The sequence below is a fragment of the Campylobacter concisus genome (genome assembly GCF_902460875.1).
GTDB lineage: Bacteria > Campylobacterota > Campylobacteria > Campylobacterales > Campylobacteraceae > Campylobacter_A > Campylobacter_A concisus_AA.
On the sequence record NZ_CABPVR010000007.1, the window covers coordinates 65,295 to 113,196 of the forward strand.

At 37.9% G+C, this 47,902-nt stretch carries 46 protein-coding genes and 3 pseudogenes; 31 read left to right on the forward strand and 18 right to left on the reverse strand.

Going from position 1 to position 47,902, the window contains the following annotated elements; genetic code table 11:
• Window positions 1-80 precede the first annotated feature (80 nt).
• Together rsmH and F3H01_RS04200 are read left to right on the forward strand one after the other, a co-directional pair.
• The gene (rsmH, locus tag F3H01_RS04195) at window positions 81-1,004 is read left to right on the forward strand and encodes a 16S rRNA (cytosine(1402)-N(4))-methyltransferase RsmH (RefSeq protein ID WP_149724953.1); all 924 of its coding nucleotides are present in this window, start codon (window positions 81-83) and stop codon (window positions 1,002-1,004) included.
• 2 nt (window positions 1,005-1,006) lie between these two features.
• Window positions 1,007-1,300 carry a hypothetical protein gene (locus F3H01_RS04200; protein WP_021090986.1) on the forward strand — a complete coding sequence of 98 codons (294 nt, stop codon included), beginning with the start codon at window positions 1,007-1,009 and terminating at the stop codon, window positions 1,298-1,300.
• A gap of 133 nt (window positions 1,301-1,433) precedes the next feature.
• On the opposite strand, the gene F3H01_RS04205 is transcribed toward F3H01_RS04200, so the two are convergent.
• A complete protein-coding gene (locus F3H01_RS04205) occupies window positions 1,434-1,937 on the reverse strand; it encodes a hypothetical protein (RefSeq protein ID WP_021090515.1) in 504 nt (167 codons plus the stop codon).
• A gap of 104 nt (window positions 1,938-2,041) precedes the next feature.
• Between F3H01_RS04205 and F3H01_RS04210 the strand changes: the two genes are divergently transcribed.
• From F3H01_RS04210 to F3H01_RS04235, 6 genes are read left to right on the forward strand one after another with little or no spacing between them, the layout of a single operon-like run.
• Window positions 2,042-2,908, forward strand: a complete 867-nt coding sequence (locus tag F3H01_RS04210) for a D-amino acid aminotransferase (protein ID WP_149724954.1) — start codon at window positions 2,042-2,044, stop codon at window positions 2,906-2,908.
• The gene (locus F3H01_RS04215) at window positions 2,905-3,351 is read left to right on the forward strand and encodes a 2-thiouracil desulfurase family protein (RefSeq protein WP_149724955.1); all 447 of its coding nucleotides are present in this window, start codon (window positions 2,905-2,907) and stop codon (window positions 3,349-3,351) included. The genes F3H01_RS04210 and F3H01_RS04215 overlap by 4 nt, the downstream gene beginning before the upstream one ends.
• Window positions 3,344-3,838 (forward strand): chemotaxis protein, encoded by a 495-nt coding sequence (locus F3H01_RS04220; RefSeq protein ID WP_149724956.1) that lies wholly within the window; start codon window positions 3,344-3,346, stop codon window positions 3,836-3,838. The genes F3H01_RS04215 and F3H01_RS04220 overlap by 8 nt, the downstream gene beginning before the upstream one ends.
• Complete coding sequence (locus F3H01_RS04225; protein WP_149724957.1) at window positions 3,835-5,844, forward strand: bifunctional C40 family peptidase/M15 family metallopeptidase; 2,010 nt, start codon at window positions 3,835-3,837, stop codon at window positions 5,842-5,844. The genes F3H01_RS04220 and F3H01_RS04225 overlap by 4 nt, the downstream gene beginning before the upstream one ends.
• Complete coding sequence (locus F3H01_RS04230) at window positions 5,845-7,164, forward strand: ATP-dependent DNA helicase (protein WP_149724958.1); 1,320 nt, start codon at window positions 5,845-5,847, stop codon at window positions 7,162-7,164.
• Window positions 7,161-7,700, forward strand: a complete 540-nt coding sequence (locus tag F3H01_RS04235) for a hypothetical protein (protein WP_087584339.1) — start codon at window positions 7,161-7,163, stop codon at window positions 7,698-7,700. The genes F3H01_RS04230 and F3H01_RS04235 overlap by 4 nt, the downstream gene beginning before the upstream one ends.
• Before the next feature lie 26 nt (window positions 7,701-7,726).
• On the opposite strand, the gene lolA is transcribed toward F3H01_RS04235, so the two are convergent.
• Window positions 7,727-8,239 (reverse strand): LolA-like outer membrane lipoprotein chaperone, encoded by a 513-nt coding sequence (gene lolA / locus F3H01_RS04240; protein WP_054196481.1) that lies wholly within the window; start codon window positions 8,237-8,239, stop codon window positions 7,727-7,729.
• Between the two features lie 97 nt (window positions 8,240-8,336).
• Between lolA and secA the strand changes: the two are divergent.
• From secA to F3H01_RS04250, 3 genes and pseudogenes are all read left to right on the forward strand, one after another.
• Window positions 8,337-10,733, forward strand: a pseudogene (secA, locus tag F3H01_RS04245) (preprotein translocase subunit SecA); the annotation flags it as partial.
• Between the two features lie 108 nt (window positions 10,734-10,841).
• Window positions 10,842-10,943 (forward strand): annotated as a pseudogene (locus tag F3H01_RS09685) (SEC-C metal-binding domain-containing protein); the annotation flags it as partial.
• A gap of 51 nt (window positions 10,944-10,994) precedes the next feature.
• Window positions 10,995-12,194 carry an ABC transporter permease gene (locus tag F3H01_RS04250; protein WP_149724960.1) on the forward strand — a complete coding sequence of 400 codons (1,200 nt, stop codon included), beginning with the start codon at window positions 10,995-10,997 and terminating at the stop codon, window positions 12,192-12,194.
• 102 nt (window positions 12,195-12,296) lie between these two features.
• On the opposite strand, the gene F3H01_RS04255 is transcribed toward F3H01_RS04250, so the two are convergent.
• The 3 genes from F3H01_RS04255 to F3H01_RS04265 are packed head-to-tail and all read right to left on the reverse strand — an operon-like array spanning window position 12,297 to window position 15,201.
• Window positions 12,297-13,922: a cation:proton antiporter gene (locus F3H01_RS04255; protein WP_149724961.1), complete on the reverse strand. Its 1,626-nt coding sequence runs from the start codon at window positions 13,920-13,922 to the stop codon at window positions 12,297-12,299.
• 3 nt (window positions 13,923-13,925) lie between these two features.
• The gene (locus F3H01_RS04260; RefSeq protein WP_072594938.1) at window positions 13,926-14,300 is read right to left on the reverse strand and encodes a heat shock protein transcriptional repressor HspR; all 375 of its coding nucleotides are present in this window, start codon (window positions 14,298-14,300) and stop codon (window positions 13,926-13,928) included.
• A gap of 4 nt (window positions 14,301-14,304) precedes the next feature.
• Window positions 14,305-15,201 (reverse strand): DnaJ C-terminal domain-containing protein, encoded by an 897-nt coding sequence (locus tag F3H01_RS04265; protein WP_149724962.1) that lies wholly within the window; start codon window positions 15,199-15,201, stop codon window positions 14,305-14,307.
• 155 nt (window positions 15,202-15,356) lie between these two features.
• Here F3H01_RS04265 and F3H01_RS04270 point away from each other — a divergent pair, with 155 nt between their 5' ends.
• From F3H01_RS04270 to F3H01_RS04295, 6 genes are all read left to right on the forward strand, one after another.
• Window positions 15,357-16,760: a Do family serine endopeptidase gene (locus F3H01_RS04270; RefSeq protein WP_149724963.1), complete on the forward strand. Its 1,404-nt coding sequence runs from the start codon at window positions 15,357-15,359 to the stop codon at window positions 16,758-16,760.
• Window positions 16,761-16,857: 97 nt separating this feature from the next.
• The gene (locus tag F3H01_RS04275; protein WP_021090796.1) at window positions 16,858-17,535 is read left to right on the forward strand and encodes a response regulator transcription factor; all 678 of its coding nucleotides are present in this window, start codon (window positions 16,858-16,860) and stop codon (window positions 17,533-17,535) included.
• The gene (locus F3H01_RS04280) at window positions 17,535-18,776 is read left to right on the forward strand and encodes an ArsS family sensor histidine kinase (RefSeq protein ID WP_149724964.1); all 1,242 of its coding nucleotides are present in this window, start codon (window positions 17,535-17,537) and stop codon (window positions 18,774-18,776) included. Before F3H01_RS04275 ends, F3H01_RS04280 begins: the two co-directional genes overlap by 1 nt.
• A gap of 31 nt (window positions 18,777-18,807) precedes the next feature.
• Window positions 18,808-19,245: a hypothetical protein gene (locus tag F3H01_RS04285; protein ID WP_021090991.1), complete on the forward strand. Its 438-nt coding sequence runs from the start codon at window positions 18,808-18,810 to the stop codon at window positions 19,243-19,245.
• A 20-nt stretch (window positions 19,246-19,265) separates the two neighbouring features.
• Window positions 19,266-20,708 carry a potassium/proton antiporter gene (locus F3H01_RS04290; RefSeq protein WP_149724965.1) on the forward strand — a complete coding sequence of 481 codons (1,443 nt, stop codon included), beginning with the start codon at window positions 19,266-19,268 and terminating at the stop codon, window positions 20,706-20,708.
• A 502-nt stretch (window positions 20,709-21,210) separates the two neighbouring features.
• Window positions 21,211-21,390 (forward strand): transformation system protein, encoded by a 180-nt coding sequence (locus tag F3H01_RS04295; RefSeq protein ID WP_103579606.1) that lies wholly within the window; start codon window positions 21,211-21,213, stop codon window positions 21,388-21,390.
• 51 nt (window positions 21,391-21,441) lie between these two features.
• Here the strand turns inward: F3H01_RS04295 and F3H01_RS04300 are convergent, their stop codons facing one another.
• A complete protein-coding gene (locus F3H01_RS04300; RefSeq protein ID WP_149724966.1) occupies window positions 21,442-22,713 on the reverse strand; it encodes an O-acetylhomoserine aminocarboxypropyltransferase/cysteine synthase family protein in 1,272 nt (423 codons plus the stop codon).
• 108 nt (window positions 22,714-22,821) lie between these two features.
• Between F3H01_RS04300 and F3H01_RS04305 the strand changes: the two genes are divergently transcribed.
• The 12 genes from F3H01_RS04305 to F3H01_RS04355 all read left to right on the forward strand — a co-directional run bounded on the left by F3H01_RS04305 (window position 22,822) and on the right by F3H01_RS04355 (window position 32,248).
• On the forward strand, window positions 22,822-23,154 hold the full coding sequence (locus F3H01_RS04305; RefSeq protein WP_087581825.1) for a hypothetical protein: 333 nt from the start codon (window positions 22,822-22,824) through the stop codon (window positions 23,152-23,154).
• Window positions 23,151-23,774: an HAD family hydrolase gene (locus F3H01_RS04310; RefSeq protein WP_149724967.1), complete on the forward strand. Its 624-nt coding sequence runs from the start codon at window positions 23,151-23,153 to the stop codon at window positions 23,772-23,774. The genes F3H01_RS04305 and F3H01_RS04310 overlap by 4 nt, the downstream gene beginning before the upstream one ends.
• A gap of 48 nt (window positions 23,775-23,822) precedes the next feature.
• Window positions 23,823-24,077 (forward strand): DUF2018 family protein, encoded by a 255-nt coding sequence (locus F3H01_RS04315; RefSeq protein WP_021085554.1) that lies wholly within the window; start codon window positions 23,823-23,825, stop codon window positions 24,075-24,077.
• Window positions 24,070-24,501: a hypothetical protein gene (locus tag F3H01_RS04320; protein ID WP_072594949.1), complete on the forward strand. Its 432-nt coding sequence runs from the start codon at window positions 24,070-24,072 to the stop codon at window positions 24,499-24,501. Before F3H01_RS04315 ends, F3H01_RS04320 begins: the two co-directional genes overlap by 8 nt.
• 10 nt (window positions 24,502-24,511) lie before the next feature.
• Window positions 24,512-25,405: a polyprenyl synthetase family protein gene (locus tag F3H01_RS04325; protein WP_149724968.1), complete on the forward strand. Its 894-nt coding sequence runs from the start codon at window positions 24,512-24,514 to the stop codon at window positions 25,403-25,405.
• Window positions 25,405-26,688, forward strand: coding sequence for a glutamyl-tRNA reductase (hemA, locus tag F3H01_RS04330; protein ID WP_149724969.1), 1,284 nt, complete (start codon window positions 25,405-25,407; stop codon window positions 26,686-26,688). Before F3H01_RS04325 ends, hemA begins: the two co-directional genes overlap by 1 nt.
• A complete protein-coding gene (locus F3H01_RS04335; protein ID WP_149724970.1) occupies window positions 26,678-28,378 on the forward strand; it encodes a proline--tRNA ligase in 1,701 nt (566 codons plus the stop codon). Before hemA ends, F3H01_RS04335 begins: the two co-directional genes overlap by 11 nt.
• Window positions 28,375-28,806 (forward strand): FxsA family protein, encoded by a 432-nt coding sequence (locus F3H01_RS04340; RefSeq protein ID WP_107714673.1) that lies wholly within the window; start codon window positions 28,375-28,377, stop codon window positions 28,804-28,806. The genes F3H01_RS04335 and F3H01_RS04340 overlap by 4 nt, the downstream gene beginning before the upstream one ends.
• A gap of 8 nt (window positions 28,807-28,814) precedes the next feature.
• On the forward strand, window positions 28,815-29,744 hold the full coding sequence (gene hemC / locus F3H01_RS04345) for a hydroxymethylbilane synthase (protein ID WP_148798435.1): 930 nt from the start codon (window positions 28,815-28,817) through the stop codon (window positions 29,742-29,744).
• Between the two features lie 2 nt (window positions 29,745-29,746).
• Window positions 29,747-29,953, forward strand: a complete 207-nt coding sequence (locus F3H01_RS09410; RefSeq protein ID WP_223155356.1) for an Imm10 family immunity protein — start codon at window positions 29,747-29,749, stop codon at window positions 29,951-29,953.
• A 13-nt stretch (window positions 29,954-29,966) separates the two neighbouring features.
• Window positions 29,967-30,113 (forward strand): hypothetical protein, encoded by a 147-nt coding sequence (locus tag F3H01_RS09415; RefSeq protein ID WP_223155358.1) that lies wholly within the window; start codon window positions 29,967-29,969, stop codon window positions 30,111-30,113.
• A gap of 326 nt (window positions 30,114-30,439) precedes the next feature.
• Complete coding sequence (locus F3H01_RS04355; protein ID WP_149724971.1) at window positions 30,440-32,248, forward strand: menaquinone biosynthesis decarboxylase; 1,809 nt, start codon at window positions 30,440-30,442, stop codon at window positions 32,246-32,248.
• 127 nt (window positions 32,249-32,375) lie between these two features.
• On the opposite strand, the pseudogene F3H01_RS04360 reads toward F3H01_RS04355, so the two are convergent.
• From F3H01_RS04360 to F3H01_RS04375, 4 genes and pseudogenes are all read right to left on the reverse strand, one after another.
• Window positions 32,376-34,478: pseudogene (locus tag F3H01_RS04360) on the reverse strand (RNA degradosome polyphosphate kinase); the annotation flags it as partial.
• A gap of 181 nt (window positions 34,479-34,659) precedes the next feature.
• Window positions 34,660-35,244, reverse strand: coding sequence for an NUDIX domain-containing protein (locus F3H01_RS04365; RefSeq protein ID WP_103603859.1), 585 nt, complete (start codon window positions 35,242-35,244; stop codon window positions 34,660-34,662).
• Window positions 35,229-36,596 carry a magnesium transporter gene (mgtE, locus tag F3H01_RS04370; RefSeq protein ID WP_149724973.1) on the reverse strand — a complete coding sequence of 456 codons (1,368 nt, stop codon included), beginning with the start codon at window positions 36,594-36,596 and terminating at the stop codon, window positions 35,229-35,231. The genes F3H01_RS04365 and mgtE overlap by 16 nt, the downstream gene beginning before the upstream one ends.
• Window positions 36,597-36,605: 9 nt before the next feature.
• Complete coding sequence (locus tag F3H01_RS04375; RefSeq protein WP_072594959.1) at window positions 36,606-37,775, reverse strand: peptidoglycan DD-metalloendopeptidase family protein; 1,170 nt, start codon at window positions 37,773-37,775, stop codon at window positions 36,606-36,608.
• A 113-nt stretch (window positions 37,776-37,888) separates the two neighbouring features.
• On the opposite strand from F3H01_RS04375, the gene F3H01_RS04380 reads away from it, so the two are divergent.
• Together F3H01_RS04380 and F3H01_RS04385 are read left to right on the forward strand one after the other, a co-directional pair.
• Entirely contained in the window at window positions 37,889-38,611 is a 723-nt protein-coding gene (locus F3H01_RS04380) for a plasminogen-binding N-terminal domain-containing protein (protein ID WP_149724974.1), read from the forward strand.
• A gap of 3 nt (window positions 38,612-38,614) precedes the next feature.
• Window positions 38,615-39,436 carry a YihY family inner membrane protein gene (locus F3H01_RS04385; protein WP_149724975.1) on the forward strand — a complete coding sequence of 274 codons (822 nt, stop codon included), beginning with the start codon at window positions 38,615-38,617 and terminating at the stop codon, window positions 39,434-39,436.
• A 90-nt stretch (window positions 39,437-39,526) separates the two neighbouring features.
• Here F3H01_RS04385 and F3H01_RS04390 read toward each other — a convergent pair whose 3' ends face one another.
• From F3H01_RS04390 to F3H01_RS04425, 8 genes are all read right to left on the reverse strand, one after another.
• On the reverse strand, window positions 39,527-40,552 hold the full coding sequence (locus tag F3H01_RS04390; protein ID WP_149724976.1) for a hypothetical protein: 1,026 nt from the start codon (window positions 40,550-40,552) through the stop codon (window positions 39,527-39,529).
• 2 nt (window positions 40,553-40,554) lie between these two features.
• Entirely contained in the window at window positions 40,555-41,256 is a 702-nt protein-coding gene (locus F3H01_RS04395) for a metallophosphoesterase (protein ID WP_103593205.1), read from the reverse strand.
• A 178-nt stretch (window positions 41,257-41,434) separates the two neighbouring features.
• Window positions 41,435-42,910, reverse strand: a complete 1,476-nt coding sequence (locus F3H01_RS04400) for an aldehyde dehydrogenase family protein (protein ID WP_149724977.1) — start codon at window positions 42,908-42,910, stop codon at window positions 41,435-41,437.
• Window positions 42,911-43,038: 128 nt separating this feature from the next.
• Window positions 43,039-44,208 carry a sensor histidine kinase gene (locus tag F3H01_RS04405; protein ID WP_149724978.1) on the reverse strand — a complete coding sequence of 390 codons (1,170 nt, stop codon included), beginning with the start codon at window positions 44,206-44,208 and terminating at the stop codon, window positions 43,039-43,041.
• Window positions 44,201-44,863: a response regulator transcription factor gene (locus F3H01_RS04410; protein ID WP_149724979.1), complete on the reverse strand. Its 663-nt coding sequence runs from the start codon at window positions 44,861-44,863 to the stop codon at window positions 44,201-44,203. Before F3H01_RS04410 ends, F3H01_RS04405 begins: the two co-directional genes overlap by 8 nt.
• A gap of 9 nt (window positions 44,864-44,872) precedes the next feature.
• Complete coding sequence (locus tag F3H01_RS04415; RefSeq protein ID WP_103560287.1) at window positions 44,873-45,127, reverse strand: pyruvate kinase; 255 nt, start codon at window positions 45,125-45,127, stop codon at window positions 44,873-44,875.
• Window positions 45,128-45,189: 62 nt separating this feature from the next.
• Complete coding sequence (locus tag F3H01_RS04420; protein ID WP_085657464.1) at window positions 45,190-46,095, reverse strand: AEC family transporter; 906 nt, start codon at window positions 46,093-46,095, stop codon at window positions 45,190-45,192.
• A gap of 97 nt (window positions 46,096-46,192) precedes the next feature.
• Entirely contained in the window at window positions 46,193-47,899 is a 1,707-nt protein-coding gene (locus F3H01_RS04425) for a response regulator (RefSeq protein ID WP_410470352.1), read from the reverse strand.
• Window positions 47,900-47,902 lie beyond the last annotated feature (3 nt).

Here is a 47,902-nt window from a genome sequence, read left to right on the forward strand (position 1 = left end):
ATGTAAAATTTTACGTAATGATAGCTTTTTAAGTAAAATTTCGATAAATTTTTCACACTATTTACTATAAAGAGGCAGTGTTGCAAAGTCCACATATCAGTGTTTTACTTGATGAAGTTCTATCTTTTTTTAAAAATTTAAATGGAAATTTTATAGATTGTACGCTTGGATATGCTGGGCATTCTAGCGCCATTTTATCTCAAAATGAAAATTTAAATTTAATTGCCTATGATAGAGATAATGAAGCTATAAATTTTTCACTAAAAAAACTTGAGCCATTTGGTAGTAGGGTTAAAATTTATAAAAGTAACTTTTCTGAATTGACTAGCAGGCTAAGTCAAGAAGAAATTTTAAATGTTAGAGGAATTTTGGCTGACATCGGCGTTAGCTCGCTTCAGATAGATAAAGATGATAGAGGCTTTAGTCTTGGCTCAAGTACGCTTGACATGCGGATGGACAAAGAGCGAAATTTTAGCGCATATGATGTTGTAAATGATTACTCTTTTGATGAGTTGGTTAGAATTTTTAGAGATTATGGCGAGCTAAAAAATGCTGCCGGGATCGCAAACAAGATTATAAACGCTAGAAATTTAGGCAAGATAACGAGTGCAAAAGAGCTTGCAAATTTAATAGGTACAGCCCATATAAAAGGGCGTGGAGTTAGCCCTGCAATACTTGCCTTTCAAGCCATCAGGATAGAGGTAAATGGAGAGCTAGATGAGCTAACAAATTTACTTGATAGTATAGAAAAATGTGGGTTTAAAGATTGTCTTGTGGCGATTATTACATTTCACTCGCTTGAAGATAGGATCGTAAAAGAGCGCTTTAAAAAATGGGCTAATAGCTGTATCTGCCTACCTGGTGTTTATAGATGTGAGTGCGGAAATAACCACGAATTAGGCGAAATTTTGACAAAAAAGCCACTAACAGCAAGCCAAAATGAGCTAAAGATAAACTCACGAAGCAAGAGCGCAAAACTGCGGGTTTTTAAGATAAAGGGATAAAAATGCAAGAAAAAGAAGAGCTACTAACGCTTCACGACGAGGAGCAAAAACGTGAGGTAAATTTAAGCTTTAAGACATTAGTGATGGTCTATTTAGCTGTTTTTATAGCTCTAGCTATATTTTTGCCAAAAATTTACATAGCGAATCAAATTTATTATATAAGTAGAGATATAGCGGACATTAGCGGTAAGCGAGATATGCTTTTAGAGGAAAATAGAGCTCTTAATATAAAGCTCGAAAATTTACGTTATAAAAATCAAATTTTAAACAATATGCAAGAGCGCCAATGGAAATAACGAAACATTTAAAGCTTTATTTATTCTCATCTAAATTTTTGCGATTCAATTATATTGGCAAATAATATAGCTATTTTGTATATAACTGCACAAAAATAAAATTAGCTCAATAAACAAAGCCAAGCTTAACTTGCTAATTACTTTCTTTTTGAGAGATTAGCTTTTCATATATATATTGTTCTAAATCTTTTTTTGATATGTCATTTTTTATAGCAGTATTATAAATTTCTTCGACCTTGCTTGAGTATTTTTCATAGCTAAAATAAGGAAAATGCACACTCCAGGCTTTCTTGATAAGATCGTGACTTATCTCTCTTCTTGCCCAAACTTTAAACATATCAAAGCCAATGAAAACGGCCGAAGTAACGACAGCAGTCGCTATTATCGATATATGCGCGTCAGTTTTTGCTAAAAAATGATGCGTGATGATTAACAATGGAAATAAAATGACAAAACAGATAAGTGCATAAATCTGGTAGAGCTTGATGTGGTTAAATCTAAAATTTAGCTTTGCTCCATCTATTAGCATACCTTCGTTAAAAAGGGCATTCGCTTCAAGTAGATCCCTAAATAAAACTGGCTGTTTTGAAACAAAAAAAACGTTTTTTATGATTCTATCTTTTAAAGTTTCTTGCATTTTTTATAGACTTTTTACCTTTGAAATTTTGGCTTATTATATCTAAGAATCTATAAATTCAAACAAAATTAGATACAATTTGCCCAAAATTTAAGGAGCTAAAAATGGCAGATCAAGCTTTACAAACCGTCTTTTTAAATGGAGAATTTTTACAAAAAGACGAGGCAAAAGTTAATGCTTTTGATAGAGGATTTATATTTGGTGATGGAATTTATGAGGTTGTGCCTGTGATAAATTCAAAAATGGTTGATAAAGATGGATTTTGGGCGAGGTTTGAAAGAAGTTTAAATGAAATAGATATAAGCTTGCCCTATGAAAAGGAAAAATTTGAAGCGATCTTAAACGAGATAATCTCCAAAAATGCCTTAAAAGAGGGCGGAATTTACATGCAAGTAACAAGAGGCGTGGCGTTTAGAAATTTCTATTTCATAGAAAATTTAACACCAAGCGTCTTTATCTTTTGCTACGAGAGTGAAATTTTAAACAATCCTGCTGCAAAAACTGGCATAAAAGTCGTGAGCGTCGAGGATATCAGGTGGAAAAGGCGTGACATCAAGTCTATCTCACTTCTGGCTCAGTGCTACGCTAAAAATGAAGCTCACAAAAAAGGCGCAGACGAGGGCTTTATGGTGGAAAATGGCTTTGTCACAGAGGGCTGTAGCTCGAGCGCTTTTATCATCAAAGATAAAACTTTAATCACAAAACCGCTTTCAAATGAAATTTTGCCAGGAATTCGCCGTATGAGACTTTTAAAGATCGCTAAAGATATTGGCCTTAAGATAGAGGAGCGAAAATTTAGTATGGATGAAGTTTATAATGCTGATGAAGTCTTTATCTCGGCTGCTACGCTTATACTCTTACCAGTCGTTTATGCTGATGGCAAGGCGATAAATGGTGCAAAAGTAGGAGAAATTTCAAGCAAACTTCGTGAAATTTATGCTGGTGAACTTTTAAAAGAAGCCGGGCTTTGAGAGAAAAAATCCTAATAAGTGCTTGCCTGGTCGGTATAAATTGTAAATTTAACGGCGAAAATAATCTTTTAAATAAAGATGTTTTAGATGAAATTTCAAAGAGATATCATCTGCTTTTTGTTTGTCCGGAGGTTTTTGGTGGGCTTAGTACGCCAAGGGAGCCAGCTGAGATAAAAAATGGTGCGGTTGTTTGTAAATTTTCAGGTAAAGATGTGAGCGAAAATTTTAAAAAAGGAGCAGAAATTTGCCTAAGGATAGCCAAACTAAATGGTTGTAAAAAGGCTATTTTAAAATCAAAAAGTCCAAGTTGTGGAAGTGGGCAAATTTATGATGGAAGCTTTAGCAAGAGGCTTATTTTAGGCGATGGCATCACAGCAAAACTGCTAAAAGAAAATAAAATTTTAGTTTACGGCGAAGATGAGATAGCAGGGTTTGATGTTTGATAGGCTAAAAGACAACATTATGCTTGAGGTGATTTTTAAGTACATCATCTTGTTGCTGCTTTTTGTCTGTGTGGCTGGGCTTTTTGCAAGCGGCGTTCTTTTCTTGAATGGAGAGATGAGTGAAAATTCGCTGAATTTACACATTTTCTTTGGCTTTAGTTTGGTTGTTTTGATGATTGTTCATAGTTATGTTAAGAAGAAAAAGCTAAAGAAGCTAAGCCTTGAGTTTAAAAATATCTTAAATCACAAGCCGGTGCAGATGGATTGTAACACTACTAGATTTTTGAACGCTTTAAATGATGTAAAGGTTGGCGAGTTATCAAAGAAATTTGGCTCTGATATTGTAGAAATTTTAAAATCAAATGACATAAAAGTAAAAAGCGAGAATGAGACTATGAAGCAAATTTGTAAAAACAACGATGAAAAGATGTTTTATATTTTTGTTCTGATTGTAGAAGCTATTTTTAAGGATAAGGAAAAAAGTTGAAAAAGGGTATATTTTTAGCATTTAGCGTTGCTTTGTTTTTGGGATGTTCGCAGACCCAGCCAAAGCCAAGTGTGCAAAATTCTTTACCAGATGAAAATGTATATAAGCCAAATGAACGCATTAGTTTGCTTGATTTTGAAATGAAGCAAGATGCCTCGTCGCTACCGCAAAATATGCAAAGTGCAAGCTTTGACCAAGAAGAAATCTTAAAAAGAAGGTTTAATGTTTTTACATTAAGGGGCGTAAAATTTAATCCAAATGATGTCTTTTGGGCATTTAATATATATAAACCAAGCGAAAAGAGAAAGTATTTTGGATCAAATTTTAGACAGATACCTCAAAGCTGGTTTGACGCACAAAAGGACAATGCAAATTTTTCAGCTCTTTCAAGCATCTCTGCTTATGCTTTAACTTCGGCAAACACAGCTTTGAGAAATTTTCCAACTGATGAGCCGATATTTTTAAATCCACAAACTCCAGGTGAGGGCTATCCGTTTGATTATCTGCAAGAATCAACCCTAAGCATCGCTCATCCACTTTTTGTCTCACATCTTTCTAAAGACAGGGCATGGGCGTTTGTGAGTGATGATGCGGTTTGGGGCTGGATAAAGGTCGAGGATATAAAATTTATAAGCGATGATGAGGTAAATGCCTATCAAAAATCAAGTTTTGTAACTATAAAAACGGATAAAATGCCAGTTTATGACAAGGCTGGAAATTTTTTATTTTACTCAAGAGTCGGAGCGATACTTCCTGTTTTGGCACAGGATGATAAAAACTACTACGGCAAAATTTATGTGAGAAATCTCTTGAGAGAATTTGTGTTGCCAAAGTCTGTTGGCGCCCTTTTTCCTCTTAAATTTAATGACTCAAATCTAAAAACACTTATTAGCTCTCTTCTTACTCAGCCTTATGGCTGGGGCGGGGTCGATAAGCTAAGGGATTGCTCACTTTTTACCAAAGATCTGCTAGCTAGCTTTGGTGTGTGGCTACCTAGAAACTCAAAAGCCCAAGCAAATATGGGACAAAAATTTGATCTAAAAGGACTTAGTAACGCCGCTAAGACAAAAGAGATAAAAGAAAAAGGTGTGCCATATCTTACGCTTGTGCATCTACCAGGGCATATCATGCTTTATGCTGGATACAAGGGCGATGATATATATGTGGTGCATGATGCTTGGGGGTTAAAAACCGAAAATAACGGCAGGGCATTAATCGGTGCTACGGCAGTAACTACGTTAAACATCGGACAAAACAGAAGCGATATACAAAACTCAAATTTGCTCATTTCAAAGGTCGATTCTATAAATGTGATAAAGCCAGAAAATGTAATAAGCGATAAATCTAGAAAAATTTCAGCTTTACAAAGAGCTTATGATGTTAAGGTTGAGGATAATTTGGTCAAATTCGGTGATGGAACAATATTTGTCTATGATGACTTTAAGCAAAAAGATGATGAGTGTAGCGTTGGGGCTGATATAGAGGATATGAATGCACTTGATTACGCTGCATTTTCGCCGCTTAGCACCGCACTAAGCGATGCTGGCAGATGTAGAAATTATGAATTTTTAGGCAAAATTTATGGCTCAAGCGAGAGCGAGGTAAAAGCAAATTTGGTAGATGTTGTTTGGCTAAAAGATAGCCTTGCGCTAAAACTACCATTTAACTCTAAAAATGGAGCCGCAGCTGCTTTGCAAGACGTAAGCAATGAGCTAAATGAGATGGTAAAAAGTGATGCGAGCTTGCTTGAATATTTAAAAAATCCAGGTGGAACATTTAAGTGGCGAGTGATCGCTGGCACAAACCGCTTGAGTCCGCACAGCTACGGCATTGCGATTGATATAAATGTGAAAAAGAGCCACTATTGGCAGTGGAGCAATGGCTACCAAAACCTCGTCCCTGAACAGATCGTGCGTGTTTTTGAAAAGCATAAATTTATCTGGGGTGGACGCTGGAAGCACTTTGATACGATGCACTTTGAGTATCGCCCAGAGATGTTTGAGTAGATGAAAGAGCAAATTTTAGAAATTTTATCTCGCTCAAACGTCTTTTTAACTGGTGGTGGAGGCGTTGGCAAGAGCTATCTAACTGCCTCTGTCGTCAGACACTACAAAGAAAATTTTAAAAACGTCATAATCCTTGGCTCAACTGGCATAAGTGCCGTTAGTCTGGGAGGAGTTAGTTTACATAGCTTTTTTAAATTTGGCTACTGCAAGAACTATGAGGAGCTAAGGCGCTTTGACTATCATCAAAAAGACAAACTAAGCAAGCTAAGAAATATGCTTGATGCATGTGATCTGCTTGTAATTGATGAAATTTCAATGGTGAGCTCAGATTTAATGGAGATGATAAGATACCGTCTACTTACTTCCAAATTTAAAGGCAGGGTGCTTATAGTGGGTGATTTTTATCAGCTTCCGCCAGTGCAAAAGGAGCAAAACGAAAATAGGCTTTTTAATTTTTTATACGCTTTTAACTCCAGTGCGTGGGAGGATATGAAATTTACAAATGTTGAGCTACTAGTCTCAAAACGCACAAATGATCTTAAATTTTATGAAATTCTCTCTAGACTGCGAGTAGGCGAGCTAGATGATGAGATAATGAGCTATATAGAGAGTTTAAGAGTGGCCAAGATAGAGCCAGATGATGATACGAGTGTGCTTTTTGGTAGAAATGCCGAGGCTGAAATGCTAAATCAAAAAAGGCTTTCAGAACTTGGCACGCCACTTGAAATTTCAAACTCAGATGTGAGCATTTTGGATGAAAATTTAGATAAAAAAGAGTTTGAAAAGTGGGCAAATACACTAAATATCTCAAGGGATTTGGAGATGAAGATAGGCGCTAAGATTATCTTTACGTCAAATAAATGGGGTGAGTACTATAACGGTGAGCAAGGCAAGATCATGCAAATTTTAAAAGAAAATGGCATCATCTCAAGCGTGATCGTGAAAAAAGATAGCGGCGAAATTTGTGAGATAGAAAAAGCCGCTTATATATTTAGTTCGTTAAATTTAAACGAAGATGAGATCGAAGAAAATGTACAGGCATCGCTCTATCAGTTTCCATTTAAGCTTGCTTACGCTCTAACCATCCACAAATCTCAAGGAATGAGCATAAACTCGCTCATTTGTAATATCAACCATATTTTTGCCAAAGGACAACTCTACGTCGCACTTTCTCGTGCAGTAAGTCCTAAAAATTTAAAACTTTTTTATGATAAAAAAAGTGATTTTAGGCAGCATTTAAGAAAAGTGGTTAAAATTGACGACGAAGTTAAGAAATTTTACCAAGAAAACGTATTTTTGCATATTAAGGAGAATTTATGAAAAAGCTATTTTTAAGCCTTGCTTTTTGTATTTTTGCATTTGCAGACGTGCTAAAAGTAAGAGATTTTCAAACAGATATTTATTCAAAAGCTGGACAAAATTTAACAAAAAAGATAAATATGAACCTTGAAGTCGTCGGACGTGATGTTGAAGAAAATGAAGCGTATGTGCTTGATGCTTTAAACATAATAGTTGGTAGCTTTTACGTGGAAGATATTTTAACCTCAATGGGAAAAGAGAAATTTAAAGAGCTTTTCATAAAATACGCAGCCAAAAAGCACTCTCTTGATATAGATGATGTGCTTATCTTAAATATAAAAGTGATAAATAATCTTGAGCTAAGCGAGATTATAAAAGCAATAAAAAGCCAAAATTTATGCTCCGATCCAAGTGTTAATGAAGAGATTGTAACAAAACCAGAAAAGAAGAAAAAAGGCAATGAGATCATCATCTCGCCAGATCCAAATGATGTAGTTCAAAAGCCTATTGATCTAAATAATGTGCAGGAATTTGGAAAAGATTTTGGAGAGAAGTGAATAAATTTGGCTAAAGTTAGCCAAATTTATTGATTTACGATGTCGTAACCTTGAGGAATGACAGGAGTTAGCGTCTCTTGCGGAATTAGCGCGTCTTTTACAGGGTTGCTTAGAGTGATTTTTATTTTATTTGAGAGCTTGTCTTTATAGTCAATCGTCGTTGGAAGCGTGTTTTTAATAGTTATAAAGTACTCAACTCCGTCATATATCGCCTTATAAAGTGTCGGCTGAATTTGCTCCGCATGAGCCAAGATTTGCGTCAAATTTGGTGTATCATCAAGCTTTGAAATGATGGCTTGCTCAAGCTCGTCCTCAATCACGATCACACGCTCTTTGTTAAAATAAATTCTCTTTGGCGTTGGACTTTCATATATCCAAAGTGCAGTATTGTCGTTTTTCGCGTAAAATCTACCCTTATAATTTATACTTTTGCCTTCGCTAAATACAGTTTGAGTAAAGTCACTTTGAAGGCTTTTAAAATTTAAGCCAGCACCAAATGAGCAAACTGCGACGAGAGATGCAACTAGAAATTTTCTCATTTTTTATCCTTTTTTGGCGTATTCTAGCCCAGTTTAATTAAATAAATAGTTAAACTATGCTAAGATCCAAAGTTTAAAAATTTAGGAAGGTAAAATAATGATTTCATCGGTATTTAGAAAGATTTTTGGCACGAAAAACGATAGAGAAGTCAAAAAATATATAAAACGTGTGGCGCAGATAAACGCGCTAGAGCCTACATATGAGAAGATGAGCGACGATGAGCTTAAGATTAAATTTAATGAGCTAAAAGCCCAAGTCGTCGAAGAGAAAGTCACTTTAGATCAAATTTTAAATGATGTCTTTGCGTTAGTTAGAGAGGCCAGCAAAAGGGTGCTTAAGATGCGCCATTTTGACGTGCAGCTAATCGGTGGCATGGTGCTAAACGAGGGCAGGATCGCCGAGATGAAAACAGGTGAGGGCAAGACCTTGGTGGCGACTTTGCCAGTTATCTTAAACGCGATGAGCGGCAAGGGCGTGCATGTAGTGACCGTAAACGACTACCTTGCAAAGCGTGACGCTACGCAAATGGGCGAGCTTTATAACTTTTTAGGCTTAAGCGTCGATGTGATACTAAGTGGTGGATACGACGATGAAGTAAGACAAGCTGCTTATAATGCCGACATAACATACGGCACAAACTCAGAATTTGGCTTTGACTATCTGCGCGATAATATGAAATTTGAAGCTAGCCAAAAGGTGCAAAGAGGCCACAACTTCGTTATCGTAGACGAGGTCGATAGTATCTTGATAGATGAGGCTAGAACGCCACTTATAATATCAGGTCCAACAAATCGCACGCTTGATGGCTATATAAGAGCCGATCAGGTCGCAAAACAGCTTACTAGAGGCACTCCAGCTGATCCAAATGTACCAGGCTCAAAGCCAACGGGAGACTTTATAGTAGATGAAAAAAATAGAACGATAATGATCACAGAAGCTGGTATAAGCAAGGCTGAAAAATTATTTGGTGTTGAAAATTTATATAATCTTGAAAATGCCATACTAAGCCACCACTTAGATCAAGCTCTAAAAGCTCACAATCTCTTTGAAAAAGACGTTCATTATGTCGTAAAAGATGGTGAGGTGGTCATTGTTGATGAATTTACAGGACGTCTAAGCGAGGGCAGACGCTTTAGTGAGGGGCTTCACCAAGCACTTGAGGCAAAAGAGGGCGTAAAAATTCAAGAAGAGAGCCAAACGCTTGCTGATACGACCTATCAAAACTACTTTAGGATGTATAAAAAGCTTGCAGGTATGACTGGTACAGCTCAGACAGAAGCAACTGAGTTTTCTCAAATTTATAACCTTGAAGTTATTTCGATCCCTACAAATTTACCAGTTAAAAGGATAGATCAAAACGATCTTATCTATAAAACTCAAAACGAGAAATTTAAGGCAGTTATAGACGAGATCAAAAAAGCTCATGAAAAAGGTCAGCCAGTACTTGTGGGAACTGCAAGTATTGAGCGCAGTGAGGTACTTCATGAGATGCTTAAAAAAGTTGGCATCCCACACTCTGTGCTAAATGCTAAAAACCACGAAAAAGAGGCCGAGATCATCGCTCAAGCTGGTGTAAAAGGTGCTGTGACTATCGCTACAAATATGGCAGGACGCGGTGTTGATATCAGGATCGATGATGAGGTTAGAAATTTAGGCGGTCTATATATCATAGGCACCGAAAGGCATGAGAGTAGAAGGATAGATAATCAGCTTCGTGGTCGTGCTGGACGTCAGGGTGATCCTGGCATGAGTAGATTTTACCTAAGTCTTGAAGATAATCTTTTAAGAATTTTTGGTAGTGACCGCATAAAAGCGATCATGGATAGGCTTGGTATCGACGAGGGCGAAAGTATCGAGAGTCGCATGGTAACAAGAGCTGTTGAAAACGCTCAAAAGAAAGTTGAGAGCTTACACTTTGAGGCTAGAAAACACTTGCTTGAGTATGATGATGTGGCAAATGAGCAAAGAAAAACTATCTACAAATACCGTGACGAACTACTTGATAAAAACTATGATATGAGCGAAAAGATAGCTCAAAATAGAAAAGAGTACGCTGCAAATTTACTTGATACAGCTGAAATTTTCCATGGCGGCTTAAAAGATGACTTTGATATTAAAAATTTATGTTCTATCATTCTTGCAGATTGTGGCGAAGAGATAGATGAGAGTGAGCTAAAAGGCCTAGAGTATGATGAGCTAATAGAAAAACTTGCGCAAATTTTTGGAGTAAGATATAACGAAAAAATGAGCGTGCTAAATGAAGATCAAAGAAAAGAGATAGAGAAAATTTTATACCTTCAAGTGCTTGATAATGCGTGGAGAGAGCACCTCTATCAAATGGATATTCTAAAAACTGGTATCGGCCTTAGAGGGTATAATCAAAAAGATCCGCTTGTCGAATACAAAAAAGAGAGCTATAACCTCTTTATGGAGCTAGTTAGCAGGCTAAAAAGTGAGAGTGTTAAGACGCTTCAGGTTGTAAGATTTAAGAGCCGTGAAGAGCAAGAAGAGCAAGCCAGAATGATGCTTGAAGCTAGTCAAAATGCTGAAAATGAAAATTTAAGCTATAACAACCAAGGCGAGGATGATAAATTTACGCCTGAAAAAAAGATACCAAGAAACGCTCCATGCCCTTGTGGAAGCGGTAAAAAATATAAAGATTGCCACGGAAAAAGTGGCCCTAAAAAAGGCATATTTGCTTAAAATTTCTACTTTTAAGGCGCAAAAGCGCCTTAATCTTTTAAAGGCTATTTGATGACAAGCTTACCAAAGTACCTACTTTTTAAATATTTAAGATTTGATAAAACTCAGCCATTTATCACTCTAAGTGCCTTGCTTGCCTTTCTTGGTGTTAGCATCGGACTTATGGTCTTAATCGTTGCGATGGCGATTATGAATGGATTTGATAAAGAATTTGAGCGTAAACTTTTTACGATGAACTATCCAATAACCGTTCAAAGTGCCTTTAAAGGCTCTATTGATGATGATTTTGTTGATGAGCTAAAGGCTAGATTTAGCGATCTAAAATTTAGTCCATTTATAAGCACACAGGTCATTTACCGCTCGGCAAATGCGCTTGAGGGCGGACTGGTTTATGGCGTGAATTTTAAAGATGAAAAGCAGATAAACTCAGTCGTAAATGAAGCTTTAAAAGATAAAGAGCTAGATGGTTTTGAGATACTTGTAGGAAGTGGCATAACGAGTGAGTTTAGACTAAGAAACGATGAGAAATTAACACTTATTTTTACAAAGGCCGATCCAGCTGGCTTTTCACTAACGCCAAAGATGAAGCGATTTGACATCGGCGGCTCATTTACATCTGGGCTCATCGCCTATGATAAGGCATTTTCATATACTTCGGTCGAGGCTTTGAGGAAAATTTTGGACTATCCAAAAGGCGTTTATGATGGAATTCACATCTTTTCAAGTAAACCATTTGATGATATAAAAAGAGTGCGTGAGGGACTTCCGGCTGGCACGGTTGCCATTGGTTGGTGGGAGCAAAATGGCAACTTTTTCTCAGCGCTCGCACTTGAAAAACGAGCACTTTTTATCGTTTTGATGCTTATTATCCTTGTGGCGTCGCTAAATATCATAAGCTCGCTACTAATGACAGTGATGAACCGCAGGCAAGAGATTGCCTTGCTTCTTGCACTTGGAGCTAGTAAAAGTGAGATAAAAAGAAGCTTTTTCTATCAAGGACTAGTAATCGGGGGCGGTGGCATTATATTTGGCTTGATACTTGGCTTTTTAGGGCTATTTTTACTTGGAAATTTTAATATCATAGACCTGCCAGCTGACGTTTATGGCTCAAGCAAACTTCCATTAGAGCTTTCTTTGCTTGACTTTATGCTTATAATAGTTGGGGCTATTTTTATCGTTGCTATCTCGTCTTATTACCCAGCTAAAAAAGCCACAGAAGTAAACGTACTTCAAACTTTAAGAAATGAGTAGAGCCTAGAGGCTTAGGCTTGCTCATTGCTTGTAAAAGTTATTTTTAAAAGATTATTTTAAAACTGGCATAAACTCATAAAATTCTAGGATAAATTTATACTTTTACGCCCTTATATCATGATCGATTTTGCATTGAAGAGCCTCGTGCACTAGTGTTTTTGCCATGACACGCTCTTCATTTATTAGGTGAAAATTTTTACCTAGCTCACCAAAAATATCTTTATTGCCCTCACCATTTATTTTTATTATAGTTTGGGTATTTACGCCGTAGTCTTTTATCTTTTGCGCGATGAGCTCAACTCTTTGCTCATTATTAACAGTTATAATAACAGCGGCTGCATCGTTTAGGCAGGCATTTTCAAGTGTGTGGCTTTGAAGAACGTTACCTAAAAATACATTTTCCCCGCGGCTTCTACCAAGCTCAACTAGACTAATATCATTATCAAGCACAAGATATAAAAGCTTTGTCTCTTTTAGTCTTAAAACGACCTCTTGTCCAAGCCTTTCATAACCAAAGACTACGATGTGATTTTTGATTTTTTGCGGCTTTAGGGTTTCATTTGGTTCAACAACGATCTCACGTTCTATGAGGTCTGCTATTGCGTCTAGTTTTTTAAGTATAAAAGGTGTAGCAAACATCGACACAACTGAGGCTGCGATAAAAATTTGAGCTGTTTGTATATCAAGTAAATTTCTAGTAGTCATTAGTCCAAAAACAGCTAGTGCAAATTCGCCTATTTGACAAACACTAAGTGCAGTTTTTGCAGCAACTCTTCGCTTTAAGTAGATGTTTAAGATAGCAAAAACGACAACTGCTTTTATCACCATGACACTAAATACTAGGCCAAGAACAAGCCAGATGTTTGAGACGACGACAGCAAAATTTATCTGCATACCAACGGTTATAAAAAATAGCCCAAGAAGTAAATCTCTAAAAGGAATAAGATCAACTTCGATTTGGTGTTTATATTGCGTCTCAGCCATCATCATACCGGCCAAAAATGCGCCCAAAGAGTATGAGAAGCCAAAGAAGTGAGCCAAAGTGCTAGAGCCAACGACCATAAATAAAATAGTAGCTATAAAAACCTCTTGCGAATTTGTTTGAATAACTTTATAAAATATCCAGTTGATGACATATTTACCAAGTAAAAATAGCACAACGATAAGGATAATCGCACTTGTAAATGTCTTTAGCAAAAGCTCATTTATCGAAGCATCTTGCGAGCTAAACATATCAATCATAAGCAAAATAGGAATGACTGCAATATCTTGAAATAGTAAAATTCCAAGTGCTTTTCTGCCGTAAATTTTACTCACATCGCCACTATCATTTAGCGTCTTTAGTACGATCGCAGTTGATGAGAGTGCAAGCGCAAGACCTGCAATGAGAGCTGTTTCGTCTTTTAAGTGAAGGGCATAATAAAGCATCACACCCATTATAAAGCCACTTAAACAAACCTGTAATCCGCCATTTAAAAAGACCTCTTTTTTCATACCCATTAAGTGCTTAAAGCTAAACTCAAGTCCAATTGTAAACATCAAAAACGCGATACCAAATTCCGCGATATGAGAAATTTCATCATTGCTTTTTAGGTTGAAAAATTCTGATATAAGCGTACCTGTTACGATGTAGCCGATGATGGTTGGTATCTGAAATTTTTTAAAAATGACGTTTAATGCGACTGAGATCGCTGCAACAAGCAAGAAACCTTCTAAAATTTGTTCCATAAATTATTTTTTACCTTCATAAAAGACTAGATCAAAGCTATTTTTTCTCTTTACAAGCGATCTTTTTGTGCTAGTTTGACTGGTAGCTTCGTGCAATTTTTTATTTAGCTCATCAATAGTTGATTCTAAATCGTCAATTTTTTCTTTTAACTGAAGTATTACATCAACGCCGGCTAAATTTACACCTAGTTCTCGAGTTAAATTTAGTATAGTTTTTACGCGGTCAACGTCTTTTTGTGAGTAGAGCCTCATCTTGCCATCTGTTCTTGATGGCTCGATAAGTCCCTCTCTTTCATACTGTCTTAAAGTTTGTGGATGTATGCTTAAAACCTTTGCAACAACGCTTATTAAAAAAAGTGGTTCTTCATAATTTTGCATTTTTTTACTCCGGTAATTTCTCTTTTAACTCTTTTACTAAGCCCTCATCAAGCTCACTAATATTTGGAAGTTTTACCCTGGCTTTTAAGTAAAGATCCCCATAAATTCCGCTCTTTCTGTTTTGCACGCCATATCCTTTTAAACGGATCTTTGTGCCTGTTTTTGAGTTCTCAGCGATCTTGATCGTGACATCTTTTTTGTAAGTATGCACATTGACTTTTCCGCCAAAAAGCATAGTTTTTAGTGGAATTTCTATATCTTTATAAAGATCGTCTCCGACTCTTTCATATTCGTCGCTTGGCTCAACGTTAATAGCAAGTATAAGATCGCCTTTTTGACCACCAGCGCTTTTACCTTTGCCTTTTACGCGAAGCTTCTCGCCGCCTTCTATGCCGCTTGGAATTTTTATCTTAATGCTTTCGCCATTAAAATTTATCTTATGTTCGCCACCAGTTACAGCTACGTCAAATGGTATAGAAATTTTTGCATTTACGTCTAGATCAGCTCCGCCAAAGCCAAATCCACCACTACTAAATCCGTCAAAGCCTCCAAAATTACTACCAAATCCGCTGCTAAATTTAGCTCCACCGCCGCCAAAGCCACCTGAGAAGATATTCTTTAAAATTTCATTTAGATCGCCCATATCGGCTGAGCTACTAGCAAAGTCGTGGAAATTTTGACCGCCAAACATAGTATCGCCGTACTGATCGTATTGAGCTCGTTTTTTATCGTCGCTTAAAATTTCATAAGCAGCGTTTATCTCTTTAAATTTATCTTCTGCTCCAGGGTCTTTGTTGATATCTGGGTGATATTTTCTAGCAAGTTTTCTATAAGCTTTTTTTATCTCGTCGCTTGAGGCACCCTTTGAAACCCCTAAAGTCTCATATAAGCTTTCACTCATATATTCTCCTTATATTTTTTTGATACGGATTATATCACAAAGCTTTAGTCTATGCAAGTCAAGTTTATTTTTGTTTAATAACAAGAAAAAGTGTTAAGATTTTATTTTTTCACTATATTTATAATTTGCAAAAATTTTTAGTTTAAAGGAAAAAAATGAAAAAGATTGTGCTAATTTCATTAGTAGCAGCTTCTTTTTTAGTGGGGGCTGATATTAAATTTAATGAAGCTAACTCTAATATCACGAGAGTCTCGCCACTTAGCGATAAAAATAGCGTACTTTCTTATTATGACTCGATCGCTCAGGCAAAGCTTTCAGTTGTAAATATCTCAACTACAAAAACTGTAAATAACGCTGGCATTGAGCAGATGTTTAACGACCCTTTCTTCAATGAATTTTTTGGATTTAACTTTGCAAAACCAAAAGAAAAAGAAAAAACTACTTCGCTTGGCTCTGGCGTTATCATCTCAAATGATGGATATATCGTTACAAATAACCACGTTATAGAAGATAGCGATCAAATAGTTGTAACTCTTGCAAATGGCGGCAAAGAGTATAAAGCAAAGCTAATAGGAAGTGATCCAAAAACCGATCTAGCCGTCGTAAAGATAGAAGCAAACGGACTAAATGCGATCACTTTTGCGGACTCATCAAAGCTGCTTGATGCAGACGTCGTATTTGCAATAGGTAATCCATTTGGCGTTGGTGAAAGTATCACTCAAGGTATCATTTCAGGCCTAAATAAAGATAATATCGGCCTTAATCAATATGAAAATTTTATCCAAACAGACGCCTCTATAAACCCAGGAAATTCAGGTGGAGCTTTGGTTGATAGCAGGGGCTATTTGGTTGGAATAAACTCAGCCATACTTTCAAAAAGCGGTGGCAATAACGGCATTGGCTTTGCTATCCCATCAAATATGGTAAAAGATATCGCTAAAAAGCTGATAACTGACGGTAAGATCGAACGTGGCTTTATCGGCGTTACGATTGCAAATTTAACTGATGAGCAAAAAGAGCTTTATACAAATAAAGAAGGTGCTTTAATAAGTGGCGTAGAGCAAGGCATGCCAGCAGATGAAGCTGGACTAAAAAGAGGCGATTTGGTTATATCAGCTAATGATAAAGCTATCAAAAACGCAAATGATCTTAAAAATTTCATTGGCTCACTAACTCCAAATAGTAGTGTTGATATAACTTACGAGCGATCAAATAAAATAATGAATGCAAAAATCAAGCTTGCAAACGCTGATCACAATTCAAAAGACATAGCAAAAAGCATTATAATCGAAGGACTTAGCGTTAGTAATCTAAGCGATGAGATAAGATATAAATACAAAATCAGCCCAGATACTCAAGGCGTGCTAGTAACTGATGTAAAATCAGGCTCAAAAGCTGAAGACTTTGGCTTTGAAAGAGGCGATGTGATCGTGCAAGTTGGTGAAGAGAGCATAAAAGATCTTCAAACATTTGCAAATACAATCAAAAATACAAAAGGTAAAAAGACGCTGGTGTGGATAAATCGCAGTGGTATCATACAAGGCCTTGTTATAAAATAATCATCTAAGAGCTGAAATTTCAGCTCTTAACCCTTTTAAATTTTTAAAATCTTAATCTGCTATAATCCTTAAAAATAAATTTACAACAGGAAAGATCATGACTAGAATTTTAATGATAGAAGATGATATGGAACTTGCTGAAATTTTAACCGAATATCTAGAAAACTATGATATTGAAGTAGTGACTGCCGAAGAGCCATATATCGGACTATCTACGCTAAATACAAGTAAATTCGACTTAGTGATATTAGATCTTACATTGCCTGGCATGGATGGATTAGAAGTTTGTAAAGAGATCAGGAAAAATCACAATATTCCTATAATCATATCAAGTGCAAGGCACGATATAACAGATAAGGTAAATGCCCTTGATAACGGAGCGGATGATTATTTGCCAAAGCCATATGACCCACAAGAGCTTTTGGCTCGTATCAAAAGTCATTTAAGAAGGCAGAGTATCACTCCTGCAAGTGAGGCGAGAAATTTAAATAAAGACTTGGTTTTAAAAGAGTTTGAACATGAAATTTTATTTAAAGGAAACGTGCTAAATTTAACTGCTGCAGAATACGATATCTTAAAATATCTACTTTTAAAAGAGGGCGGAGCGGTTACTAGAGAGGAGCTCATCTATAACTGCGAGAGCATAAATGAAGATAGCTCAAACAAAAGTATTGACGTCATCATCGGCAGGATTCGCCAAAAACTAAATGAAAATCCAAAAGAGCCAAAATACATCCACGCGATCCGCGGTATTGGCTATAAATTGGTTCTTTGATGCCAAGATCGTCTATTTTTATAACCATAACCTTTATCTTTGCCCTTGCGCTTGTTTCGATATTTCTAGCCTTTTTGTGGCTTATGGGCTTTGATAAGCAAAACTATACAAGAGAGCTAAATAACAAATACTCAAACGTTGCTAGGACAAATTTATTTTACATGGGTGGCATCATAAATAAAACTCAGTACGACCGCCAACTTTCAAATATCGATATGCCAGAGATCAAAGACGAGAAGAAAAAGGATGAAATTTTAAAACAAGCGACCGTTTTAGAAGAAATTTCAAGTGATCTGGGCTCAAGTGCTATTTTGCTTTATGACAAGCATCACTACTTAAGGATTGAGCATTTAGACGAGCTGAAGCTTTTAATGGATAAGGAATTTCAGCCTTACAGATACGAGGTGATAAAGGCTGTTTTTCTGGTGGTTGCGGTCATTTTGCTAGGTGCTTACATTTTTGTCATATATAAGATAAAGCCGCTTAGAAAGCTAAAGCGCCAGATCGTAAAATTTGCAAATGGTGAGCTTGATGGTGTGCAAAATGTTGGCAACGGCAAGGATGAAATTTCTGAAGTTTCTGAAGCATTTTATGAGGCGGTTTGTCAGATCAAGGCGCTTAATGACTCGAGGCATCTTTTTTTAAGAAACATAATGCACGAGCTAAAAACTCCTATCACAAAGGGGCTAATAGCCGCTCAAATGATAGAAAAAAGTAAAAATCAAGAAAGGCTGATCTCTGTCTTTCACAAGCTTGAAAACTTAATAAACGAACTTGCAGCGATCGAGCAAATAACATCAAAAATAGGACTTAGCAATAAAACGCCGTGTTTTATGAGGGATCTCATCGATGAGGCAATCGATATAGCGATGGTTGAAAAAGAATGTGTTGGCGTCAGTGAGCTTGATGAGGTTAGAGTGCTTGTTGATTTCAAGCTATTTTCAGTCGCTATAAAAAATATGATAGATAATGGCATAAAATATTCAACTGATAAACATGTAAATATCATCGTTAATAAAGAACACATGAAATTTATAACTCAAGGCGAGAAGCTAAAAAATGATCTTGACTTTTATGTCCAGCCATTTATCAAAGGAGAGGATACTCAAAAGAGTTTTGGCCTAGGTTTATATATAGTTAGCAATATACTTGATGCTCATGGACTCAAATTTAGATACGAATATAAAAACGGAATGAATGTCTTTGTTTTTGAAAATTTACAAGATATAATAGTGACTTAAATAAAACATAATAAACAAAAGAGGACTAAAAATGGCAGCAAAAATTTTCTCACCAGTTGATATCTTATCAATAATAGATCTTGAAATAGCTTTTATAAATCGTTATAAAAATGTAAAAGATTATGCAAAAAATTTATCTTTGATATATTTTTCTTTGCCAAGCACTAAAGAGTATAGTGAACTATTTGAAAAATTTTTAAGACAAACTGATGTTGTCGTAAGAGAGAATGAGCATTATGTTGTCGTGCTTCATGGAACAAATGAAAGAGGAGCTAGCGAACTATTATCAGGTATTCAAGAGTTTTTAAACGCTGAGCCAATTGATTTAATAGTGAGCTATCCAAAAGACGGAAGAAACGCTAAAGAGCTTACTACTAAGCTTCAAGATGAGATAAAAGACAATTATGGCGTATTGCTTGAAATGCTTTCAAATCAAGAAAAATTTGAAGCTTTTGAAAGCATGATTTAATATAGTTTTGTGGAGTTTATTTGGAGAATTTACTACTATTTTTTGCAGTTTTGCTTATAACTAGCATTCTTTTAAGTAAGATCTCTGATAAATTCGGAATTCCATCTTTAATAATATTTTTAGGTGTTGGTATGCTAGCTGGCTCAGATGGGCTGCTCGGTGTAAATTTTGATGATCAAGTGATCGCTCAAAATGTCGGCATGCTGGCACTCATATTTATACTTTATGCTGGTGGGCTAGATACTGATTTTGCAGCGATTAAGCCTATTTTTGGCAGAGGTTTAGCGCTCGCTACACTTGGCGTTTTCTTAACCGCGCTAGCCATCGCTCCAGTTGCAAAATATCTGCTTGATTTTACTTGGGCGGAAGCCTTTTTGCTAGGTTCTATCATCTCTTCAACAGATGCAGCAGCAGTATTTGCCATACTAAGAGCTAAGAAAATTTCACTTAAAAATAGCATTGCGCCATTGCTTGAACTTGAATCTGGCTCAAACGATCCAATGGCGATATTTTTAACTATGACGATCATTCAAATGATCTCACTAAATAGCACTCCAAGTGCGTCAGAGTGGGCGATTACACTGGTTAAGCAGTTTGGTATAGGTATCGCTATGGGCTATTTGTTTGGCGTCACCTTACCTGCTATCTTTAATAGACTTCGCCTAAAAAGCTGGGGCCTTTATCCAGTTTTTTCTATCGCTTGGATATTGCTTTTATACACACTTTGCTTTAAGGTTGGCGGCAACGGTTACCTGGCTGTTTATATTGCTGGAATTTTTATAAACAAAAAAGAGTTTTCTCATAAGAAAAATTTGGTCGGTTTTCACGATGGTATCGCTTGGACAATGCAAATAGTAGTCTTTTTAACACTTGGTCTTTTGGTAAATCCTTCCGAGCTTCCAGCAACAGCACTAATGGCGCTTGTTTTGGCCTTGTGGCTTATGTTTTTTGCAAGGCCACTTGGTGTTTTTGCATCGCTTGCATTTTCAAAATTTAAGATAAATGAGCAAATTTTTATCTCCTGGGTTGGGCTAAGGGGCGTCGTGCCAGTTGTGCTAGCTACCTATGTTTATGTCGATGGCGTGCGTGATGCGGATATGATTTTTAATATTATATTTTTTATGGTTTTGATTTCTATTTTGATACAGGGCATGTCGCTTGGCTTTGCGGCTGATAAATTTAAGGTCAAAGAGAGTGAGCAAGAGGATGTTAAGGCAGTAGAAAACTCGCCGATCTTAAGCTACACACTTCGCCAGCATACCATCCACTATGGCTCAAAACTAATTGGCAAAGATTTGGCTCAGCTTGAGCTTCCAACTGAGTTTTTAATCATCCTAATAAAGCGTAAAAACGAGTATCAAAAGCCGACTGGCTCAACAATCTTTGAAGAAAATGACCTGTTACTGATACAATGCGAAAATCAAGTGCTTTATCAAGATACGATTAAGTATTTAACTTATTAAAATTTTTGATAAAAATTGCCACATTTTATTTCTCTTTGTAAATTTTAAAACTTTACTCACTCGCCTTAGCAGACTACTAAATTTAGGCTACACTTCGTTTAGTACTAAATTTAGAGCCGTGATATGCTCGCTCATAAATTTTAAAATTTGCCAGAGTTTTTAATAGCATGCGGTGCGTTAGCACCTTTGTGTGCTACCTCTGATGTGCGAGGTGATTGAGGGATTAAAGGGGGATAAGGGGACGGCTTTGCTTCGCAAGCTAGCAACTGCAAGCAGACCATAACTTGAGTCCCCTTGTCTCCCTTTTGAATAGAAGTATCACAAATGGGATTTTATATTTTTACAAATTTTTGAAATTCTATTTACTCGCAAGAGTTACCTACTAAAAATTTGGCTTCGCTTGCAGCTTAGCTCAAATTTTAAGGCCAAAACAAATCCGTTCAGTCTCATTTTATTTTGCTTTTTATAAAATCACTAAAACACTAGCAAAATGGGAGGCACAATGCTTGATAGTATCATCCTTGCAGTCCTGGTATATTTTGCAACATTCTTATTTATGTTTTTTCTGCTCGCCTTTTTTGCCTTTTGGTATATAAGCGTGCCGCTACTTGTCATCTTTTTCGTTATAAAATTTATAAGGCAAGCAAAAGAGTGCGAGAGGATATGTGGCAAGCTTGAGTAAAATTTAAATTTCTAGCCCAAAATGAGCTAGAAAAATGAGCTAGAAATTTCTTTATTCTAAGGCTTGAGCTAGATCAGCGATTAGATCTTCGGTGTTTTCAAGACCTATGCTAACTCTTATTAGCTCTTTTGTGATGCCAGCTTTTATAAGCTCTTCACTGCTTAGCTGTTGGTGGGTCGTTGAGGCTGGGTGTGTGATGAGCGACTTTGTATCGCCGATATTTACCACGATCTTAAAGAGTTTTACGCGCTCTAGCATCTTTTTTGCGCGCTCAAAGCTATCAGTCTCAAAGCAAAATAGTCCATTTGCCATGCCATCTTTAAAGTATTTTTGCGCCTTTGCGTGATCCACGTTATCGGCAAGCCCTGGGTGTGCCACACTTTTTATATGTTTGTGAGAGTTTAGAAATTTAGCCACTTTTAGGGCGTTTTGCGAGTGTCTCTCAACCCTAACAGCAAGCGTTTCAAGTCCTTGTATGAGTTGCCAAGAGTTAAACGGAGAGATTACAGCGCCGATGTCACGCACGATAGCAAGCCTCATTCTTAGCGTGTAGATATCAAAACGATCCGTCATATCAGCATAGACGATGTCGTGATAGCTCGCATCTGGGACGTTAAAGTGCTCATATCTCTTGTTGCCTTTTAGCTTTTCGTTTAGGTGATTTGCGCTTACAACAACACCTGCTAGGCTAAGACCCTGACCGCTCATATATTTGCTAGCACTATGCACGCAAACATCGACACCGTGGCGAAGTGGCTGAAAGATGATAGGCGTTGGCACGGTGTTATCGGTGATGCTGATGATGCCATATTTGTTTGCGATTTCTACGATTTTTTCTATATTTGGGATAGAAATTTGCGGATTTGAAAGTGTTTCAAAAAATATAGCCCTTGTTTTATCATCTATCAAACTCTCCAGATCATCAGCCGTGTCGCTGTCAAAGACTCTGGCCTCTATGCCAAATCTCTTTAGTGTGTGCGTAAAAAGTACTGTCGTGCCGCCATAAATTTTTTTGGCAATGATGATGTTATCGCCTGCTTGGGCTAAATTTATGATGCTGTAAAACAAAGCTGATTGACCGCTCGCAGTCGCTATCGCAGCGGCTCCACCCTCAAGTGCGGCGACTCTTTTTTCAAAGATATCTGTCGTTGGATTGCCAAGTCTTGTGTAGATGTGGCCGCCATCTTTTAGATCAAACCTAGCTGCGGCTGTCTCGGCACTTCCAAAGTCGTAAGCCGTGCTTTGAAAAATAGGCACAGCCATCGTGCCAAAGCCCTCATGTGTATCGTAGCCTACGTGGATCGCAGCGGTTTCTTGCCTCATTTTTGCTCCTTGTTTAAGTAATTTTGGCGTAAATTATACATTAGCAAAGCCAAAATTTAGGGGATAAAATCAAATTTTGATATAATTTGCCAAAAAAAAAGGAAAAATTTGAACCAAGTTACGGACAAATTTAAACGTGTAAAATATCTTCGTGCACTAGAAAAATTTGCAAAATCAGCGATAAACGGGCTAAAAAGAGATGACTTTGACGAGACTGAGTTTCGCCAAAGAGTAGAGAAAAATGCGAAAGTTATCGAAAAAGTCGAGGCTGTTTATCTTGATCAGCCATACTCAAAGGCGCTAGAAAATTTTATAAATTTGCTTATCAAAAACGCCTCAAAAGAGGAGCTTTTAAAGGCGGCAAACCTACTTGATAAGCTAAAAAATCAAAAGACATATAAAAAAGAAAAACATAAAAATAAATTTAAGGATGAGGATTGAAAGTAGTTATTTTTGATATGGATGGCACGGTGATCGATAGTGGCGAGGCGATATATAAAACGGTAAATGAAGTAAGAGGTGAGCTAAATTTGTCACCAATTGAAAAAGAATTTATCATAAAAGCGATCAACGAGCCAGGTAGAAATTTAGCCCTTGAGTTTTACGGCATCGACACGCCAAGCAGGAGCTTAAAAGATGGTTTTGAAGAGAAATTTAAGAAATTTTACGATGAGTGTGCGACTACCTATGATGGCGTAAAAGAGCTTTTGCAAAAGTGCAAAGAGGCTCACTACAAGGTCGTTTTGGCAAGCAATGCACCGCACGATACACTAGAGAAAATTTTAAAGAAAAATGAAATTTATGAGCTATTTGACGAGGTCATCGGCGCTAGCAAGGAGATACCGCAAAAGCCAGATCCCGCGATGCTTTACCTAGCTATTAGTAAAACAGGAGCCAGCAAGGCGATCTTTGTAGGAGATAGCCTAAAAGACGAGCTAGCGGCCAAAAATGCAAATATGCCTTACATGCAAGTTAGCTGGGGATTTGGCGAGGAGAGCAAAACAGCGACTTATAATGCCAAAAATGTCAGCGAGGCGTGGGAGATAATATTAAATTTCTAACTTAGTTTTAATTGGCTATAATCTTAAGAAATTTTCAAAGAAACAGCGATGATAGATATATTTGAGGGCAGTGCGAGAGATAAATTTTATGACATTTTGTTTAACGCAAATGCCGTTTTGGTTAAAAACGAGATAGATAAAATTTTTGAAAAATTTGTGGCTATGAGCGAGCTTTGTGAAAAGCATGGCGTTAGTGAAGATGAGATCAGAAATTTTATAGTCTCAGAGCAAGATAAAATTTATAACGGAGTAAATGATTTATATATCGAGCTTAGCGGAGAAATTTTAAGCCAAAATGAGTAAGATTTTCGCGCTCATTGCTTTGCTTGCTGCTCTTGTTTTTGCTAAGGAGCCAAATTTTGATCCAAGTTCGGTGCATACATTTGAGCTTAAAAAAGATGAGTGGGCAAGAGTTTTTATAACTGAGAAGCGAACTCAAAGGGTTGAAACTTTTGACTTTCGCTGGACGCTGTTTGATAGCACAAACATCACCGTGCAAAGCTTTTTTAGGCGCTATCCAAGGCAGATGGTCTTTTCTCTAAGACAAGGACAAAACACCTACATGCAGCGAGTTTTGCCTGATTTTACGATGCCGCCAAATGAGAGCGTAAGCCTTTATATATCTTTTATTGATTTTAAGGATAAAAAGGCGCATTTTAGGGTGGCTCTGCTAGATGAGAGCAAGCGTGTGGATGTGGGTTTTAGAGATCCAGATGAGGCTAAATAGAAGGATAAAAATGGATAAAATCGATGAAATAATGGGTAAATTTATAAGTGAGCTTGGCTACAAAGAGGCGTTTGAGATGTTTTTAAAGATAAGCTCAGGCAAAAAGCTTCGCTCAAAACTTCTTTTAAAAATCGCGGGCGAGAGCGAAATTTCTCTTAAGCTTTGCGCTATCATCGAGCTCATCCACCTTGCAAGCTTACTGCACGACGACGTCATAGACGAGGCAAACATAAGACGAGGCAAGCCAAGTATAAACGCACTTTTTGGTAGTAAAAACTCGGTTATGTTGGGCGACATCCTCTACTCAAAAGCTTATTTTGAGCTTACAAAATTTGATCCAAGCATCGCATCTATCATCTCAGACGCAGTCAGCAAGTTAAGTATCGGCGAGATGATGGATGTGAAAATGGCTGAAAATTTTAATGAAAACGAGCAAGAATACCTGAAAATGATCTACTATAAAACAGCTGTTTTGATAGAAGCTACGGCTATTTGTGGGGCAAAGCTAGCTGGCAAAGATAGTGAGAAATTTGGAATTTATGGCAAAAATTTAGGCCTTGCATTTCAGATCGTTGATGATATCTTAGACATAACTCAAGATGAGAAAACGCTTGGCAAGCCAGCACTCAATGACTTTGTCGAAGGCAAAACGACACTTCCTTACATTTATCTTTATAAGAGCTTAGACGAAGCTGGTAAGACAAAGCTTAAATCGCTTTGGTCAAAGAAGCTAAACGCGGGCGAAATTTCATGGCTAAAAGAGGAATTTGTTAAGACAAATTCGCTTCAAAAAGCGGTGAATGAAGCAAAAAGGCTTGGAAATGAAGCGATAGAATCGATAAAAGAGTATAAAAACGCCGAGCTTGAAGGGATCATAAAAAGCATGATAGATAGGGAATTTTAATGCACTATTTAGATATAAGTTTTACATATAAAAATACTGATATTTCAGTCAGAGAAAAGCTTGCATTCGATAGCGATGAGAAAAAAGAGCAAATTTTAAAACTACTAAGATCAAACAAAAGTATAAACGAATGTATGGTTTTAAACACATGCAACCGCGTCGAGATAATTGCAAGCGTTAGTGATCTAGAAAGTGCAACGACGCATGCGTTTAGATGCATGTCTGTATTTTCAGGTGTTTTTGAAGATGAGCTTTATGAAAGGGCTGATATTTATGAAGATAGCGGAGCCGTGCACCACCTCTTTGCCGTGGCAAGCTCGCTTGATAGCCTAGTCGTCGGCGAAACGCAGATCGTTGGCCAGCTAAAAAATGCTTTTAAATTTGCTTACGATAGCTCAGCTTGCGGCGAACAAATCAGTAAAATCATCCACTATGCATGTAAATGCGCTGCTAAAGTTAGAAACGAAACTCAAATTTCTAAAAACCCGATCTCCGTTTCAAGTGTGGCTGTGGCAAAAGCAAAAGAAATTTTTGGCACGCTTGAAGGAAAAACTGCTATCGTCGTAGGCGCTGGTGAGATGGGCGAGCTAGCAGCAAAACACCTCATATCAAGTGGCGCAGAAGTCATCATCATAAATAGAAGCTCCGAGCGCGTCGAGCAGTTGGTTGACAGCCTAGGCGATAATGCGAGCTGGGATAGTATATTAAAGCTAAAAGAGTATGTAAATAGCTATGATCTTATATTTTCAAGCACTGCAGCCCCGCACGCTATCATCACAGGCGAGATCATCGAGCCAAGAGAATTTCATAGATACTTTTTTGATATCGCCGTGCCAAGGGATATAGACCTTTTAAATACCGATCTTATAAGCGTCTACACGGTCGATAGCCTAGAAGAGATCGTGCGTAAAAATTTAGCCCTCAGAGAGGAGCAGGCGCAAAAGGCCTACTCGATCGTTGGTCAAGGCACGAGCGAGTTTTTAAGGATATTAAAAGATGATCTTAGCGTGCCTCTTATCAAATCAATCCGCAAGCAGGCTGAAATTTGCGCTAAAAATGAGCTAGAAAAGGCGATGAAAAAGGGCTATTTAAAACATAGCGATTATGAGGAGGCACAAAAGCTCATTCATCAAGTCTTTAAAGCCTTTTTGCACCAGCCAACGATGAAGCTAAAAGGACTTGCAGACGAGGAGAGAGCGAGCGAGCTTTCAAACGGAGTTAAATTTTTATTTGACATAAAAGATGAACAAAATTTTCAAGCAGGAGATATAGATGAAATTTAGTAAATTTTACGCCCCAACTACCAAAGAAGCGCCAAAAGATGCATCTTTACCAAGCCATCAGTTTTTGATAAGGGGCGGCTTTGTCGAGCAGATCGGCTCTGGGCTTTACAACTATCTTCCGCTTGGAAAGATCATGCATGATAAAATTTCACGCGTGGTGAAAGAGGAGATGAACGAGGCTGGCGCGCTAGAGGTGAGCTTTAGTGTGGTCACTTCAGGCGAGCTTTGGAAGCAAAGTGGTCGCTACAATGTCTTTGGCAAGGAGCTTTTGCGCTTTAAAGATAGAAAAGATAATGACTTTGTCATAAGCCCGACAAATGAAGAGGCAGCCGTTGCTTTGGTGCGTGGCAAGGTGACTAGCTACAAGCAGCTACCACTAAATTTATACCAGATAAACACTAAATTTCGTGATGAGGCAAGACCACGCTTTGGCTTGCTAAGAGGGCGAGAATTTACGATGAAAGATGGTTATAGCTTTCACTCAAGCAAAGAGGATCTTAAGCGTGAGTTTGACCTTATGGAGGCAACTTACAGTAAGATTTTTACCCGCTTGGGGCTAAATTTTAGAGCTGTTGAGGCTGATAGCGGAGCCATAGGAGGAAGTGGCAGTAAAGAATTTATGGTGCTTGCAAGTAACGGAGAGGACGACATACTTTGCTGTGAGGCTTGCAGATACGCTGCAAACGTTGAGGCTGCAAGGCGCAAACCAAGAGTTAGCGAGGCTGAAGCGCCAGAGGCGGACGCGGCTAAATTTCTAACGCCAAATGCAAAAACTATAAAATATGTGGCGGAGTTTTTCAAAGTTAGCGAGTTTTACTGCATAAAAGCTGTTATGAAAAAGGCGATCTATGAGGACAAAGAGGAGGTCGTGGTCTTTTTTGTAAGGGGCGATGACGAGCTTCAAGAGACAAAGGCACAAAATGCTTGCAAGGCGCTTGAGCTAGTAGATGCTAGTGAGGCTGACGTGGCTAAAGCTGGATTATCTGCTGGATTTTGCGGACCAGTTGGGCTAAAAGATGTGAAATTTTTTATAGATAACGAGCTAAGGGGCGCAAATAACATGATATGCGGCGCTAACGAGAAGGACTATCACTTTGTTGGCGTTAGTGTTAGCGGATTTAACGAAGAGAGATTTAAAGACCTTGTAAAGGTAAAAGAGGGCGATAAATGCCCAGTTTGCGGCGGAAATTTAAAACTTAGCAAAGGCATAGAAGTCGGTCATATCTTTCAGCTAGGCGATAAATATTCAGCTGCGATGAACGCGACATATCTTGATGAAAACGGCAAGGCAAAGCCATTTTTGATGGGCTGCTACGGCATTGGCATAAGCAGGCTTATCGCTGTGATGATAGAGGCTAGCCACGACGAGAAGGGCTGCATCTGGAAAAAAGAGTGCGCGCCGTTTGATGTGGAGATCATCATCTCAAATTTAAAAGATGAAGCGGGCGTGAAATTTGCATTTGAGCTTTATGAAAGCCTTAAAAAAGCTGGTGTTAGCGTCATAATCGACGATAGAAATGAGAGATTTGGCGTTAAGATGAATGACTTTGAACTTATCGGCTTCCCTTATGCGCTGCTTGTTGGTAAAGAATTTGCAAATGGCAAGGTCGAGTTTATCACAAGAGATGGGCTAAGCAAAGAGACCATAGGCGCAAACGACGCCTTTAGAAAGATAAAAGAAAGCTTATGAGATTTTTCGCATTTTTGTTTTTTTTGATAGAAGCGGTCTTTATCTATCTTTTTGTGGATAAATTTGGCTTTTTGAACTATTTTCTTGAGGTGCTGGTCTCTGGATTTGTGGGCATCGCGCTTCTTTTTAATGCTGGATTTTCTAGCTTAAATTCGCCTCAAGCGGCATTTAAAAGCTTTCTTGGCGGAAATTTATTTAGCCAGTTAGGACTTAGCTTTGGCGGAGCGTTGCTCTTTTTGCCAGGGATTTTGACAGATATTTTTGGCATAGCCGTGGTCGTTTTTTCTTTAGTGTTTAAGAAAAATGCAGCGAAAAATGAGAGCTATCAGGAGTTTAAATTTCAAAACTTTAGCGAGCAGGGCAGTAAAAAAGATGAGGGCGAGATCATCGACGTTGAGGTCATCGAAGAGCCAAAAAGAGTAAATTAGGAGAGATGATGAAAGAGATAAAAATAGCAACTAGAAAGAGTATCTTAGCGCTTTGGCAAAGCGAACATATCAAGGCTAGGATCGAGGCGCAGCACAAGGGCATGAAGGTCGTGCTTGAGGGCATGAAGACAAAGGGCGACGTGATACTTGACACGCCACTTGCAAAGATCGGCGGCAAAGGGCTTTTTACAAAAGAGCTTGAAGATAGCATGCTAAAAGGCGAGACTGATATCGCCGTGCATAGCCTAAAAGACGTTCCTGTAGTCTTTCCAGAAGGGCTTAAACTAGCGGCCATTTGCTCACGCGAGGATACAAGAGATGCGATGATAAGTGAGAAATTTGCTAAATTTAGCGACCTACCGCACGGCGCAAAAGTTGGCACAACGAGCCTGCGCCGTAAGATGCAGCTACTTATCATGAGGCCTGATCTTGAGATCATCTCGCTTCGTGGAAACGTGCAGACCCGCCTACGCAAGCTAAAAGAGGGCGAATTTGACGCGATCATTTTGGCGATGGCTGGCATAAACCGCCTAAATATCAAGGCTGAAGTGGCACACATCTACACATTTGGCTTTGACGAGATGATACCTGCGATGGGTCAGGGCGCTCTTGGCGTCGAGGCTAGAGACAAGAAGCAAATTTTAGAGCAGATTGACTTTCTAAATGACGAAAATGCGGTCATCGAAACGACCATAGAGCGTGATTTTGTAAGCGTTTTAGAGGGCGGCTGCCAAGTGCCAATAGGCATAAGCGCAAGACTAAAAGGTGATGAAATTTCTATCGATGCGATCGTTGGCCTGCCTGATGGAAGCGAGTTTATAAAAGATAGCTTAAAGACTAGCAAAGATAAATTTCAAAGTGTCGGCAAGGAGCTAGCGTATAAATTTATAGAAAAAGGGGCGAGAGAGCTTTTAAGACGCGCTGAAGAGATGGCGTAAGCGTGTTTGAACTAAAATTTAAAGCAAAAGCCATAAGTGCCACCAAAAATAGCAAAGACAACTACTATATGATCGGTTTTGCAGACGACAAATATGACTACAAAAACTACATAATCTTTCAAAGACCGATCAAACTAAAAAAGGGTGACGACGAAAACACCGATATAAACGGGCCTATATGCAGAGTACAATGGCGACGTTTGCTATAACGCTTGCAAAGGGGTGAAGATCACTGATAAGAGCATCATTTTTGAGGTGCAAGATAGCGTTATTAGCGTTGATATAGAGGGTGTTAAGCTTAGTGAGCGCTTTATGAAATATAGCAAAGAGATATTTGGCAAACTGCTAAAATGTAGCATATCGAAGTAATTAATAAAATTTACTACCGTTTTTAAAACTGCGATGCCATCTAGCGTTTAAAAAAATTGTAATGAATCACTTTGGAAAAGACGTAAGTATGCCGGCCATGTGTGGCTGTGCGTTGAGCGCTAGTTTGCGGACGTTATGGCAATGGAGTATAAATTTAGTGCTTGTATCTATTTAAACGGCGAGGCAATACCGCAAAGACTGCTTCCGAAACAGCGATCGATACTCTGATAGCTATCGGTGTGTGCGGTAAATAATAGCCATCCGCTTTGCTTCGCCTTTTTCAGCTTTTTTTGGCTAAAATCGCCCAAAAATCAAAAAGGCGAAATATGGACTACATCAAGCTTTTAAAAGAAAATAATCTACTTCGTGTTATCGATGAGCCAACAGATATTGATCTTGAGATCGCACACGCAAGCTATATCGAGGTTAAGCGTGAGGGTTCGCAAGCGCTACTTTTTGCAAACCCGGTCTGCAAAAAAACTGGGCGTAAATTTGCACCAGTGCTTACAAATATATACGGCTCAAAACGCGCGCTTGAGCTTACCTTTGGGCTAAATCCTGATGAGATCGCAGCCGAGATAGAAAAGCTTTTAAAGCCCAGAAAACCAGAGAATTTCAAAGAAAAGCTTGATTTTTTAGCCTATCTTTTTAGCATGAGAAAAATTTTTACTAAAAGGCTAAAAGGTGAGGGTGAGTGCCAGCAGGTGAAATTTATAGGTGAAGATGCTGATTTGCTATCGCTTCCAGCACTAAAAACATGGCCGTATGATGGCGGTGCTTTTATTACAATGGGACAGGTTTATACGCAAAGCTTGGATGGAAATTTGCAAAATTTAGGCATGTATAGACTGCAAATTTATGACAAAAATCACCTTGGCATGCACTGGCAGATCCACAAAGACGGCGCAAATTTCTTTCACGAGTACAAGCGTGCAGGCAAAAAAATGCCAGTCTCTGTAGCTATTGGTGGCGATCCACTCTACATCTGGTGTGGGCAAGCACCGCTTCCAAAGGGAATTTTTGAACTTTTGCTTTATGGTTTTATCCGTAAAGAGCCAGCCAAACTTGTAAAATCCTTAACGAATGAAATTTACGTCCCGTACGATGCAGACTACGTAATAGAGGGCTTTGTGGATACGACTAAGAGCGAGCTTGAGGGGCCATTTGGCGATCACACTGGCTTTTATACGCCTATCGAGCCTTTTCCGGTGATGGATGTAACGGCGATAACTAGCAAGCGTGAGCCTATATTTCACGCGACCGTGGTTGGAAAGCCGCCACTTGAGGATAAATATATGGGCTGGGCGACTGAGCGGGTTTTTTTGCCACTTTTGCGAACGACCGTGCCTGAACTACTGGACTACAATATGCCTGAAAATGGCGTTTTTCACAACCTAATCTTGGCCAAGATAAATACGCTCTATCCAGCTCATGCAAAGCAGGCCATGCACGCATTTTGGGGCGTTGGACAGATGAGCTTTGTAAAACATGCCATTTTTGTTGAAGCCGATGCGCCTGAACTTAAAGATTATGATAAATTTACTAGCTTTGTTTTAAATCGTTTTGGTAGCCAGAGTGTGCTAATAAGCCAAGGCGTGTGCGATCAGCTTGATCATGCTAGTCCAAATTCGTGTTTTGGTGGCAAACTCGGCGTAGATGCGACGCAAGACTTTTGTAAATTTAGCCCTGTGGTTTTAAGCGACAGCGAGCTTTTGGCTAAATTTCAAAGCGTTACGCCAAATGTAAAAGAGCTTAAGCAGTTTAAAACGGATACCAAAACGCCTATTTGTATGGTGAAATTTGAAAAAGATTGTGTGGTAAAAGAGCTTTTTGACAAGCTTTTGATATTTAGAGATTTTTTCAAGCTCCTTATCGTTGTAGATATGCAAAATTACCTTGAAAACCCATATATGCTACTTTGGCGTGTGACAAATAATATCGATGCTTTGCGTGATATCTACATTGAGGGTGAAAATTTCTGCGTAGATGCCACTAGCAAAGATGAGCGCGAAGGATATACTAGAGGCTGGCCGCTACAAACGGATTGTGACCGCGAAGTAGTTGCTGATCTAGTTAAGCGCGGTATAGTAAAAGACGAGCCAGAGTTATTTAAAAAATTTGAAATATTTGGCTAGCTTTGAGGGGCTCAAGTAAATTTATAAATTTTGCTTTTTGCTGCGGATTTGAAATTTTTAATAAGACTTACTTAATCAAATGCTAGTGAATAGCTTTTAGACTAGGTCTAAAAGCTTAATTTGTTTTTTAGCTCTCTTTTAAGAGCTTGCTTGCGAGCATATCGGCTTTTGCTTTATCTGTATCTTTTTTTACGGATTTGTAAATTTTAGATATATAATTTTCCAAAACTTCGTGGCAAGATATTACTTTTTCATTTTCACTTCTTGCTACTTTTACGTATTCGCCGCTATTTTGTAGCTCAAAAGCTAGGTCATTATCGCTTAGCTGAAGCTCTAAAATTTCAAGTAGTCTCTCTTGAAGCCTTGGTTCAAAAATAGGTGTCATAAGCTCCAAGCGACGCTCTAGATTTCTTGGCATCCAGTCAGCACTTGAGATATAAATTTTTGGCTGAGCATGTTTAAAATATAAAATTCTAGCGTGCTCTAAGTATTTGCCAATGATCGAGCGAACTTTTATATTTTCGCTTTTGCCTTTTATGCCAGGCCTTAGTCCGCACACACCACGAACTATAAGATCGATCTTCACACCTGCGTTTGATGCGCGGCTAAGCTCATTTATCACGTCTTCATCGATTAGGGCGTTCATTTTGGCGATGATTCTACCTTCGCTTCCTTTGCTTGCCTCCATTCTTATCTTTTCGATGATACGCTCTTTTATCTGAAAAGGCGACATGCTAAGAGCGTTTAGACGGCGATTTTTATTATATCCTGAGAGGATATGAAAAAACGAAGTCGTATCCTGGCTAAATTCCTCTTTGCTCGTAAATAGGCTCACGTCGGTGTAAATTTTAGCCGAACTGCCGTTGTAGTTGCCTGTGCCAAAGTGCATATAAAATTTAAGCTTATCGCCGATTTGGCGGATGACCTGGCTAACTTTTGCATGCACCTTAAAGCCTGTAATGCCGTATATCACGTGCGCTCCAGCGTCTTCAAGTGCCTTTGCCCAGTGCAAGTTATTTTCCTCGTCAAACCTTGCCTTTAGCTCAACCATCACGGTTACTTGCTTGCCGTCACTTGCGGCGTCTATTAGACTTTGAATTATTGGTGAGCTCTTATCGACTCTATAAAGTGTCATTCGAATAGATATGACTTTTGGATCTTTACTAGCTTCTTTGATAAAGCTTACAACTGGATCAAAGCTCTCAAATGGATGCACTAAGAGCACGTCTTCTTTATCTATGGCGTCAAACACCGAGATGCCATTACCAAATGGTGGTAGTGTTTTTGGAACGTAAGGGGTATTTGCTAGGTGGGTAAAATTTTTACTTCCAGCTATCTCCCAAAGCGAGCTAAGAGTGAGTGGAATACTTGAAAAATAGACATCTTTATGAAAAATTTTCATATGGAAATTTAAAAATTCTAAGATATCAGCGTCTGCATTTTGATCTATCTGCATACGAACAAAAGCTCCTTTTCTACGAAGCTTTAGCCCTTGCTCAAGTATCATCATAAAATCATCCGCTTCTTCTTCTTCGATAACGATATCAGCGTTTCTCGTCACTCTAAAAGCAGCCGAGCTAAGTAGCTTATACCCTGGAAAAATTTCTTCTGCATGGCGGTGTACGATCGTTTCAATCGGCACAAAAACATTGCTACTTGGCTGTGTAAAACGTGGCAAGACTCTTGAAATTCTTATCATGCCGTATTTTAAAATTTCTGGATGTTCGATATCAGCAAGTTTTACGGCAAGTGAAAAGCTAAGGTTGTTTAGATGCGGAAATGGATGAGTTGCATCGACAGCGATAGGAACGATGACTGGCAGGATGTTTGAAAAAAAGTATTCGTCACACTTTTGTTTCAAGCTATCATCAAGCTCGTCATAATTTTTTATAAAAAGCCCCTCTTTGCTAAGAGCATTTACTGTTTTTTTATAGTGATCTTCTACTAAATTTTGCTCATTTTGTAAATATTTTCTAATCTCTCTTAGCTGATCAAGTGGACTCATACCATCGCCACTGCTTGTAGTAGCTCCAGCTGTAAAAAGCTGCTTTAAGCCAGCGACTCTTATCATATAAAATTCATCAAGATTTGTCATATAAATGGCTATAAATTTTAGCTTTTCAAGTAAAGGAATTTCCTTTTCACACTGAGCGAGTACCCTTGAATTAAAGCGTAGCCAGCTTAATTCTCGGTTTATAAAAAGAGTTTCATTTTCGCTCATCATCTTCTCCTTGTACGTTTTTGAGTTATTTTATGATATATGTGGTTATAAAGTTCTTACTTTATTTAAAATTTTGGTTACAATAAGCCAAAACTTAAATTTAAAGGCTTATTATGTCTGATTATGTGATATTGGTTGGTATCTTTTTAGTGGCAGTCGTTGTTTTTGCACTTATTAAAAAGATATCATTTTAGCTTTTAAATTTCTCCCACCACAAATAAGCAAAGATAAGCCCAAAACCCTTGACTTTGCTCTCGTCAAAGGCAAATTTCATCATATCTTCTCGTTTTATAAAAACAAGCTCGATATCTTCGCCATCGACGCCACCGCCAGAATTTACCTTCATACTCTCATCGATCTTTGCGTAAAACATCGTTTGTGTGTTGCCTCCAAAGCCAAAAGCACCGTATGTCATTGTGATACGCTCTATCTCTTTTAGCTCATAGCCCACTTCTTCGATCGCCTCTTCTCTGGCTGTTTGCTCTTCGCTTAGTCCTTTATCCATAAGCCCTGCGCAAAGCTCGTAAGTAAAGCCTTGCTCATTTGTTTTGATGCTTTCTTTCTCTTGCGAGTACCAAACAGCAGGACGAAACTGCTTTACAAATAAAAAGGCATCTTTTTGCTCGTGATATAAAAAAATACTAACGCTATTCATCACTTTTACACAGTCCCAATCTCTTTGAACACCATTTTGCATAAATTTCATCTTAAATGGCTTTAGGTATTTTGACTCATCAAGAGGCAGAATTTCTAAATTAGTTATAGTAGTATCCATTTTGCAAGTCCTAAAAAGCTAAAAAATCCTATCGCATCTGTAAAAGTAGTAAGAATGACGGCTGAGCCGACTGCAGGATCTATGTTAAAGCGCCTTAGTGTCAAAGGTATGATCGTACCAAAAAAGCCAGCAAAGAATAAATTTGTGATCATACTAAGCCCAATAACAACGCCAAGCATACCTTTGTCAAACCAAACAGAGGCGATTATGCCCATTACCACACCAAAGATTAGTCCATTTATGAGTGAAATACTAACCTCACGTTTTAGAACATTTTTGGCATCTTTAAACTCTATCTCGCCAAGTGCCAAACGGCGAACCGTAACGGTAAGCGCTTGTGTGCCGGTATTCCCACCCATTGACGCAACTATTGGCATTAAAACAGCAAGAGCGACGTAGGCTGCTATTGTCTCGTCAAAAAGTCCGATTATAGATGAGCTAAAAAGAGCTGTTAGTAAATTTACACCAAGCCAAACCGCACGACCACGACCCGCTTTAAATAGCGTATCATCCTCTTCTGACTCGTCATCAACGCCGGCTAGGTTATAAATTTGCTCAGTTGCACTCTCTTGAATGTAGTCGTGGATGTCATCAGACGTGATACGACCAAGTAAAATTCCAGTGCTACTAGTAACTGCAATAACGTTTAAATCGTACTCTTGAAACATATCAGCGACATTTTGCATAAGGTCCATATCATTTGCAACATGTGGTTTGTAGTGATCAATCTGCGCTGACTCAATATTTTGCTTTAGTGTCTTTGTAAAATCAAAAAGTATAAGATCTTCAAGCGGGATAGCATATTGTAAAACGCCGTTCTTATCAATGATAAAAAGCTGTGAGATATTTTCTAACTTGCCTTCTTGTTTTTCTCGTCTAAGTCTTGCTACTGCATTGCCAAGCTTTTCTTCAAGGTGAGCTGAGAAAAGCTCTGTTTGCATGTGAGCACCGGCTCTATCTTCTTCGTAGCTTCTAAGTCTTAAAATTTCATTTTGGTTTTCTCTATCAAGCTCATTAAAGAGTTCTCTAGCTTTATCCTCGTCAATGTCCTCGATGTATTGAAGCAAGTCAGTCGCATCATCACTCTCTAGTTCTTCAAGTGCCTCTACTATCTTTTCAGCTGGGAGTGTGTCGATCACGTCTTTTAGCATGTGATCAGGTAGCTCGATAGCAACGTCACCTAAAATTTCAGGATCTAGCTTCTCAAGATAGTGAGCAAAAAGCTCCTCATCGTGTTTCTTTAGTGTTTTTAAGTGCTGGGCTAGCTCGTAAGGCGAGAGCTCGTTATCTTCTAAATTTTCATCTAAATGCTGATCTATCAGCTCTTTTGCTTCTTCTAATTCTTGGCTCAAGTTTTACCTTTAAAATTCTATTACATTAGGGAAAAATTCCACTTTGTGATACTCTTTTTCATTATTTAAAGCATTTTTTATTAGCTCGTCATTTTTGCTAACAACTGCTTTAAATTTAGCTGATTCTTTCTTATCCTCTAGGCTTTTAACGACCTTTATTGCACTTTCTGGGTTGATAGGTTTATTGTCTCTGTAAAGACCAAAATGAAGATGTGGCCCTGTGCTCATACCGCTTGTGCCAACGTAAGCTATAAGCGTGCCTTGCTTGACTTTTAGTCCGCCTTTTATGCCTTTAGCAAAGCCATTTAGATGAGCATAAAGCGTCTCGTAGCCACCAGCGTGAGAGATGATAACGGTTCTGCCATATCCGCTTTTTTGTCCGACAAATTTAACCGTGCCATCGCCTGCAGCTTTGATTGGTGTACCTTTTGGAGCACCGTAGTCAACGCCAAGGTGCGCTCTATATCTTTGTAAAATAGGGTGCCATCTTTTTAGGGTAAAAGCTGATGTGATTCTGGCGTTTGCAAGAGGGCGAACTAGTAAAAATTTATCATTTTTCTTGCCGTTTTTATCATAAAATTTATCTTCAAATTTATACATGACATATCGTTTATTTTTTGTTTCTATCATCGCAGCATAGATTTCTGGAGTACCAAAAGAGCGGCCCATGCGTATTTTTTGATTATAAACGATAGCGATCGTATCGCCTTTATTTATCTTTTTAAAATCAATACCACTTCCTTTAAAAATTTCTTTAAAGCCAAGAGCTAGCGTGCCAGAGCCAGTGTAGTCAAAAATGTCTTCAGAGACTGATTTGTCCACCTTTAAGGCTAAAAATTTATCCTCGCTTTGATAAGAGATGGGAAGAAATTCTAGTTTAAATTTATCATTATCATCTCTAAAAATATGCATTTGAAGCTCGTCGCTAACAGGGATTAGTACTTGTTTGGTATTGCCGTTATCGTCTTTATAAATTTGATACTTTGTGCCAGCGATGATCTCTTCTGTTAGCTCTTGATCTTCGGTTGCTAAGTTATAGTAAAGTGAAAGTGGGATTTTGTTTGTCTCTAAGAAATTTAAGAAGTTACTTCCATTTGGCCAGCTAAGCTCGTCGACACTTGGCTTTATAGCGTATAAATTTATAGATAATATTGCAAAAATTATAAAAATACGAGGCATTAATGTCCTTTTAAAAAGCTGGTGGGATTTTAACTAAAACTTGCTTTAATTTTGCAAAAGATAAAGCATTTTAGGCTATAATCGCTCTAAAAATTTAAACTTAGGAGATATTTTTGAAACGTATATTTGTGATTTTATCGCTAGTTTTTGGCTTTGCTTTTGGGGCTGATTTTTCTTTAAATGAGTATAGAACTCCTCTTATTAGCGTCGAGAGTGACGGCACAGCGACGATAGTTGATAGTCCAGAAATTTTAATCGGCTCAAGTGGTGTCGTACTTCATAAATTTGACACTGATAGCTCTATCATCGCGAGAGTTAGCGTTATCTCAAAAAATTCTGGCTTTGCTAAGATTAGATTTGAGGTGTTTGATCTGCTTGAACAAAAGGCACTCCCACTTCCAGGCATTGCACCTGCAAATGGCGATATGGTTGTGCTAAACTATCTTTATAACCGCTCATTAATCATCGTGCCAAATAAAGAAATTTACGAAGAGGTTTTGGGCGCATTTCCTAATATGATATTTATCCATCCAGACCTTGTCGGAGCATACTTAAGCTACGAATACAAGCCAAATCCAAGCAGAGATGACTTTAGAAAAATGTGCGCTCAAAGTGCGGCTGGTCTTATCTTTGTCGCGATGGATGGCAGGAGCGTTTTTGCTGATTGTCAAAGCTTTAAGGTGCTAAAAGAGTTCAAAACTGGCGAGGTTGAGTACTATCAACTACCATTTTATACAAGAGTTAGCGACATAGACACCGTCTTTTGGAAGCTAAATAGCGAGCACATCAACAACTACGATGCTCACTATGAAAAACTTTTTGAAGAAGATAACTGATAAATGAGCCGTTTGTCCTTAAGTAAGCAAAGCTTAAAAGAGTTTTTAAATTTGCTCCCAACGCTTAAGGACAAAGAGCTCTTTCACTATGCCTCAAGCCTTAGTTTTCATACGATTTTATCGATCATTCCGATACTTCTTATATCGTTTTCTATCTTTACAAAACTGCCTAGTTTTGAGGATTATTACGCCAAGATTCAGGACTTTATATTTTCGGCTCTTTTACCAAGTAATCAAGAGATCATCTCAAACTACTTGCAAAATTTCTTACAAAATAGTGGAAATTTAGGTATAGTTGGCTTTGTAGCGATGATATTTACATCGGCTATGTTTTTTAGCGACTACGAGTATGTAGTTTTGAAAGTGACACGTGCAAATAAGGCTAGAGGATTTTGGTCGGCGCTTAGCTCGTATTGGACTCTTATCACGCTTGCGCCACTTGGTCTTGCTGGCAGTTTTTATCTCTCAAGCCTCATTCAAGAGATGCTAAACTCAAACGAGTTTACAAGCTCGATAAATTTTTTAAGTATCTTTCCATATCTCATCATCTGGGCGATATTTTGTGTCACATATCTCATCTCAGTAAATGATGAGATAAAGTTTAAAAGCGCACTTTTTAGCTCATTTGCCGCTTCGCTCGTCTGGTATCTTGGCAAGTCAGCCTTTGTCTATTATGTCCTTTATAATAAAACCTATCTAAGCGTTTATGGCTCGTTTTCAGCCGTGCTTTTCTTTTTTGTCTGGATCTATATATCGTGGATCATCTTTTTATATGGGCTAAAGCTTTGTGCTTATCTCTCAAACAGCTCAAAATTTAAAAGATAAATTTAATAGTTGGTACCAGCTGGCAATATATTTTTATAAATTTACCAGCTGGTGTGATTTGTATTATTTTATGTAAAATTTTATGTAGTATCAGCGTTTAAACTCGCAAATTTCTATCTTTGTACCAAGCTCTTTGCTAAATTTACTAGTGACCTTTTCAAGCTCATCTTTATCAAAGCAGATAAGATCTATGTAAGATCGCATCTCGCCATTTGCTTCACCTATGATCTCGCAAATTTCACTCTCTTGTAGCGCATCTGAAATTTTATTTTTGCTATCAACGCCAAACTGTATGTCGCCACCGTGAGATATGGCTAAAAAGCAAAAATTTATGCCAAGTTCAAAAGCTTCGTTATAAGTATCGCTTGCGCCGTCGTAGTACTCGTTTAGTAGCTCGCTAAGAGATGTATATCCTGTGAAAACGTCGTCACGTAACTCATTTGAACGAGGCTCTAGCTCATAGACCATAAAATTCTTAAGCGGCTCGTTTGAGGCTTCTTTACCAAATTTTTCATCTATAAGATCGGCAAAGTCGATCAGTGGCACGCCTTTTTCTCTTGGCTCGTCTATTATCTCAAACTCTCCAAGCATATTTATCATGATCATCTCGCCAACTACGTTGTCACAAAGTATGAGCGATAATGTATAAGCCTTATTTTCATCTTCGCTTTTAAGCTTGCTTAGAGTTTCGTTATATAGGCACATATCCACGCTTTTGTCGTTAAAATTTGCATAGACCATGACCTCATTTGCATCAACGCTTACGCCATACATTTGTATAGTAGCGACGTTTCGTGGCGCACGTGGTTTGCCAAGTGTACAAGTAAGCTTTGCTTCATACTCTTTTGGCATGCGCGATTTGATAAATTTAAGCCACAAAAGCCTATGTTTGAGTCCTTCTGGAGTGAGTACTAGATCGATCTTTCCATCAATAAGGCCTATCATAAAAGTTGGATCAACCAAACATAAATTTAGCGCCTCTTCGGTCATTTTGCTTGCAGCTTCAAAATTTTTATCTTCTAAATTTTGTTTGATGGCGTCTAAATTTTTGCCAAACTCGCTCCAAAATTTATCAACTCTGCTTGCAAAGCTAGAGCTCTTTTTAGAAAACCACATTTTTATCCTTGTTTATTAAAATTTTCAACATTTTTTTGCGTATAAATTTTCATCGATGGAAATTCTAAGGCACTTAGCTTGTCATATCCTTCTTCGTTAAAAACACATCCTGTATCGATATTGGCGCTATTTGTATAGAGCTTAGCCTCACGCACTGGCGTATGGCCATAGACATTAAATATGCCTTCAACTTGCATCATATCGCCTCTGCCTGATAGTACATGCCTTCTAAACTCATCTCTTGAGCTATCATCATCTCTTAAACCCCAAAATTTACCAACAGCCGAGTGTGAAACGACCAAATGCTCGCCATTTTGGTTTTTGTGGTCTTTAAACTCTAAATATACTGGGCTACTCTCTAAAAATTCTATGTGTCTTTGTTTAAAATTTAGGCTTTGAGCTAGGTATGATCCATATGTCGCCACGCCACCATTATTGAAAAACCAACTCGTGTCAAACGGTGCTTGGTTGTTTAAAAATTCATATTTATTGCTTAGTAACCTTCTTTCGTGGTTTCCCATTACCATTTTATAGTTATTTTGCATGATAAGCTCGACTACATCGCAACTAAAAAGCCCCCGATCTATCACATCTCCGACAAAGCAAATTTGTGATTTTTCTTTGTCTGGAAACTGCTTGATAAGCTCTAAAAGTGTATTAAAACAGCCGTGCACATCGCCTATGATATAAATTTGCTCGCTCAATTTTTCTCCTTTGTGCCAAATTTTAGTCTATTAAGCTTAAAAATGTAGTGTTAAGAAAACACTTTTGTATAGCTGTACTATATTGGCGTAATGCTAGCGATATATAAAGTTAAAACCTAGTAAAAGATATTTAAAATTTAAGGAATTTAAAGTAGAAGGGAGCCTAAGCTCCCTAAAATCATTGTGCGTAAAAGCCGCTGACCTTACCGGTTAGGTCGATCATGATGTTTTTCATTTGAGTGTAGTGCTCAAGGATGATCTTGTGAGTTTCGCGGCCGATGCCTGAGTTTTTATATCCGCCAAATGGGCTGCCTGCTGGGATTTGATTATAGGTGTTGATCCAGACTCTGCCAGTCTCCATAGACCTTGCAACGCGAAGTGCTTTTGTGATGTCTTGCGTGAAAATTCCGCCACCTAGGCCGTATTCGCTGTCATTTACCATTTTGATAAGCTCGGCTTCATCTTTAAATTTAATGACAACGCCAACTGGGCCAAAAATTTCTTCTTGAGCCACTCTCATGTCGTTTGTCACATCAACTAGCAACGTTGGCTCGACAAATGCGCCCTTGTCGCAACCATTTGCAGTGTAGGCTTTGCCGCCGACTGCCACTTTTGCACCTTCTTTTTTGCCGATCTCGACGTACTCTAAGATCTGCTCAGCTTGTTTTTTATTGATTTGTGAGCCCATTTGAGTGCTAGGATCAAGCGGATCGCCAACTTTTATGGTACTAAATTTCTTAACCGCAGCCTCTATAAATTTGTCATAAAAGCTCTCTTCTACGAAAATTCTTGATCCTGCGCAGCAAACTTGACCTTGGTTAAACAAAATGCCAAGCTGAAGGCCATCAAGTGCTTTGTCTAAATTTGCGTCGCTAAAGAAGATATTTGCGCTCTTTCCGCCAAGCTCAAGTGTGGCTGGGATGATACGACGAGCCGCAGCTATGGCGATATCTCGGCCGATCTCGGTTGAGCCAGTAAATGCTAGCTTGTCAAGGCCTGGATGGTTTTTGATCCACTCGCCGCTCTTGCTGCCTCTGCCAGTTACGATGTTTATTAAACCTTTTGGCAAAATTTTATCTATCAGCCTAAATAGCTCAAGCACGCTTAGGCTTGTCTCACTTGAAGGTTTAAATACGCTCGCATCGCCTGCTGCGATCACTGGAGCTAGCTTCCAAGCTGCCATCAAAAATGGAAAATTCCAAGGTACGATCTGACCCACAACACCTATTGGCTCGCGTAAAACGATAGAGAGCTGCTTCTCATCAAGTACGTTTGCACTGCCTTCTTCACCCATGATAACGCCAGCAAAGTACCTAAAATGCTCGGCTGCAAAAGGAATATCAACATTTAGCGTCTCTCTAATCGGCTTGCCATTGTCCATGCTTTCAACTTTTGCGAGGTGCTCTTTGTGCTCATCGATGATGTCAGCGATCTTGTTTAGCAGCTTTGCACGCTCGCTAATTGTAGTGTGTTTAAATTTCTTAAAAGCCTCACGTGCAGCACGAACTGCGTCATTTACATCTTCTTCGGTAGCATCAGCGATCTTTGCAAGGTGCTCGCCGTTTGCTGGATTTTTTGCATCAAGTGTAGCGCCGTCTTTTGCGTCGCGCCACTCACCATTTATGAAAAGCCCATATTTTTCTAGTAACTTCATACTTTTCTCCTCAATTAAGATTTTGTAAAAGGATTATAATATTAATAAAATTTATCAAAAATAAATTTTTGCTATAAATTATCTTTTTTAATAAATTTTATTGTTTAGAGTAGGGTGGTGTTTTAAATTTAGCTCCGCCAAGAGAGTGAAAATGTAGTCTCGCCATCAAGATCGCTTGTGCATTTTACCTCTATGCCATTTTTCTTGCAGCACTCTTTCACTAAATTTAGCCCTATGCCAAAGCCGCCTTGATCTTCGTTAAATCTCGTATAGCGATCAAAAATTTGCATTTGTTGCTCCTTGCTGATGCCGTGGCCTAGATTAGTTATGCTAAAGAAATTTGACTCTAAAATGATGCGAACTTTTGAATTTGGTGATGCATATTTTGAGGCGTTGCTTAAGAGGTTGTCTAAAATTTTGCTCATATCTTCAAGGTCTGCGTTTATGAAGCTAGGCTTTAAACTAGCCTCTATCTTAAGTCCGCGTTTTGCAAAAAATGGCGAGAAATAGTTAATCTTTTGTGATACTAGTAGCTTTAGATCAATTATCTCTTTTTTAATTGGCTTATCTAGATTAAAGCTTAGATGAACGAGCGCGTCATAGATGTTATTTAGGCTCTTTGCGGCAAGGCTGATGTTGTTAAAACGCTTTAAATTTCGCTCATTTAGGTTGTCTAGATCAGCCGTTTCTATACTCATTGAGATGACGCTTAGAGGCGTGTTTATCTCGTGTGTTGAGTCTTTTATAAAGCGGTTTAGCGTATCTATCTTTTCATAAAGCGGTCTTAGGCTTAGTTTTGCTAGGTAAAAGGCAATAAAGAGCAGGGCAAAAAAGAAAAAGAGCGCCTTTAGTGTGGTCGAAATTTGCAAGGATAGAATTTCGCCGTTGATATCTTTGCCAACTAGAAAAATATCTGCGTGTGAGAGCTCGTCTGTGGTGTTGTCGTCCATGTACTGGATCTTTTCAAATATCGCGACTTTGCCGTCTATCAAATTTACATTTTTGCTTTTGTCGATCTTTTGGCAGTCAAAGTCTTTATAAATTTTCTCGCCATTGTTTAGCAAAATGCAAGCATGCACGCCTTTTTCTTTTGTTAGACTTGAGATTGAGTCAAGTCCATTCATTCTAGCTTTCATGTAAATGCCCATTTTTATCTCTTTTAAAGACTTCACCTCGTTTAAAATGAGCGTTTCTTTTTTGTTTTTATAGTCATGTATGAAAAAATATCCTAAAAATAGCACAGAGCTAACAAGATAAAGGGATAAAATTTTAAATAAAATTTGCGTCTTTTCAGACATAGACATAGCCGTCCCCACGCCTATTTAAAATGGCATCTTTGCCTAAAATTTGACGTAAATTTTTGATATAGACACGAAGGCTAAGCTCGCTTGGCTCCTCGTCAAATTTCCAAATTTTATTAAAAATTTCATCTTTGGTTAAAATTTTGCCTTTGTTTTGCAAAAATAGCGCGAGTAGGTCGCTCTCTTTACTCGAGATATTTACATTTTTGCCATCTTTGCTTAGTGTTTTGCTCTGCGGATGAAAGCTAAATTCACTTGAAATTTTGATCGCATCGCCGCTATGATGTGAGAAATTTCTCTTTAGAAGTGCTTGTATACGTATGAGTAGTTCTTTTAGCTCAAATGGCTTTTTTAGATAGTCGTCGCAGCCACTTTTGTAGCCTTTTTCAAGATCGTCTATGGTATTTAGCGAGGTGGTAAAGATGCTAGGTGCGCTAACACCTAGCTCTCTTAAGGAAGAAAGAAGTGAAAAGCCGTCCCCTTTTGGGAGCTTGACATCAAGGATCAAAAGGTCGAAATTTTGCTCATAAGCAAGATTAAGTGCATCTTTTGCGTTGTTTGAAGTGGTGACATCGTAGCCATTTTCGCTTAGATACTCACTGATAAGATCAAGTAAAATTTCATCATCTTCAACGAGCAAAATTCTAACCATCAAGCACCTTTACATACCTTTTTTCATTTCGTCTTTTTTCATACCCATGTCGTCTTTCTTCATTTCATCTTTCATACCCATGTCGTCTTTTTTCATCTCATCTTTTTTTACCATGGGTTTTTTAGCCATGTCATCTTTCATCATCTGCTCTTTCTTCATCATCTCGTCTTTGCCCATGTCATCTTTTTTCATCATTTCAGTAGCATTTGCAAGACCACCAAGCATAAACATAGCACCAAGTGCAACTAGTAGTAATTTCTTCATAACGTCTCCTTTAAATGAAATATGATGAAATACTATCTCTTTAGTGTTAAGTGAGTGTGAATTTACGCAAATACAAAATAGATAACTGGAAGCGTGATAAATGAAAACAGCACGCCGATAGCCACTGAGGATATAGCTAGAGAGCTATCAAGGCCAGCTTTTATGACCATCGCACTTGCAAGAGCTGATGTTGGCATCGCACATTGAAAGAGACCAACGACCCAAGTTTTGTTCATCTGGATACCTGAAAATTTTAATATGATGAAAAATACGATAGCTGGTAAGATCATCTTACACAAAAGCACGACACTAACACCTTTATATGAGCTTGTGATACTACTAAAGTTAAGACCAACACCAATCGCAAAAAGTGCCACCGGAGTAACGCTACCTTCAAACATCCTAAGTGGTGCAAAGATAAACTCAGGCAAAGGGACTTCTTTTAAGATAAGAGCCATAATAAGCGCGATAAATGGCGGAAATTTTAAAATTTTCATCGTATTTTGAAATAGCGAAACTTTCTCTGGTGCAGCAAAAGAGAGGATAAGTGGCCCAAGGATCGAAAGTGGGATACCAGTAGCTATTTGATCGTAAAAGATGACTTCATTTACCATTGCATCGCCAAAGAAGCCTTGAATGACAGGCATACCGACAAATAGGGTATTACCAAAAAGGCTTAGCATGACCATACTAACAGTTGTTACTTTAGTAAATTTAAAGATCTTGCCAAGCACCAATGCCATGACAGCACTGATAGCTGTTGAGCCAAAGCCAATTAAAATTGTATTTATAAGCGAAACATCGACGTTTACGTGATAAATTTTGTCAAATATTAGCGCAGGCATTGCAAAACAAAGGACAAAATCCACAAAAGGGATCGAGTGCTTTTGCTCAACAATGCCGACTTTTTTAGCAAAAAAACCAGTTGCGATTATGAAAAAAATTGCAAAAAGTGGAGTGAAGTTCATAGCATTCTCTTTTAAATCTAAATTTTTACGGAAAATTGATTATAGGACCCATAAGATTAAATTACAATAAACCTTTTTTAAAATTTGCTCTCAAAATTTATGCCTTAATATCAACCTTTTTATAAAATTTATCTCTCTCATCTATCTTTTCTTTGCTCTTTAAATCATTCTCAAGATAGCTGATATTATAAATTTCTCTTGTAGATATGCTTTTGCCATTATTTAGACTGATTAAAAATTTACTCTCAAATTTATTAGATAGATTGGCAATAGCGATCGCTCCAGCATCTTTTAGGCTTACGATTTTATCACCTTGCATGAAGCCAATATCCTTAAAATTCAAGCTATTTAGCTGCACATTATTCATCTCTTTTGCCTCTAAATTTATGCTAGTTTTTAGCTCGCTTGATGTGTTTAGCTTGCCAGTATCGTTATAAAGCTCTTTTACGTCTATTTCTCTTCCACTATCAAATTTTAGCCTTATGGTGCCATCTTTGTTTAGTTTCATGGCTATGACGCTATCGCTATCTTGCAAAGATGCGGCAGCTTTGGCTTCATTTGTTATAAAAGCCTTTTTTACTTTTTTTAAATTTGAGATACTAAACTCAAGCCCAGTTGCTTGCTTAAATTCATTTTCCATCGCGATCATTTTGGCTGATTTTGTCTTCTCAAGCTTTGATATATAAGCGTCCGCATTTTCTTCAAATTTCTTTAAATTATTGCCAAGATTTTCTATCATTTTGTTGTATGCGTCAAACTCAGCGTTATAATCTTTGTAAAATTTCATAAAACTATCTTTTTGAAATTTTGTATATGAGAAATTTTCATCTTTTTTGTAATCTTTGCTCGGCTCAATGATCGGATTAAACTCGCTTAATCTTGCAGTGTCATCAAAACCCACTTTAAGATAGGCAAAATTTTTAAAAGAGCTATCTTTGCCAAAGATATTATTGTGTCTTAGATCGACCCAGCCGTCATTTTGGGCATATTTTTTAAAGAAATTATTTATATCATTTTTCTTTATCTTTTCATATCTGTTTTCTGCAGCGAACAAAGTATTTGGATCTGAGGCGTAGTAAGAGTGTCTATAGTCAATATCTTTTGTATCTACGTAAAGATCGGGATTATTTGTGATCGTTGATTTACGATTTAGCTCTTCTCTTTCTATTTGGTTGTGATTTATGACATTTGTGCTGATAAACTGTCTAAGATCGACCCTTGGCATCACATCGCTTAAATTTGCTATTTTTTCATTTCCGTCTTTATCATGACCCCTTACTTTTAGCTTATCAAAGAGTATGTCTTTTTGGTCTAGCACACCGTCGTTATTGCTATCAAAGCTAAAAAGATAGCTATTATTTTCCAATTTTGTAGTGCCAAGTTTGTCGTTATCGCCGTAAATATCTAAAAATACTTCTACTTCACCATATTTTGTTTTTAGAGTGTTTGAGTAAGCGTAATCGTTTAAATTTTTAAATTTTGTATTTTCTAGGTATCCACTTTTTAGTGTAGATAGCATGCTGCTACTATCTGAAGCTTTTATATTTTTAAAGTAGGCATTTTCACTAAAATGATAGCCTCTAGAAAGTTCATCGGAGTGAATTTTATTGTTGCTGTAGATGAGATTTTTTGAGTAGTTATTTAAAATTTCTTCTACTTTTTGTAGGATTTTATGTCTATTTTGCTCTTTTATCTCGGCATCAGTGACATTTATAACTTTGCCTGTTTTTATACTTTCTTTTAGACTTGAAATTTGTTCGTTATTTATCTCTAAACCTTGTTTATCCTTAAAGGAATGGAGCATATC

Coding starts and splice junctions, on each gene's coding strand:
- F3H01_RS04270 (WP_149724963.1), top strand. CDS start 15,357: ATGAAAAAGATTGTGCTAATTTCATTAGTAGCAGCTTCTTTTTTAGTG.
- lolA (WP_054196481.1), bottom strand. CDS start 8,239: ATGAGAAAATTTCTAGTTGCATCTCTCGTCGCAGTTTGCTCATTTGGT.
- F3H01_RS04335 (WP_149724970.1), top strand. CDS start 26,678: ATGAAATTTAGTAAATTTTACGCCCCAACTACCAAAGAAGCGCCAAAA.
- F3H01_RS04420 (WP_085657464.1), bottom strand. CDS start 46,095: ATGAACTTCACTCCACTTTTTGCAATTTTTTTCATAATCGCAACTGGT.
- F3H01_RS04220 (WP_149724956.1), top strand. CDS start 3,344: ATGTTTGATAGGCTAAAAGACAACATTATGCTTGAGGTGATTTTTAAG.
- F3H01_RS04320 (WP_072594949.1), top strand. CDS start 24,070: ATGAGTAAGATTTTCGCGCTCATTGCTTTGCTTGCTGCTCTTGTTTTT.
- F3H01_RS04235 (WP_087584339.1), top strand. CDS start 7,161: ATGAAAAAGCTATTTTTAAGCCTTGCTTTTTGTATTTTTGCATTTGCA.
- F3H01_RS04260 (WP_072594938.1), bottom strand. CDS start 14,300: ATGCAAAATTATGAAGAACCACTTTTTTTAATAAGCGTTGTTGCAAAG.
- hemA (WP_149724969.1), top strand. CDS start 25,405: ATGCACTATTTAGATATAAGTTTTACATATAAAAATACTGATATTTCA.
- F3H01_RS04265 (WP_149724962.1), bottom strand. CDS start 15,201: ATGAGTGAAAGCTTATATGAGACTTTAGGGGTTTCAAAGGGTGCCTCA.
- F3H01_RS04295 (WP_103579606.1), top strand. CDS start 21,211: ATGCTTGATAGTATCATCCTTGCAGTCCTGGTATATTTTGCAACATTC.
- F3H01_RS04285 (WP_021090991.1), top strand. CDS start 18,808: ATGGCAGCAAAAATTTTCTCACCAGTTGATATCTTATCAATAATAGAT.
- F3H01_RS04405 (WP_149724978.1), bottom strand. CDS start 44,208: ATGTCTGAAAAGACGCAAATTTTATTTAAAATTTTATCCCTTTATCTT.
- F3H01_RS04200 (WP_021090986.1), top strand. CDS start 1,007: ATGCAAGAAAAAGAAGAGCTACTAACGCTTCACGACGAGGAGCAAAAA.
- F3H01_RS04400 (WP_149724977.1), bottom strand. CDS start 42,910: ATGAAGTTACTAGAAAAATATGGGCTTTTCATAAATGGTGAGTGGCGC.
- F3H01_RS04255 (WP_149724961.1), bottom strand. CDS start 13,922: ATGGAACAAATTTTAGAAGGTTTCTTGCTTGTTGCAGCGATCTCAGTC.
- F3H01_RS04340 (WP_107714673.1), top strand. CDS start 28,375: ATGAGATTTTTCGCATTTTTGTTTTTTTTGATAGAAGCGGTCTTTATC.
- F3H01_RS04365 (WP_103603859.1), bottom strand. CDS start 35,244: ATGGATACTACTATAACTAATTTAGAAATTCTGCCTCTTGATGAGTCA.
- hemC (WP_148798435.1), top strand. CDS start 28,815: ATGAAAGAGATAAAAATAGCAACTAGAAAGAGTATCTTAGCGCTTTGG.
- F3H01_RS04275 (WP_021090796.1), top strand. CDS start 16,858: ATGACTAGAATTTTAATGATAGAAGATGATATGGAACTTGCTGAAATT.
- F3H01_RS04250 (WP_149724960.1), top strand. CDS start 10,995: ATGACAAGCTTACCAAAGTACCTACTTTTTAAATATTTAAGATTTGAT.
- F3H01_RS04385 (WP_149724975.1), top strand. CDS start 38,615: ATGAGCCGTTTGTCCTTAAGTAAGCAAAGCTTAAAAGAGTTTTTAAAT.
- F3H01_RS04390 (WP_149724976.1), bottom strand. CDS start 40,552: ATGTGGTTTTCTAAAAAGAGCTCTAGCTTTGCAAGCAGAGTTGATAAA.
- F3H01_RS04410 (WP_149724979.1), bottom strand. CDS start 44,863: ATGGTTAGAATTTTGCTCGTTGAAGATGATGAAATTTTACTTGATCTT.
- F3H01_RS04375 (WP_072594959.1), bottom strand. CDS start 37,775: ATGCCTCGTATTTTTATAATTTTTGCAATATTATCTATAAATTTATAC.
- F3H01_RS04300 (WP_149724966.1), bottom strand. CDS start 22,713: ATGAGGCAAGAAACCGCTGCGATCCACGTAGGCTACGATACACATGAG.
- F3H01_RS04205 (WP_021090515.1), bottom strand. CDS start 1,937: ATGCAAGAAACTTTAAAAGATAGAATCATAAAAAACGTTTTTTTTGTT.
- F3H01_RS04315 (WP_021085554.1), top strand. CDS start 23,823: ATGATAGATATATTTGAGGGCAGTGCGAGAGATAAATTTTATGACATT.
- F3H01_RS04325 (WP_149724968.1), top strand. CDS start 24,512: ATGGATAAAATCGATGAAATAATGGGTAAATTTATAAGTGAGCTTGGC.
- F3H01_RS04210 (WP_149724954.1), top strand. CDS start 2,042: ATGGCAGATCAAGCTTTACAAACCGTCTTTTTAAATGGAGAATTTTTA.
- F3H01_RS04280 (WP_149724964.1), top strand. CDS start 17,535: ATGCCAAGATCGTCTATTTTTATAACCATAACCTTTATCTTTGCCCTT.
- F3H01_RS04425 (WP_410470352.1), bottom strand. CDS start 47,899: ATGCTCCATTCCTTTAAGGATAAACAAGGTTTAGAGATAAATAACGAA.
- F3H01_RS04355 (WP_149724971.1), top strand. CDS start 30,440: ATGGACTACATCAAGCTTTTAAAAGAAAATAATCTACTTCGTGTTATC.
- F3H01_RS04230 (WP_149724958.1), top strand. CDS start 5,845: ATGAAAGAGCAAATTTTAGAAATTTTATCTCGCTCAAACGTCTTTTTA.
- F3H01_RS04415 (WP_103560287.1), bottom strand. CDS start 45,127: ATGAAGAAATTACTACTAGTTGCACTTGGTGCTATGTTTATGCTTGGT.